Source organism: Dictyobacter formicarum (assembly GCF_016587435.1).
On record NZ_BNJJ01000034.1, the window covers coordinates 1 to 57671 of the forward strand.

At 51.7% G+C, this 57671-nt stretch carries 44 protein-coding genes (1 of these 44 running past the window's edge); 17 read left to right on the plus strand and 27 right to left on the minus strand.

The features are described 5' to 3' along the window. The 3 genes from JMI88_RS35665 to JMI88_RS35675 all read left to right on the plus strand — a co-directional run. A partial coding sequence (locus JMI88_RS35665) for a sulfatase family protein (RefSeq protein ID WP_201366804.1) occupies positions 1–1347 on the plus strand: 1347 nt, incomplete at its 5' end. Then, positions 1325–2392 carry a Gfo/Idh/MocA family protein gene (locus JMI88_RS35670; protein ID WP_201366805.1) on the plus strand — a complete coding sequence of 356 codons (1068 nt, stop codon included), beginning with the start codon at positions 1325–1327 and terminating at the stop codon, positions 2390–2392. The genes JMI88_RS35665 and JMI88_RS35670, both read left to right, overlap by 23 nt. A 334-nt stretch (positions 2393–2726) precedes the next feature. Next, complete coding sequence (locus JMI88_RS35675; protein ID WP_201366806.1) at positions 2727–4094, plus strand: sulfatase family protein; 1368 nt, start codon at positions 2727–2729, stop codon at positions 4092–4094. 226 nt (positions 4095–4320) lie between these two features. On the opposite strand, the gene JMI88_RS35680 is transcribed toward JMI88_RS35675, so the two are convergent. Further along, on the minus strand, positions 4321–5823 hold the full coding sequence (locus JMI88_RS35680) for an APC family permease (RefSeq protein ID WP_201366807.1): 1503 nt from the start codon (positions 5821–5823) through the stop codon (positions 4321–4323). 547 nt (positions 5824–6370) lie between these two features. Here JMI88_RS35680 and JMI88_RS35685 point away from each other — a divergent pair. Beyond that, on the plus strand, positions 6371–6958 hold the full coding sequence (locus tag JMI88_RS35685; RefSeq protein WP_201366808.1) for an acetate uptake transporter: 588 nt from the start codon (positions 6371–6373) through the stop codon (positions 6956–6958). Between the two features lie 904 nt (positions 6959–7862). Further along, complete coding sequence (locus tag JMI88_RS35690; RefSeq protein ID WP_201366809.1) at positions 7863–8636, plus strand: gamma-glutamyl-gamma-aminobutyrate hydrolase family protein; 774 nt, start codon at positions 7863–7865, stop codon at positions 8634–8636. Positions 8637–8785: 149 nt separating this feature from the next. On the opposite strand, the gene JMI88_RS35695 is transcribed toward JMI88_RS35690, so the two are convergent. Together JMI88_RS35695 and JMI88_RS35700 are read right to left on the minus strand one after the other, a co-directional pair. Further along, complete coding sequence (locus JMI88_RS35695) at positions 8786–9799, minus strand: small ribosomal subunit Rsm22 family protein (protein ID WP_201366810.1); 1014 nt, start codon at positions 9797–9799, stop codon at positions 8786–8788. Between the two features lie 532 nt (positions 9800–10331). Further along, on the minus strand, positions 10332–11963 hold the full coding sequence (locus tag JMI88_RS35700) for a peptidoglycan D,D-transpeptidase FtsI family protein (protein ID WP_201366811.1): 1632 nt from the start codon (positions 11961–11963) through the stop codon (positions 10332–10334). 543 nt (positions 11964–12506) lie between these two features. On the opposite strand from JMI88_RS35700, the gene JMI88_RS35705 reads away from it, so the two are divergent. The 3 genes from JMI88_RS35705 to JMI88_RS35715 all read left to right on the plus strand — a co-directional run bounded on the left by JMI88_RS35705 (position 12507) and on the right by JMI88_RS35715 (position 17480). Beyond that, positions 12507–15206: a bifunctional YncE family protein/alkaline phosphatase family protein gene (locus JMI88_RS35705; RefSeq protein ID WP_201366812.1), complete on the plus strand. Its 2700-nt coding sequence runs from the start codon at positions 12507–12509 to the stop codon at positions 15204–15206. A gap of 161 nt (positions 15207–15367) precedes the next feature. Next, a complete protein-coding gene (locus JMI88_RS35710; protein ID WP_201366813.1) occupies positions 15368–15652 on the plus strand; it encodes a hypothetical protein in 285 nt (94 codons plus the stop codon). A gap of 487 nt (positions 15653–16139) precedes the next feature. Further along, positions 16140–17480 (plus strand): MFS transporter, encoded by a 1341-nt coding sequence (locus JMI88_RS35715; RefSeq protein ID WP_201366814.1) that lies wholly within the window; start codon positions 16140–16142, stop codon positions 17478–17480. Between the two features lie 149 nt (positions 17481–17629). Here the strand turns inward: JMI88_RS35715 and JMI88_RS35720 are convergent, their stop codons facing one another. The 4 genes from JMI88_RS35720 to JMI88_RS35735 form a co-directional block, all read right to left on the minus strand. Then, entirely contained in the window at positions 17630–18730 is a 1101-nt protein-coding gene (locus tag JMI88_RS35720) for a WD40/YVTN/BNR-like repeat-containing protein (protein WP_201366815.1), read from the minus strand. Positions 18731–18778: 48 nt separating this feature from the next. Then, positions 18779–19999: a YncE family protein gene (locus tag JMI88_RS35725; RefSeq protein WP_201366816.1), complete on the minus strand. Its 1221-nt coding sequence runs from the start codon at positions 19997–19999 to the stop codon at positions 18779–18781. Between the two features lie 377 nt (positions 20000–20376). Then, positions 20377–22614, minus strand: a complete 2238-nt coding sequence (locus JMI88_RS35730; protein ID WP_201366817.1) for a thiamine pyrophosphate-binding protein — start codon at positions 22612–22614, stop codon at positions 20377–20379. Beyond that, the gene (locus JMI88_RS35735; RefSeq protein ID WP_201366818.1) at positions 22608–22856 is read right to left on the minus strand and encodes a hypothetical protein; all 249 of its coding nucleotides are present in this window, start codon (positions 22854–22856) and stop codon (positions 22608–22610) included. Before JMI88_RS35735 ends, JMI88_RS35730 begins: the two co-directional genes overlap by 7 nt. A 398-nt stretch (positions 22857–23254) precedes the next feature. Here JMI88_RS35735 and JMI88_RS35740 point away from each other — a divergent pair, with 398 nt between their 5' ends. Further along, positions 23255–25711, plus strand: a complete 2457-nt coding sequence (locus JMI88_RS35740) for an MBL fold metallo-hydrolase (RefSeq protein ID WP_201366819.1) — start codon at positions 23255–23257, stop codon at positions 25709–25711. Between the two features lie 112 nt (positions 25712–25823). Here JMI88_RS35740 and JMI88_RS35745 read toward each other — a convergent pair whose 3' ends face one another. From JMI88_RS35745 to gad, 4 genes are all read right to left on the minus strand, one after another. Beyond that, entirely contained in the window at positions 25824–26621 is a 798-nt protein-coding gene (locus JMI88_RS35745; RefSeq protein WP_201366820.1) for a lytic transglycosylase domain-containing protein, read from the minus strand. Between the two features lie 362 nt (positions 26622–26983). Continuing rightward, positions 26984–29251: a protease pro-enzyme activation domain-containing protein gene (locus JMI88_RS35750; RefSeq protein WP_236023211.1), complete on the minus strand. Its 2268-nt coding sequence runs from the start codon at positions 29249–29251 to the stop codon at positions 26984–26986. A 786-nt stretch (positions 29252–30037) separates the two neighbouring features. After that, on the minus strand, positions 30038–31249 hold the full coding sequence (locus tag JMI88_RS35755; protein WP_201366821.1) for a glycosyltransferase: 1212 nt from the start codon (positions 31247–31249) through the stop codon (positions 30038–30040). 9 nt (positions 31250–31258) lie between these two features. After that, entirely contained in the window at positions 31259–32689 is a 1431-nt protein-coding gene (gad, locus tag JMI88_RS35760) for a glutamate decarboxylase (RefSeq protein WP_201366822.1), read from the minus strand. 342 nt (positions 32690–33031) lie between these two features. On the opposite strand from gad, the gene JMI88_RS35765 reads away from it, so the two are divergent. Together JMI88_RS35765 and JMI88_RS35770 are read left to right on the plus strand one after the other, a co-directional pair. Beyond that, a complete protein-coding gene (locus JMI88_RS35765; RefSeq protein ID WP_201366823.1) occupies positions 33032–33307 on the plus strand; it encodes a hypothetical protein in 276 nt (91 codons plus the stop codon). 75 nt (positions 33308–33382) lie between these two features. Further along, positions 33383–34198, plus strand: a complete 816-nt coding sequence (locus JMI88_RS35770) for an endonuclease/exonuclease/phosphatase family protein (protein ID WP_201366824.1) — start codon at positions 33383–33385, stop codon at positions 34196–34198. Here JMI88_RS35770 and JMI88_RS35775 read toward each other — a convergent pair. The 4 genes from JMI88_RS35775 to JMI88_RS35790 form a co-directional block, all read right to left on the minus strand. Further along, the gene (locus JMI88_RS35775) at positions 34180–34821 is read right to left on the minus strand and encodes a GNAT family N-acetyltransferase (protein WP_201366825.1); all 642 of its coding nucleotides are present in this window, start codon (positions 34819–34821) and stop codon (positions 34180–34182) included. The genes JMI88_RS35770 and JMI88_RS35775 overlap by 19 nt on opposite strands. 198 nt (positions 34822–35019) lie before the next feature. After that, positions 35020–35679 carry a P-loop nucleotide/nucleoside kinase family protein gene (locus JMI88_RS35780; RefSeq protein ID WP_201366826.1) on the minus strand — a complete coding sequence of 220 codons (660 nt, stop codon included), beginning with the start codon at positions 35677–35679 and terminating at the stop codon, positions 35020–35022. 665 nt (positions 35680–36344) lie between these two features. Next, positions 36345–37484 (minus strand): DUF2087 domain-containing protein, encoded by a 1140-nt coding sequence (locus JMI88_RS35785; protein ID WP_201366827.1) that lies wholly within the window; start codon positions 37482–37484, stop codon positions 36345–36347. 94 nt (positions 37485–37578) lie between these two features. Continuing rightward, positions 37579–38025 (minus strand): hypothetical protein, encoded by a 447-nt coding sequence (locus tag JMI88_RS35790; protein ID WP_201366828.1) that lies wholly within the window; start codon positions 38023–38025, stop codon positions 37579–37581. A gap of 389 nt (positions 38026–38414) precedes the next feature. On the opposite strand from JMI88_RS35790, the gene rho reads away from it, so the two are divergent. Next, on the plus strand, positions 38415–39755 hold the full coding sequence (gene rho, locus JMI88_RS35795; RefSeq protein ID WP_236023212.1) for a transcription termination factor Rho: 1341 nt from the start codon (positions 38415–38417) through the stop codon (positions 39753–39755). A gap of 116 nt (positions 39756–39871) precedes the next feature. Here the strand turns inward: rho and JMI88_RS35800 are convergent, their stop codons facing one another. From JMI88_RS35800 to JMI88_RS35810, 3 genes are all read right to left on the minus strand, one after another. Continuing rightward, positions 39872–40510, minus strand: a complete 639-nt coding sequence (locus JMI88_RS35800) for a hypothetical protein (RefSeq protein ID WP_201366829.1) — start codon at positions 40508–40510, stop codon at positions 39872–39874. Between the two features lie 261 nt (positions 40511–40771). Continuing rightward, a complete protein-coding gene (locus JMI88_RS35805) occupies positions 40772–41644 on the minus strand; it encodes an aldo/keto reductase (RefSeq protein ID WP_201366830.1) in 873 nt (290 codons plus the stop codon). A 212-nt stretch (positions 41645–41856) separates the two neighbouring features. Beyond that, positions 41857–42063 carry a hypothetical protein gene (locus tag JMI88_RS35810; RefSeq protein ID WP_201366831.1) on the minus strand — a complete coding sequence of 69 codons (207 nt, stop codon included), beginning with the start codon at positions 42061–42063 and terminating at the stop codon, positions 41857–41859. Positions 42064–42278: 215 nt separating this feature from the next. Here JMI88_RS35810 and JMI88_RS35815 point away from each other — a divergent pair, with 215 nt between their 5' ends. Beyond that, positions 42279–43775 (plus strand): MFS transporter, encoded by a 1497-nt coding sequence (locus JMI88_RS35815; protein WP_201366832.1) that lies wholly within the window; start codon positions 42279–42281, stop codon positions 43773–43775. Positions 43776–43928: 153 nt separating this feature from the next. Here JMI88_RS35815 and JMI88_RS35820 read toward each other — a convergent pair whose 3' ends face one another. After that, positions 43929–44447, minus strand: coding sequence for a GNAT family N-acetyltransferase (locus JMI88_RS35820; RefSeq protein ID WP_201366833.1), 519 nt, complete (start codon positions 44445–44447; stop codon positions 43929–43931). A 443-nt stretch (positions 44448–44890) separates the two neighbouring features. On the opposite strand from JMI88_RS35820, the gene ilvD reads away from it, so the two are divergent. Then, on the plus strand, positions 44891–46570 hold the full coding sequence (ilvD, locus tag JMI88_RS35825; protein ID WP_201366834.1) for a dihydroxy-acid dehydratase: 1680 nt from the start codon (positions 44891–44893) through the stop codon (positions 46568–46570). 256 nt (positions 46571–46826) lie between these two features. Here the strand turns inward: ilvD and JMI88_RS35830 are convergent, their stop codons facing one another. Continuing rightward, complete coding sequence (locus tag JMI88_RS35830) at positions 46827–47399, minus strand: hypothetical protein (protein WP_201366835.1); 573 nt, start codon at positions 47397–47399, stop codon at positions 46827–46829. Positions 47400–47524: 125 nt separating this feature from the next. Further along, positions 47525–48346: a VOC family protein gene (locus JMI88_RS35835; RefSeq protein ID WP_201366836.1), complete on the minus strand. Its 822-nt coding sequence runs from the start codon at positions 48344–48346 to the stop codon at positions 47525–47527. A gap of 125 nt (positions 48347–48471) precedes the next feature. On the opposite strand from JMI88_RS35835, the gene JMI88_RS35840 reads away from it, so the two are divergent. From JMI88_RS35840 to JMI88_RS35850, 3 genes are all read left to right on the plus strand, one after another. Beyond that, complete coding sequence (locus JMI88_RS35840; protein WP_201366837.1) at positions 48472–48864, plus strand: nucleotidyltransferase domain-containing protein; 393 nt, start codon at positions 48472–48474, stop codon at positions 48862–48864. Between the two features lie 65 nt (positions 48865–48929). Continuing rightward, positions 48930–49706 (plus strand): hypothetical protein, encoded by a 777-nt coding sequence (locus JMI88_RS35845; RefSeq protein WP_201366838.1) that lies wholly within the window; start codon positions 48930–48932, stop codon positions 49704–49706. A 119-nt stretch (positions 49707–49825) separates the two neighbouring features. Next, positions 49826–50548, plus strand: coding sequence for an SDR family oxidoreductase (locus tag JMI88_RS35850; RefSeq protein WP_373323997.1), 723 nt, complete (start codon positions 49826–49828; stop codon positions 50546–50548). 38 nt (positions 50549–50586) lie between these two features. Here the strand turns inward: JMI88_RS35850 and JMI88_RS35855 are convergent, their stop codons facing one another. The 6 genes from JMI88_RS35855 to JMI88_RS35880 form a co-directional block, all read right to left on the minus strand. Beyond that, complete coding sequence (locus JMI88_RS35855; RefSeq protein ID WP_201366840.1) at positions 50587–51204, minus strand: hypothetical protein; 618 nt, start codon at positions 51202–51204, stop codon at positions 50587–50589. A gap of 542 nt (positions 51205–51746) precedes the next feature. Further along, a complete protein-coding gene (locus JMI88_RS35860; RefSeq protein WP_201366841.1) occupies positions 51747–53513 on the minus strand; it encodes a glycosyltransferase family protein in 1767 nt (588 codons plus the stop codon). A 290-nt stretch (positions 53514–53803) separates the two neighbouring features. Next, positions 53804–54622 (minus strand): carbohydrate ABC transporter permease, encoded by an 819-nt coding sequence (locus tag JMI88_RS35865; protein WP_201366842.1) that lies wholly within the window; start codon positions 54620–54622, stop codon positions 53804–53806. Between the two features lie 18 nt (positions 54623–54640). After that, positions 54641–55591, minus strand: coding sequence for a carbohydrate ABC transporter permease (locus JMI88_RS35870; RefSeq protein WP_201366843.1), 951 nt, complete (start codon positions 55589–55591; stop codon positions 54641–54643). Positions 55592–55727: 136 nt separating this feature from the next. Further along, positions 55728–57104 carry an extracellular solute-binding protein gene (locus JMI88_RS35875; protein ID WP_201366844.1) on the minus strand — a complete coding sequence of 459 codons (1377 nt, stop codon included), beginning with the start codon at positions 57102–57104 and terminating at the stop codon, positions 55728–55730. Between the two features lie 181 nt (positions 57105–57285). Continuing rightward, positions 57286–57671, minus strand: partial view of a hypothetical protein gene (locus JMI88_RS35880; RefSeq protein ID WP_201366845.1) — the 3' portion only. 178 nt of this gene lie beyond the right edge of the window; only the last 386 of its 564 coding nucleotides appear in the window; its start codon lies off the right edge, out of view; it ends in the stop codon at positions 57286–57288.

Below are 57671 nucleotides of genomic sequence, written 5' to 3' on the forward strand. Positions count from 1 at the left end.
GCCGAGCAGGGCGTGTTGTTCGAGCGTTGCTACGCGCCTAATATCCCGACCCATCCCAGTTTTACGACGATGCTGACGGGCAAGGAGGCTATCACCCATGATATTGTCAATATCGGTGGTGGTGTGCCGATTGCCGATGGTGTGCGTCTCCTGCCCGAGATTCTCAAGGAGCATGGATATGTGACGGCGGCCGTCGATAGTATGGAGCGGCACTTTCCGCGTGGCTTTGATGAATATGTGACCTATGCCTGGGATCGCTCGGTGCCAACCGTGTTGCGTAAGGCTGAGACGGTCACGGAGAAAGCATTGCCGGTGATTGAGCGACTGCGCGGTCAGGACCAGCCCTTCTTCCTGTTTCTGCATTACTGGGATCCCCATACACCCTACTTGCCACCGCCGGGATATACGCACAAGTTTTATCCTGAGGGGCGTGATCCTTATGCTCTGGATAACCATAGCATGGATGAGGCCTGGAACTGGGAGCCGTTCCGCTGGTATTTCCACGAATGGATGCCCGGCGTCACCGATTCCGAGTTCGTGATCAATCTCTATGACGGCGAAACCGCCTATATGGATGAGCATCTGCGCCGCATCTTTGCCGCCCTGGCGCCTGTTCAGGAGGATACACTGGTCATTCTGACCGCCGACCATGGCGAGATCCTTGATGAGCAGCAGGGGTATTTTGACCACCATGGCCTTTATGAAGGGAATGTGCATGTGCCGTTGATCTTTTACTGGCCGCGGAAATTGCCAGCTGGTCGGCGCGTGCCTGGCTTTGTCCAGAATGTAGATCTGGCTCCGACGCTGCTGGATCTGGTTGGTGTGTCCGATCGCGATGCCATGGAGGGCGTGAGCTTGCTGGCACCGATGTTCGGGTTGCGCGATGGTAACTATGATGAGCTCTATCTGTCTGAGGCTACCTGGGAGGTCAAGCGGGCGATTCGCAATACGCGCTGGAAGCTGATTGACTCTATCGAGCCAGATCCGCATGGACGGCCGATGCAGGAGTTGTTCGATCTACAAACAGACCCGCAGGAGCAGCACAATCTGATCAATGAGCAGCCGGACGTGGCTCGTGAGCTCAAGCAGCGATTGGACGCCTGGGTGGCCAAACGCTTGCAGGAAACCGGCCGTTCGATTGATCCTTTGCGCGTGCAGGGACACTGTGGCGTGAGAATTGGGACGCCCAGGCCTGGTGAAGTAGTTGGAGCCGGAGCCACGCCGCTGGCCGAGCGTGCTCATGGCATGGCGGCCACTATTCCTTCTCCCGAAGCGCTGACCGTACCCAATGAATTGCAGGACGAGGACAAAGGAGTGCGCTTGCATGGCTATGTCAAAGATGAATAAGCTACCGGATGCGCTCCGTCTGGGCGTTATCAGTTTTGCCCATGCCCATATTAATGCTTATCTGGATACACTTCGGCATTTTGATGATGCCGAAGTGGTTGCTGGTTGGGATGCTGATCAGGCGCGTGGCCGTGCGCAGTGTCAGAAATATGGTCTGGATTTTGAGGCGGATCTTGACCATCTCTTACAACGCTCAGATATCGATGCGGTCTTTGTGACCAGCCCGACCAATCAGCATGCAGCCCATGTCCTGGCCGCTGCTCAGGCCGGTAAGCATATCCTGTTGCAGAAGCCGATGGCGCTGACTCTGGACGATTGCGATACTATCATTGCTGCAGTGCAGCGCTATGGCATCAAGTTCAGCCTGTGCTATCAGATGCGAGCGGATCCGGTTAACCAGAAGATCAAAGCACTGCTGGACGAAGGCGCCCTGGGCAATATTGCCATTGTGCGCCGCCGCCATGCGATCGGGGTCCTGCTCAATCCTGATTTTGCGCGACCTGATAACTGGCATATCGATCCCGTTCAGAACATGGGCATGTTCATGGATGATGCTTCTCATGCCGCCGACTGGTTTTACTGGATGCTGGGGCGGCCTACCAGCGTCATTGCCGAGATCGATAATGTGGTGACAACCGTAGCGCCGGACGATAACGGGGTGGCGATCTACCGCTTTAGCAAGCGCGAGATGGGCATTTTGCTTAATAGCTCGACCATGCTGGCGGCCACCTCAACAACCGAGATCTACGGCGACAAAGGAACATTGATCCAGGATTATGGCGACCTGGTCTCTTCATCCTTGCCACGACCGCCAGGTGCGACGGCCCTCAAGCTCTATCGAGCTGGCGCCGCCGATTGGGAACGCTTTGATTTTCCGGCTGATGTGCCGCATGGTAATCGCATTCGGGCTGTGCCTCGTCCGCTGATCGACTATCTGCGCGGCCAGGCCGGTCCCCTGGCCAGCGCTGAAGATGGACGAGTATGCATCGAGATGGTGCTGGGTGCTTATCAAGCAGCACGCGAAGGACGGCGGATCTCGCTATAGGCGCGCCCTCTGCGGGCAATGCATTTTAAGGAAACCCATAGGTTCGGAGCTTGCCTCCGATTGTCGCCCGCCGCAGCGTGGCGGCCCTGTTCCCTCGTCGTTCGGTCCCTCGTGGCGGTTTCTGTACCCACAAGCGAAGGTTCCTTTTGGGCACCACGTAGGGCCACGTGATGGTGGAAAGCTATGCTTTATATCTGGGATACAGGGCCCCACAAATGGTGGGGCAAGCGACCGCGAGGGTCGCAAGCTACGCATCGCTTTTCTTGTTGTTTTCTCTTCCACCTATCTGTATTTTCGCTATTCTTGCTGCCGTCTAATCAAGAGAGGATAAAGTATGACCGTTTCATCGAAGTTGCCCAACATTGTGGTTGTGGCGATCGATAGTCTGCGTGCTGACCACCTGGGATGTTATGGTTATGCGCGACCAACTTCACCGTATATTGATGCCCTGGCCGCTGAAAGCCAGGTTTTTGAACAGGCATTTGCCGCTGGTATCCCGACCATGCCCTCCTTTACTACCCTCTACACCGGACTGCATCCGTATCGCCATGGCGTAGTATCGCATACGGGTCAGCGCCGCCTGGCTTCTTCGATCCAGATGCTCCCCCAGCTGCTTAAGCAGCGTGGTTATGTGACGGCGGCCTGCGATAACCTGGCAGTGCAGGGCGAGGGACGTGGCAGCTGGTTTGCGCGTGGCTATGATTATTATTCTGGCTTTCTCTACAAACCTTTCGGCGATCAGAGCCAGCAGTTGACCGACCGGGCCCTCAGTCTATTGCACGAATATGCTGATCAGCCGTTGTTCTTGTTTCTGCATTATTGGGACCCCCACACGCCTTATGCCCCCTTGCCACCCTATGACACGATGCATTATGAACCTGGCTCTGGCCCCATTGACCTGGCCGAGGTGCGCAAACTTCAGCCGGAATACTACAACGCTTTTCTGGGAGATATGCACTTGCGTCATCCAGATGACTATGCTTATGTGGTGGCCCAGTATGATGGTGAGATTAGCCAGGTGGATGTTGAGGTTGGTCGACTGGTGCAGTTTCTCAAGGCGCTGGCTTTATGGGAGAATACTATTTTTGTGTTGCTTTCCGATCATGGGGAATGCTTTGGTGAGGGCGACTTCTATTTTGATCACCATGGTTTGTACGATGCTGTGACCCGTATTGCCTTCATGCTGCATCGGCCCGGACAGCCAGCCGGACGTATCGATCCTATGGTCTCACACCTGGATATTGTGCCTACGTTGGGAGAACTGGTTGGCCTACCCTCCCTACCATATGCCCTGGATGGGAGGAGCCTGCTACCATTGCTGAACGGTTCGACGTCCACATCACCACATCCCTATATCGTCTCCATTGAGTCTTCGCGTCAGGCCTCAATCGCCTTGCGTACCTCCGAATGGAAGGTTATTCTACCCATCGTAGAGGACCTGCATGGCCAGCCGTTGCCCGACTTCTATGGCAGGCAACGCTCGCCTGCCCCGCTGCTTTTCGATCTGCGCCACGATCCCGCTGAGCAGCATGACCTCAGCCAGCAGCAGCCGGAGAAGCTATCCGAAATGCTCGACTTGCTTCGTAACTGGCGCGCGCGCATGTCAATGATCACCGGAGAGCCCGATCCCATTCAGGCGCAAGGTCTAAGCCTATCCTACGAACGCTTCATGAAGCGCCTGTTGGCCCGAAAAAAATCTTAGATTCATTGATGCCTATTTTTGTGTTTTTGTACAGTTCCATAGGTGCTGAGCTCAAAAGAAGTTTTTATGTTGGGTGCAAAACATATGCAAAGCGCACGTTTTGCACCCAACATAAAAAAGATTGGGGACGCCTGCGTTTCCCAGGCTCAGGGGTGCTCTGATGGGTAATGCTGATCCCAGCCAATGCTGGCTGGGATCAAGAATGAGTTATCGCGATATGACAGGTTCAGGCACTGGCCTGGGCAATAACCTCTTCATCATTGGTGTCACTTTTGACGTAATGTTGTCCCGCAAAGAAAAGCGCGACACCGATCAGCAGAGAAATGAGGCCAATACCGCCAATCCAGAGTAACCACTGCGTGTATGAGATCAAGCTTGTCCAGGGGCCGGTAAAGGTGACATAGATGCCAACTGCGCTGGCTATCAGACCCACGATCGAGCAGACATAGAAGACCCAGTCGGGTGCCAGACGGGCCCGCCCGAAGTCTGCATGATACTTGCTGCGAATGATGATCACGTCAATAAAGAGGATGACCATGGAGACGCACCAGATGACAGTGACGGCGGCCTGCAAGATATCATAGATGACGGTGGAGAGGTCAGCGGGCTTCAGACCGGTGTTGAGGGCATAGGGAGTGATGACAAAAGTCACGACGGTGAAGAAAGCCGCAATGATGGTCTGCGTTAATACCGCTACCCAGGGCACCTTATTGGCATTGACGCGGCTAATGACCGCTGGCATGCGGCGGTCGAGTCCCGAGACAAAGAGCAGGCGCCCGAACGAGTAATTGTAGACGGCGGTATTAAACAGGAAGAAGCCAATAAAGATAATGTTCACAATGACTCCCAGGATGGGCCCGACTGCCCCAAAACTGGACTTGACCGCCTGGGCGATGGCGGATGGACTGCCCTGGGCACTCACCGGAGTGACGGCGGTCATTACTCCAAATGTGACTAGCAGGTAGCCCGCGATTACGACAGCCGAGCCCCACAGTAGATAACGCGTGATCGAGCGTGGATGGGTGATCTCCACGCCCATATTCAGCGGAACTTCAACGCCTAGCAGGGCCAGGATGACCGTTCCATAGAAGGTCCAATTTGAAGATACGGGCAGCCAGTTGTGCCCTGCATAGTCCACAGGCGCAGGATGCCTACTAAAGATGGCCAGCAGCCCGGCCAGTCCGACCAGCAGGATGGCGCCTCCGTAAGCTACAAAGACCACGTTGACGAAATTCTGGGTGACACGGAAACGCAAAACGGAGAGGATGAATGAGAAGACTATGACCAGTAATATGATTAGCCCTTGTTGCCAGGGCTCAGTTAGCCATCTGCTGTTCAACTGCTGGAGCAATGATACCACGCCATCTCCTGTGGCGATCATCACCAGAATACCGGGCCACCAGGCGCAGAAGCCGGCAAAGAAACCCATGAAAGATCCGAAGGCTTTGTTGGTCCAGATATAGATTGAGCCTTCGTTGGGGAACATCAGGCCGAGTTGTCCGGTAACGATCGCGCCAGGGATGAGGAAGGTAATAAAGCCAAGCGCCCAGTAGATATATGCTGAGGGTCCGGCGCTGCCTGCCACCACGGCTCCATTGCTGGCAAAGAGCACGATGGCTACAAAGATGGCTACCATATCAAAAGAATTAAGAACTTTGGGGAGGAGGCCGCCAGCGATACGCTCTGAACGTAAGGTTACACCAGATACATGGTCTGAATTGGTTTCCATGGAATATCAGCCCGCCTTTCAGCTTTTCAAAAATACTGTATCAGTTCGTTATGTAAACGATACGCAATGATATGTCTCAAGCATATCATTGTTTTGCTGAAGTATATGAGGTTTAGTGTATTCCCGTTGAACTTATGAAGCGCATGTGTACTTATTGTTTTCAATATTAACATGTTGCTAGCTCCAATTTCAATTTAAAGTTATGCCTCATTCCTTGCCAGGAAATACAACAGAAAAATGATGCACAAAAATGTGACCATGTAGCAAATATTAGCAATTGGCAAACACTTTATTATATCGTACAATAGTATATGGCGGGAATTATGATAGTTAGCGTGATCCTTCAAACGGATCATGTGAAAGGAGGCCACCAGGCACGGGAATTATCAAAATGCCGTTTCTGTAATCTGTTCCACTTTACCTGTTTCACCCTTACTCAGCAGGTAACGATGCCTGTCTACTATGTCTGCGTGAAGAATATCGCCTGCCCATAGTTTTGTGCAGCGATGTGTGTAAGAAACATGCTAGGAAAGGTGGGAACCATATTATGGCCCGGTTTGCTTTAAAAAACGAGGCTGCAACAGAAGAGGTTGCGGCTGCGGTAAATCCTGCTCCTCTCGGATTGTGTGCTTTTGCCTTGACTACGTTTGTCTTGAGTGCGGCTAACGCTAATTTGTTTACTGGTGCTGGTATTGTGATCGGTCTGGCCCTGTTCTATGGTGGCCTGGGGCAGTTACTGGCGGGCATGTGGGAATTCAGGATGGGCAACACCTTAGGTGCGACGGCATTCACATCATATGGTGCTTTCTGGCTGGCTGTGGCGGCCACCTTGCAACTCAAGTTAATTCCCAACAATACCGCTCTTGGCTTTTTCTTTCTCGGTTGGACGATCTTTACCGGCCTTATGTTTATTGCTTCCTTGCGCAGTAACTTCGCATTAATGGGTGTGTTTTTATTCCTGTTCCTTACCCTCCTGGCCCTGACTATTGGCGCGCTGGGTGGTGGATCCGCCTTTAATGTTATTGGTGGTTGGCTTGGTATTATCACAGCGCTTGTTGCCTGGTACACGGCCCTGGCAGGACTATTGACGACCGTTAAGGCACCTTTTGGATTGCCTGTTGGCCCTCGATCCTGAAACGCTGACGCCATCTAACTGTCCCGTTGTAGTCTGGATGCTATGAACTTCTGATCGCCCAATGACGAGCGCGGCAAGTACAGCAGCATATGAATAGCGCTATTTGAGATGCAAGCAGGCTAGCCGTCTATTGATACATCCAATAGCACCTTCGTGCACACCTCAAGTAGCGCTAATAGGTTCGGCCCTTGCGGCCGATTTTGGCTTCACCACGATAACCTTGCCCATAGGTTCGGCCCTTGCGGCCGATATATTTTGCTTTTGGATTAGCTCCAGACCCATCCATTTCATCAGACCTTCTTATCCTGGATAAGGTATATTCCTTGATTGGTGATTAATTACGCAGTGGAATTGTGCATCACTGCATAGCTGCTCTATGTTAATCTGAAGGTGTCAGAAAAAATTCTCAAACGTTCACCGATATGTGATCATTCAACGTTATATTCAATATACTTTGAATTAGTGTTCCGGTTGCGCTTTGCGCATCTATTGCTAATATTGACGTGGCTACTTATTCCTGTTATACGATCTAACATTTGTTAATGTATATGTATCACAACATAATCACGAATACTTTACATTGTTTTGTGGAAACGTACAAAAAAGTCCTGGGCGCTTGACAAGCCAGATTAGTCGACTGTAAAACAATAGTAAGTATAAATTTCCTCAGTACGAATTCTGAAAAAAGTCACTGACGACGCGGATCTATTGTACGTATCTTCTAAGTTTAGTTGTAAACTCTTAGCGTTTTCTGGTTTGTTGTCCATATATTTGGAAGCAGCAGTGGTAGGGATGGGTGTTCTCCAGCACATATGTAGTTGCCTGTGTCGCGTTTAAAAGCTATCCGCAAGGAATAATCAAGAACGCTATTATGTTATCAAAAATATAGATAGGAGTGGTGAGAATGCGACCATTAATTGGTATACCGAGTCGAACTGGGGTTAGAGGTGAAAATGCCGAAAAACCTGTATATTATAGCAATCAATCTTATATTCATGCGGTGGAGAGTGCGGGGGGAGTGCCTATTATTATTCCTATTATGAATGATTATGAGAGTCTCCGTTCGTTGCTTTCTCGCCTGGATGGCCTGTTACTTTCAGGGGGGATTGATGTACACCCCAGTGCATATAAAGAAGAAGTTATTGCCGCTATTGATGAGACTGATCCGGTATTAGATAGATTAGAGCTGCACCTGGCTCGCTGGGCCTATCAAGAAGATATCCCCACACTTGGCATCTGCCGTGGCATGCAATTGATGAATGTCGCGCGCGGCGGTACCCTCTACCAGGATCTGGATACTGGTTATACTAATGGTTTACGACATGCCAACTGGCATTTACCTCGCAACCAGACGATCCATAGCGTGAGTATCGCGCCTGATAGCAGGATGCACCAGATTCTAGGTGCTGATAAGGTGTTGGTCAATAGCCTGCATCACCAGGCTGTCAAAAAGCTGGGTGATGGCATTATTGCCAGTGGCCTGGCGGAAGATGGTATTATAGAGTTAATGGAGATGCCTGAGCGTGCCTTTATGCTGGCTACGCAGTGTCATCCAGAAGAACTTTATCGTGATAATGCTATCTGGTCACGCCTGTTTCGCGCATTTGTGGAAGCCTCCATCGATAAGATGAGCCAGCAATTGGGCGTGGTGTCACAGGTATGGTCGGCCAGCGCATAACAAAATCTCTGATTATTAAGCAATGATATACAATCGCAAATAAGACTCACGAAAGTGGGAAGACAAAAATGTTGTCTACCGTTTTCGTGAGTCTTATTTATTGCGCGTGTGGCTGTAAGGATGATAATGATGTCGCAGACTGGCTTGTCTTATAGAACGTTATAATTTTTTGGCGCGCTCTCGATGACATCGCCCCAGTCGTAGTCGGTGGCGCTGCGAAAGGCTTCGCGCTCATTCTTTGGGATGTGTAGTTCGACGATTCCCTGCGCGCTGGAGACGGTGAGGGTGACGTCTCGTTTGGATTTGTGTGGCTGGTGAATCAGTCGTCCCCAGATGCTGGTATCCGCCTGGAAGCGGGCCAGTGCGGCATAGGAAAACTTGCTCTCTTCCCAACCAGCGCTCCCACCTTTGGCCAGGCGTTGGAAGGAGGGGCGTTCCAGGCGTTGTGGAAAGTGGCACCAGTCATCGACCAGGGGACAGTTCATACTGTGGGCACAAGGCGCCAGAATATGGGCCTCCAGGCTGAGCAGGTATGCGCGCATCTCTTTGATAATAGGGAAGGCTACCGATGTGCCGGGCTCGACAATGAGCAAGACGCCCGAACAATGCTGCCAGGCTAGCGTAATAATTTCCTGGCGCAACGTTTCCGGTAGCTCGTTGAGTACATGCCCGAGCACGATGAGATCGTAGGTTTCAATCTGTCCCGGTAGCTTTCCGCCGATGGTAGCCCTTTGCCAGTTTGTTTGCTTGAGGGCCGCCTTCTCGCTTCCTCGGGTCAACTGGCGTCCCAGCTCGATAAAAGAGGGCTCGCGCTCCCAGGCCGTCAGGTGTTTTAGCGATGGCCATTGCTCGGTGGCGGCCCAGAGGGCGGTCCCCGGTCCGCTGCCTATATCCAGCATCGTAGCTGGTTGCCAGTCAGGGACACGAGTCTTGACTGCCATCATCGCGCCACTGAGCTGCGCGTAGGCCGCAGGCATAATAATCGCGGCATAGCCAAGCGCTGCATCGGCTCCCCGAGCCAGCGAGGACTCCTGTCCCGTGCGTTGCGTGCGATAACGTTCGCTCAAGGCCCGAGCCGCGCTCTTCCACTTAGATGCAGGCACACTTTGCAATGCCTTCTCGATCGCACTCTCTAGCTGGTCAGGTAAGGATAACATCGACATATTTTCTACTAGCGTCCCTCTTTAAACACATTTTTTGTCTTTGTTACTTTAGCAGATTGAGATGAAGTAGTGCAACAACCTGGCCCTTTTTCATAGTGAGTGCATGTTAGCATGCAGTTCGTGCCTTCGGCCCCTAACGCTACGCGCCTACGGCGCTCAAAAATATTGATTGTGAAGTGTGAGAAATGCGCATCTGCGCATTTCTCACACTTCACAATCAATAAAAAGATATGGGGGCATATGTCCCTTACAATTAGAGGTTTTTGGGACGATGCCCCTGTGATCGTGGTTCTTGGGCTTGAACATTCTCTCTGCGAGGGAAACAGGGTCGCTTGTCAAGGGCACAAATCGGGCGCAAGGCCCGAACCTATTGGGATCATGGGTTTTGAAGGTTTCATCGCATGGGCCATCGAAACGCATCAAGGAATATGGCACCCATAGGTTCGGGCCTTGCGCCCGATTTTTCGCTCACGCATGAATATGTTCAAGAAACGATATCATGTTTCCGAGAACGCGTTTCATGAGCAAATGCTTAGCGCCCCTGCCACAGGTTTGTGCTGGGGCAGTAGGGTTGTGAATATAACGGGGGCGGCATGGTGGTTTTGACATACCCCTGGGCGAAGATGGCGTTATACATTTTCCAGATGGCGGGACCAACTATGTATGCCCCTTCACCACCGTTCTCACGCATGGCGACAATGGTGAGCGCAGGCATCTGGTCGGTACTGTGCAGCGTAAATGGTGCCTGTGTAATCATCCAGCCATGTGCTGCCAGGCCGCCACCAACCTCACCAGTACCCGTTTTACCTATGATGTCCGATTGATAACCGAAGTTCTGGCCCAGATGCCAAGCACCACCACAGACTGCCACAGCCGCCATGGCCTGCCTGACCTGGTAAGCGGTATCCTTGCTCACCACGGTATTTAGTTGTTGGGGCTCAACCGACTGCAGCGGATTTTTATCCTTGTCAGTGATTTTTGACACCAACATGGGACGCATCAACACTCCGTTATTGGCGACGGTATTATCGATCATCGACATCTGCAGTGGTGACATGTTAACCACGCCCTGTCCAAAGGCATTTGAGGCTAGTTGGAGGGTTGACAACGGCTTACCATCACTATTCAAGACACTGCTCGTCTGCGTCGGTAAATCAAAGGGAATGGGTTGGTCGATGTAGAGCCTTTTTGCGTACTCTAACCATTTATCCAAGCCCGTTTGGACGCCAAGCTGGGCAAACACGATATTATCTGAATTCGCATATGCATATTCAGTAGTGATAGGGAAGTGGAACGTAAATTGGTTGTAGCCCAGATTATCACCTATAATCTGGCGCCCATCGTAGTACAGCGGACCCATGGCTCCTTTTTGATCCCACTGGTGATCCAGGGTGGTGGTGCCAGTATCGAGCGCCGCCATCAGGGTCATCGTTTTAAAGGTCGAGCCTGGCGAATAGAGCTCTTTTAATGGTCGAACATAGAGTGGATGATCAGGGTCTTTGTTCATCTGATCATAGTAGCTATAATCGTTTTTGGACAATGTCTCGACCATTTTGTTGGGATCATAACCAGGGGAACTGACCATGGCCAGAATTTCACCGGTGTGGGGATCCGAAATGACTACCGACCCTTTGTTCGTGGGCAAGGCATTGCCTATCGAGTATGGCTGCTGATAGAAGGGATCTGTTTGGGGATGGTAGTCGTTAAACTCTTGTACTGCTATCTTTTGAATGCGCTCGTCGATGGTGAGATAAATGTCGTTACCAACCGGCGACTTGTGCAGCGTTTTGTTGATTTCGTTATCTAACGCGGTGCGTCCCGAATTGCCGGTGAGCACATCATTATATTGGCCCTCAATACCAGGCAAAAATGCTCCTGGAGCATAATAGCCAATGAGCGCGGCCAGCGATGGATCGGTATAGTGACGGATATAGCCGCCACATACATTGGGAGCGGGCACCGATTCTGCCAGCAAGACACCGTTGCGATCGAAGATGCGCCCGCGTACCGGTGAATTTTCCGCTGAACAGCGCCGGGGATTGTGAATTGTCGCTGTGACGTTATCCGCTTTTACTACCTGCCAATATACCAATCCACCACTTAAGCCGATGAAAAGGATCACAAAGATATAAGTTAGTTTTCGTATGCTAGAGCTAATATTCATAAAGGCACCTTTTTGACTCTGATACCTGCGGTATGCCTGATATAGATGATCTTTGTCAGTGTATCATTCATGTTCAGACGCTGCAAGAAAAAGGACGATTTTCTGTCCGGTTTTCCTATTCATCAATAGAGCTTTCTGCCCTATTGCACTTGTCTCCTCCAGGTTGTTGGCTTTTGTCATTATAAATAAGTGCAACTATATTTTCAACTCTATCCCTTATTGCATGACAATGGTCAGATCTATATCTTGCAAGCGAAGGAAAAGCACTTAATCCTTCCGTATAGAGATACGTTTCTACTAAAAGCAGGTTGTTGTTTTGTGACATTGGTACTTAACTACACGTTGGACGCGCGCAAAATTTTCTGATGGAGATTGTGGCGTGTGCAGGAGATGAAGTGGATGGATTTTCTACATAGATTCTGGCTGGACGTGCTCGCCTGCATATCTGCGTCCACCTTTATGGTACGGCTTTTTCATCGATTATAATAAAAGCATGCCTGCTTAATATAGAGAGAGCGGCTGGTAACATGAAGAGGTCATAATATGCGCCAAGCTCCACAAATACGGGGAAATCATGCTGTTCGGTCTTCTAGGCGTCGGCTAAACCTGTTTATAGTAACATTGCCTCTCTTGTTGATCATTGCTCTGGCTATCTCTATTTATGGCGCTCGCACTGCTCCTGACGAAGCTTCATTTTTGACTGCCAGTCCCGGTACGCAAAATGGCGCGACGCGTTTAATAGATACCTGGACCATTACGCCTGCCGGGAGTCAGATGACATTGGGAGACCTGCCTTTGAATGCGGTACTGGCCCCGGATGGTCGCCACTTGTTGATTTCTAATGGTGGAGCAGGTATTCAGTCATTGCAGGTCGTTTCCACTACTGATCATAAGCTTATCCAGACCATTCCTTATATCTCTCCTCATAGTGTTTTTGTGGGATTGGCCTATAGCCCGGATGGGAAGACTGTGTATGCATCTGGCGGTGGTGAGAATATTGTGCATACCTATGCAGTCTCTGCTAATGGACAACTCCGTGAGGGTGACGCGATTCATCTGATCTTTAATTCCTCTCGGAGCCGTAATCTCTTCCCTACCGGATTGAGCTTGAGCCCCGATGGTAAGCGTTTGTATGTGGCCAATAATCTGACCAATAGTGTGGATGTGGTGGATACAGGCAACAAAACGGTGCTGGCCATTATGCAGGTTGGCTCATTTCCTTATACGACGCTTGCACGTAAGGATGGCAAGGAGGTGTATGCCAGCAATTGGGGCGATTCCTCTATTTCAGTGATCAGTACGGCGACCAGCAATGAAATTGCCAGCATAGCGGTCGGCCAGCATCCTACCGCGATGACTCTCAGTCCCGACAATCACTATTTATATGTAGCCGATACCAATAGCGATGCGGTCTCAATTGTAGATACTACCACCCGGCGTGAAGCCGGGCGTATTTCGGTGGCGCCCCATCCTCATGCCCAATTGAGCAGCAGTCCCCAGGGTTTGGCACTCAGCGCGGATGGGAAGACGCTCTATGTGGTGGATGCAGGCAATAATGAGGTGGTCGTTATCAACCTGCAGCATAACACAGGACAGGTGCAGGGTCGTATTCCTACAGCCTGGTACCCTACTTCGGTGAATGTGGATGTCGCTAACTCTACACTTTATGTAACCAATGGCAAAGGGACAGGGGCTGGTCCCAATGATAAACGCTTATATGCTGATCCCATGCGCGCGCATCCACCAATTGTCGATGCTGTGAGTGGTTTCAAGGATCAATATTGTCATTGTGCCTTTGACGGTTTTACTGGAAGTATGATCAGGGGCACCCTCTCTATCATTGAAGTACCTAAAGCACAGCGTTTAAAACTCTATACCGATCAGGTTGCGCGTAATAATGGAAAACCTGACGCCGTCCTCAATGAGCGCAGTGCCGATAATCCTATACCCCGGCCCGGCGGAACATCTCCGATCAAGCATGTGATTTATGTGATTAGGGAGAATCGCACCTACGATCAGGTGCTGGGAGATGAGAAGCTGGCTAATGGGGATGCCAACCTGGTTCTGTTCCCGCGTCAAAATACGCCCAATGGGCATGCGCTGGCCGAGCGTTTTGGCTTGTTTGATAACTTTTATGCCGATGCAGAGGTGAGTGCGGATGGGCATAATTGGACCAACTCGGCTAACGCCAATGATTATATTGAGAAGATGTGGCCGCAGGATTATTCTGCTGGCCCACAGGGCCGCCATCGTCCTGCAGACTTTAGTGGTAGCCGTGCTATTGGCCTTTCGCCCGGTGGCTATATCTGGGATGCCGCGGCTGAAGCGCATATTACCTATCGGGATTATGGTGAGTTCTATCAATTGCATGCTAAGGAGCCGCCACATCTGTTGCCGGCTAAGCAAGAGCCAGGCTGTGCTGGTCCAGTTGCCCACACCTATATCAGTAAACCTGTTCCTCCGGGCCAGGTGCTATGCTTTTCGCCGATGCAGATTGCAGATAAGGTTGTGCCTAACCTGGTTGGCCACTATGATCCTCGCTATAAATCATTCGATCTGGATTACCTGGATGTTGATCGGGTGAAGGAATGGAAGCGTGAGTTTACTCAGTTTGTGGCTCACAATAACTTGCCACAACTGGAGATAGTGTGGTTGCCTAATGATCATACTCAAGGCACGAAGCCGGGTAAGCTAACGCCCCAGGCTATGGTAGCCGATAATGATTATGCTCTGGGCCAGATAGTTGATACGGTCAGCCATAGTAAATACTGGGCCAGTACAGCCATCTTTGTGACGGAGGATGATTCTGAGAACGGACCTGATCATGTGGATGCGCATCGAACCGCGTCGCTGGTTATCAGTCCTTATACGGCCCATGGACAGGTGTATGTAGATCATACGCTCTATGATACGGCCGCGATGTTACGCACCATCGAGTTAATTCTTGGGTTGCGTGCTCTGAGTCAGTATGATGCCAATGCCGTGCCGATGTGGCGCGCCTTTACCAACTCTGCGGATACCACTCCATATACGCTGCACGCGGAAAACGTTTCGACCACTGCCCTCAATGGTCGTCGCGCCTACGGAGCGTCGGCCTCGTCACTTATGGATTTCTCGGCTGAGGATCGTATTCCGATGGATCAACTCAACCAGGTGCTCTGGTATGCGATCAAAGGCACGCACACTCCTTATCCGGGTATCAAACAGAACACGCCGGCTGGTGGACACGATGATGATGGATAGGTTGATTTTGTGAAATGTTACCATTAGACGGATGGGGTAAAATCAGGTAATATAGGTGTTGTCTGGCGAGCTGATCATTATTATGCATACGATCATATCGCTATTAAAAACATGTGGCATGGAATTTAGTAAAACTTATACATTTTCAAAGGAAAAAAGCTATGAAATTTCAACGAAATAGTGGGCTTGAACATGCTACGGCGCAGGCTTCCGAGGCGGCCGCGACACCATCTATGAAAGAGCTTCTGGCTATTATGATACCACTTGCCACTATGATTAACTCCATTGCCTGGGCGATTGCTGTCTATCTAATTGTACGAGAAAAAGAACGAGCGCGGGTTGAAATCGCGCGCCTCGATACCGAAGGGAGTGGCCCTCTTCTCCGCTCCACAACAGTCGCACATTTTCCTGAAGAAGAGGCTTTGCGCGAGCGCTATCGCCAATAGAGGGTAGGGCAAGCCCCGCTCGCGCCTTTTATGCTCGAAAACTCTTATCCATAGGTGCAGATCTTGTCTCCGCTTTCACTCTTCATGCCCAAAAACGCATCAAAGATTTGGTGCGATTTGATTCTATTCTTGCTTTCTGATTGATCCTGAGACCCTGCGAACGTAATGAACCACGTTTGACAGGCAGTAACGTCATATGATAGTATTCAAGCATCTTTTCAAAAAGCAAACAGCAAGGATATTGATGAAGCAATGATGAAGCATCCACAGCAACTCCAACAGACATGCATCGTCAGCGTCATTGCTCATCCTCCCGGTGTTTTCGCGCCGCATGCGGCGCACTGCGAGGAGTGAGAACAGAGGCAAGCTCTACCCATTTTTTCTACCTTTTTGGGCACATACCACCTATTCTTCGCACCGCGCCTCCTCTTGAGACACTATTCAGCCCCACATTATCTCAACCATATGCGCGTGCGAAAGGTTACATATGCTTCATCATTCTCAAAAACGCCTGGCCTATTGGCGCCAGCATGCTCTGCTCATCAATCGCAACTATACACTGTTGTGGCTCGGGGGCACGGTCTCTCTTATCGGCGACACGCTTTTCACGACCATGCTCATATTATGGATCGGCACGCTGCTGCACAATCAGAGCGCTGCTCCCCTCGCCGTCAGCGGCGTGATGCTGGCCGCCGCGCTCCCTGCCCTCCTGATCGGCCCATTCGCAGGAGTGTTTGTGGATCGCTGGCCGAAACAAAAGACGATGCGCACTATGGATGCGCTACGAGCAATGCTCGTGTTCTCACTCCTGCTGATAAGTGGGCCGCTCCCACTGCCAGCGCTTGACGCAGCGACAAAGGCGCTGCCACTCTCCATAAAGCTCACCGTAATCTATCTCGTAGTGGCAGCCGTCAGTAGTCTGAGTCAGTTCTTCAATCCATCGGCAAAGGCGCTCCTCAAGGAGATCGTCTCGGAAGAGCAACTTACCCGGGCCTCGGCTCTAAGCATAGGGACAGGCATGTTCGGGTGGGCCATCGGGTCCACATTTGCAGGCATATGCTACGTCTACCTGGGAGCAGGGTGGGCAATTGCATTGAATGCGGCATCGTTCGTCTGGTCCTGGGCTTTGGTACGTAGAATGCACGTGTCAGAGCCAGCAATTGCAGCGGCAGCTCGACAAGAAAAACTCCGTCACGTCTTCACAGAGCTGCGCGACGGACTCCGGTTCATCAAAGGACATCTGCTCCTGCGCACCATCATGCTCACGCAGAGCCTGTTCCAATTTGGATGGGAGAGTCTCAGCATGCTTGCACTCTTCTACATCACCCAGAATCTGCATGTACCCATGAGCCTTTTCGGCCTCTTCAGCGCAGTGCCATCAATTGGAGGCATCCTGGGGACCTGCTTCGTCGATCGCTATGCGACAAAAATAGGAGCGGCCAGGGTCTATTACCGCGCGATGATATTTTCCGGGATTATGGTAGTATTATCGACCGTGCCGAATCAGTCGTTTATAGCATTGGTTGGTTTCTCTCTCATCAATATCACCAATAGCCAGGCCGAGGTTATTGTTGGCCCATTGATACTCAATGCCACGCCTGAGAAGATGGTTGGTCGAGTCTTCTCAACGCTTGGAACCGTGATGACCATCAGTTCATTACTCGCCACGTTCCTCAGTGGATATTTCAGCAGTACTCTGCTGCATGGTGTCGCTATACACCTGTACACGGGCGAACTTAATGCGACCAACATTCTCAATATCTGTGCTGGCGTAACCATACTAGTGAGTGGACTGCATGCCTATCGACGCTTCAGAAGGCTTCGATAGCGCAACCATATTCATCTTCAGAGGAGCTGACAACAGAAATACGACTCGTAGGTGCGCTTCTTGCGGGCGCTTGCTTGCTTACCGCTCGAAAAAGCAACCAGAAAACAACGTGGCGCGCATCTACGAGTTTCTTGTTTAGTAGTTAGCAATCAGAGGACGGTGGCGGTGACGGAGTAGATCGTTGGTAGGCCGCTGCCGATTAAGCGCCAGCTGTCGCCATTATCGGGCGAGGCAAAGATATTGCCACTTCTGGTGCCGATGTAAATGCCGCAGGGATCTTTGCCGTCTGTGCACATGCCATGGCGTAGGACCTTCTGGCGTGCTTGCGCGCCTGTTGGTAAGCCACGTGTACAGGCTTCCCAGTGTTCGCCGCCGTTCTGGCTGCGGTAGACGGTAAGCTGGTTGCCAATGGGATAGCGATCGTTCGCGTCTACGACCAGCGTGAAAAGGGTATCTGGTCGATTGATATCCATAGTCAGTGGGAAGCCGAACGTTGAGGGTAGGCCGTGGCTGATGCTGGTCCAGCTATCGCCAGCATCAGTGCTGCGGAAGAGGCCACAACGACTTTGCTGATAAAGCGTGTCTGGCTGATAGGTATGTTGTAGCAAGCGATGTGTACTGGTGCAGATAGTGTTCCAGCCCTCGGCTTGAGGCTGTGTCAGCTGGTTGATGTCCTGCCAGTTCGCTCCATTATCTTCTGTTCGTACACTACCAGCCCCGGAGATGCCCAGCCACATGCGCTCGGGCCGTTGTGGATCCGCCACAATGCTATGCACACAGGTCCCGACATCTCCATTTTCCCATTGATCGTGCCGGGATTTTTCATCCAGGGAGGCGTTCCGCTGCCAGCTTTGGCCGCTGTCGTGACTGACCCAGAGGTTGGCAGGACCCGTACCGGCGTAGAGTGTGTGTGGATCGTCGGGCCGCCCGGGTTCGATATACCAGATTTCAGCCTGGTTGTTCGGGCCAGTCTCGGCAAACATTATGCTTTGCGCTGGCTCCTGCCAGCTGTCGCCAAAGTCATCACTATAGCGTAGGAAGGCTGCTCCATAGCGGTTATCGGCAGCAAACAGACGGTAATGATGATGGGGATCAAACATGGCGTAGAAAATGTGCGCCTCTTTATGTTGCAGGCCGGTTGCCTGTAGATTCCATCGAACACGATCTCGCGATGTCAGCAAGAAAAGTCCCTGCTCCGTTCCTGCCAGAAGCAAAACAGTACCCGGTGGATAAGGTGCGGTAACCATCATAAAATTGCTGCCTCCTATGCATAGGTGACCGTCGCCCGCATCGCTTCCTTATGGCATTGGCTTTTCTCGAACGCGTTTGCGGGCACGTCCAAAACGTCTATAAGTGAAATAGATGGTAGGAGCGATTAGCATAACCGCAATTAACCCATATGCTCCAATGGTTATGAGTATACCAGAAAGCGTGGCTTCTTGTGGATTGATCGGCGCGAGTGGTGGATACAGGCCAGTGATGATGAAGCGCGGCATCCCTCCCACGTGCAGATTTACGACGGTCTGCTTGCCCGGTAGGTCGAGCATGGCTACCTGACCGCCAGCCAGGGCGACAAAGCCAAGCTGCCCATCATTCGTAATAGCGACTGAGACTGGGGCTGATGGGAAGTTCCATGTACGCTCAGGCTCGTGTGGATGCGAGTAGCCAACGACGACCGGCGATAGCACGGCCAGTTCGTTATGTCTGGCGTCGGGCACATACACTTCGCCAGTCGATTCATCAAAATCCATCGGACCATAGGAGCCGCTGGCCATGATTGTCATGTTCTGATAGTTATTGGTATCGATGGCTGTGATGTTTCCCTGTTCGGTGGTGATATAGGCTGTCCTTCCAGGCGGAATAGCCAGCGCGCGTGGCTCATCGGCCAGGGAAATGCTGTGCAGGTTTTTTCCGTTCTGGGTATTAAAAATGGCAAGGCCGTGGGTTGTGGTAGCCCAGAGCTGCGTGTCCTGCCCATCGGCGAGATTGATTTGTGGCAGGGCCAACGCCACGCCGGTAATCGGCGCTTGAGCCTGAAACGTGCGTTTGATTTTACAGTTGCTGGTATCCAGGGTGGTTACCTGGTTGCTGCCCTTGCCCGCGACATAGAGACTACTGGTATTAACGTCCAGGGCTAGAAATTGTGGCTGGCCCGGCAGTGCCGCGCTACAGATGGTATTGCCGGTACCGGCAGCCAGTATCATTAGCTGTCCCGATTGAGGCTGGGTAACGTAGAGATAACGTCCATCTGGACTCAGCAGGAGCGCATGCGGCTCACTTTTGACGGCAATGGTGCGCGAGATAGCTTTTTGGGCCACGTCAATGACGCTGATGCCAGCGGCGGAGCCTGCTACATAGGCCAGATTCGGAGCGCCGCCATCGGCGCGTGCCGGTGCAGATAACCGTGCTGCTGGTAGAAGAAAGCATAGCAGCAACCCATAAATACATGCCAGTGGCAGGAATATTTTGCGGTGAAGAAGCCAATCTATAGAAAATATTCTCGTGTAATGTTGTTTCATAACCGTATTTCTTCACTAAACTGTTCAAAAGCGAGCATGAGGTGCTCTTTTTTCAGTATAGGAAGGACTACAAAGCTGCGAGGGGACAGGATCGTTCGTCGAGGGGAAAATCGGAGGCAAGCTCCGAACCTATGGGGAGCATTTACGTTCGTCGAGGGGAAAATCGGAGGCAAGCTCCGAACCTATTGGAATCATGGTTCTTGAAGGTTTCATCGCATGGGCTATCGAAACGCATCAATGATGATGACACCAATAGGTTCGGGCCTTGCACCCGATTTCACCTCCAAGCCCGGAAATGTTCAATCGACGATGTCATGTTTCCTTGAAGGGCGTCAACGCCCGCAAGCCGGCGTGCATGCGCCGGCTTGCGGAGCTTTCTACCGTTCCTGGCTGAGATCCAGGGCGGCATAGCTGGCGGCCACGATGTCGTCGGTGCTGATACCAACTTCCTGGTAGAGCTCCTGGATGCTACCGGATTGCCCAAACTGGTCGATGCCCAGCGCGATGCAGGGGACGCCATGGATGCCGCTGAGGAAGGCTAGGCTGTGGGCCGAGGCGTCCTGTACGGTGACGATGGGGGCCAGGCGTTCGGATCGCGGCAAGAGCGTTCTCAGATGCGCTACACTTGCTGGCTCTGCCTGTCCCAGGCTCTGACTACGTCGGAGATCTGTATACATGGTAAAGATTTTTTTCGGGCTGGTCAGGTGAATGACGTTGGCAGCGATGCCTTCGCGGGCCAGGATGCCGGCGGCCGCTACTGCTTCTGGCACCATGACGCCAGTCGTGACGATTTGTACTACATCGTCCTCCTGGGCCTCGGGAGCCAGCTCGCGCCCCTCCCGGAGCCGATAGCCTCCGACCAGTACATGCTGGCGCAAGCGTTCTTCTCCCAGGCGTTGCAAGGCCTCCTCCAACAGCTGTTGATCGATTTTTTTCGTCGAGAGGCGTAGATACGTTGAACGGCCCTCGGCCCGATCACAGCACTCGCGCAGCGCCTCCAGTAGTATCCATTCGACTTCGCGGGCAAACACGGGCTCGTAGTAATTGAGTTCAGGCAGTTCAACACCCAACGAGGCCGTGACCGTCGATTGATGGGCGCCCCCTTCGGGACTCAAGCTCACGCCTGAGGGGGTGCCGGCAAAGATCATCTTGCTATGATTGTAGAGGCCATAGATCAAGGCGTCCAGACCACGGCAGATAAACGGATCATATACGGTCCCGATTGGGAAGAGGAGTTGGCCGGAATGTTCATAGCTCATGCCGAGTTGTCCTAGCAGCATGAACAGATTCATTTCAGAGATGCCCAGTTCGATATGCTGTCCCTGTGGATTGGGTTGCCAGCGCAGGGTACGCTGGATGCCTTCCTGATAATCAGGGTGCATCGTCGGTGAGAAGACGCCGGTTTTGTTGACCCAGCCACTTAAATGGGTGGAGATGGCAACATCGGGTGCGACGGTAACGATGCGCTCGCCGATGTCGTCCAGTGTGGCCAGCCGGGTTAAAATGCGCCCCAGGGCTTCTTGGGTCGAGAGTTTTCCTGGGAAAGACATATTTAAGCTGCCAGGTATCTTCTCTGCAAGTATTAATGGCGCCGCTTGCAGCTGTTTTCTACTGAGCCGCTCGGCGCTCTGGCGACACCAGTTTGCCTCCCTGGTATCGCTTGCAAAAGCCTCCCACTCGGCTCCTTCAGGAATATTCATGGCCTGCTGGAGTTGTCGTACCTGTTCGTTACTGAGAAGCATCGAGTGATTCATTGCATCACCGGCAAAGGGTAATCCCCAGCCTTTAATCGTGTAGGCAAAGACAATAGTGGGAGCATCGTTGTACTGATCCGCCTGTGAAAAAACTTCCAGCAATGTATTCAGATCATGTCCACCCAGGTTGCCCAGCAGCTCTTTGAGGTTTTCATCGGGCACATCCTGCAGGGCCAGGGCGATCTCTGGCTGCTCAGGTTGATCGAGCTCACCCGGATGGGTCAGTCGCGCCCGAATGTCTGCTCCCTGGCGCCGCAGCAGACTTTGATACTCTTCATTGCTCATATCGTCGATACGTTGACGTAGTGCCGCGCCTCCCGGTTGGGCAAATACTTTCTCTAGCAGGCGTCCATATTTGGCCTCTAACGTGTGCCAGCCGGCGGCGGCAAAAAGATTTTTTAGCTGCGTGGCACGGATGCCCGGGACAATACGATCCAGGCTCTGCCGGTTGAGATCAACGATAATCAGGACGTTGCCAGCCCCATGTAGGGTTTCATCGATGGCGGCTTCCCAGATATTGCCTTCATCTAATTCGGCGTCCCCGATGACTGCGACGAAGCGTTGCGCCGTAACCTGCCCGAAGTGTTGCTGGGCATAACGTTGTGCTACGGCTGCGAAGGCTGGCGCGACCGCACCCAGGCCGACGGAGCCAGTACTGAAATCGACCGGATCAGGATCTTTGGTGCGACTGGGATAGGCCTGTAGCCCTTTGAATGCGCGCAAGGTTTGTAAATAGTGCTGGTCCAGATTTCCCAGTAAATATTGGATCGCATGATAAGCTGGCGAGGCGTGCGGCTTGATGCTGACGCGATCTCCCGCATGCAAGTAATGGAAGTAGAGCGCCGTTAATATGCTCACCATGGATGCCGATGATGCTTGATGCCCCCCACTTTTATGTCATCTGGATTAGGACGAGTATTGGCGTGATGCACTATAAGCGTTGAGAGCCAGAGAACCCGGTGTTGAATGGCATCAAGAATCTGGTATTCATCAGCCTGTAATATCGCTGGTCGTGGCTTCGTTGCGGACAGCGTTACGGATGACCTGGCTTGTTTCTGTTGCTTGCTGCTGTTCTTTGCAGCGCTAGAGATCTTCCTCTGCATGCAGAAACTCCTTCTATAATATTAGAAATGTAAAATTGTCAGGGAACGCCTGTTTACCAAAGACATTGTAGCATTTATTTTACTGCTCATCGCCTTTGTAGATGATGTCTATATTGATTATATCAGGTTTGTTGATTGAGCCCTGTGAGGTTATTGTGAGGATTGTTCTTTTCGTGCCACACTTTTTGCCTGACAATGAAAAAACTTGTGTTTCTTACGCTGTGTCTGGTACTATTCTAGATCAATATATGTAATTACTCATGTATTTCGTGTTATACTTTAAAGGCGTAAATAACGTAGTGACTTGTCAAACTAATAAAGCTCTTTGTGCTGTTCAAGTGGTATGCAATTTACAGTCCGGTGATTCTGAGGCAGAGACATGGGAAAGGGAGAGAGCGGTGGAATTAACATTTCTTGGAGGAGCATCAGAGGTCGGAGGGTCCAGCACATTGCTTCGTGTGGCGGGCCATTATTTGTTGATTGACGGAGGAATGCGACCGGCGGCTCGGGATGGACAGGCGCGCGTACCTGATCTGGCTTTGCTGGATGACCACCCGCCGGAAGCATTGTTGATTACACACGCCCATATCGATCATACGGGCTCTCTGCCGTTGATCGCATCTCTTTATCCACATATCCCCATTTATGCAACTGAGAGCACGCGTGTCTTGACAGAGATTCTGCTCCGTGATTCTGTGCGTATCATGGAGCAAGAAGGTTTGAAGCCCGATGGTGAGACGCCTCTCTATAATGTGGAGCAGGTGGATGCCCTGCTGGGCCGTATCCAGCCCATCGGTTTTCGACAGGTTTTCACTCCTATTCCTGCGGCCCCGGAGATTCGCGTGTTCTATCTTCCGGCTGGTCATATCCTGGGAGCCGGCATGCTCTATTTTGTAACGCCTGAAGGGACGTTATTGCATACTGGCGATATATCCGTGACCGATCAGCGTACGATTAAGGGGGTCAATATTGCGTCGCTGCCCACGGCGGATATTATGATTTGCGAAGGTACCTACGGCAATCGAGCACATAGCAGCCGTCGCGAGGAGGAGCGCAAGTTTGCTGAAGCGGTCCAGTCTACAGTAGCACGCAATGGACGCGTGCTTTGCCCTGCTTTTGCCGTCGGGCGTGCGCAAGAGATTGTTCTGATCCTGAAGTCATATCGTGCCAGCGGCCACATTTCGCCGGTCCCCATTTACCTGGATGGTATGGTGCGCTCGGTTTGCACGGCCTATCAAGGCCAATCCCATGATCTACATCCCAACTTACAACGCTACCTAAGGAATGCACGCCGCCCGTTGTTTGTCGATCCAGATCTGCATATCTTTGCTGTGCGCAGTCATGAGCGGGCCGAGCTGATTACCCGCAAGGAACCGGCCATTATTATCAGTAGCTCAGGCATGCTTTCGGGAGGAGCATCTCCGTTGTATGGAGCCACTATTGCGACCCGCGAGCAGGATGCTTTATTGCTAACCGGTTATCAGGATGAGGAGAGTCCGGGCGCCGCTCTGTTGCGTGCTCGCCCCGGTATGCCGTTACAGATCGGCTCACAGAGTGTGTTGCTGGCTTGCAAGGTTGAAAAATATAATCTATCGGGCCATGCCGATGCCGAGCAGATCAGCCAGGTCGTGATGAAAGTGGCGCCGCGCTGTTTGATCCTGGTGCATGGTGAGCGCGACGCCCTTGAGGCACTGAAGCAGCGCTTCGGAAATATACATGTTGAGATACCAATTGTGGGTAGCAAACTTACTTTTCAAGCTGTACGGCAGAATGTGTCGGCCTTTGCATCGCCGCGTGCAGCAGCAGCATCTGCGGTTATTCTGCCTGAAGCGCCATCGCCGCTTACAGAGCCAGATCTTTCGTTTTTTGATAGTGCCGAGTCGATGGCGGCTCCTTCAGTTGAGAGCCTCTGGCTACTGGCCAGGAAATTAGGCCCGCTACGTCCCTGGACGGTTGTTGAGTTGGGGCAGGCCTACTATGGTAGCGCTTATCGACCTGCTTTGCGCCCCTTGATTGAGCAGGTCTTCAAAAGCGATACATCCGCCTATTTCAAGCGCAGCCGTATCGGGGCCCAATCCATCTATCAGCCCTGTGAAACTGTGCTGGGACTGTCATTTTCTACTATTATTAATGAGGAGCAACTAGCAGCCTGTGCCCCCGGTTTCCTGTCGGTGGCGCTTACCCATGCTCCTGAGTCTGAATTATCGCAGCGCATACCTGATACCGGTGTGGTAGCGATTGTGCAGGGACAGAAGAATTCCGCGCCCTACCTGGCTTTGATGCTATCATCGGCTCACAATGGGGGGATCCGCATGATTACCGATGGTTGGAAGGCAGCCATTCGTCCCCTATCAATGATTCAGCTATTGCCAGATGTACGCAGGACCGAGTGGCTACACCTGTCAGATGAAACCATTAAGGTCTATCTCAAGAAATGGCGTCAAACGCTTGATCAGGCCTGGGTTGACCTGTTTGCCTGGTGGCGGCGCTGCCAGCAGTCCACTTTTTCTTTTACCTCTCTCTGTCGCGACCTGGAGCTATACGAGGCCGATGATCGGTTAGCCTGGGGTCTTGAGTTATTGACTCATGGCCTGTTACTATTCCGCCACCATGGCGAGACCTGGCATCCACTGGATGAAACGCGCGTTTATGCTAATGGTGGCTTTGCCCATCACTTGCAGCTACTGGAAGCGGGCGCGGGCAGTGCGATTCTGGTCAATGATAGGCCCGGTCACCTGACTGGCCGTAGCAGCTGGCGCCTCTTCGAGGTTTGCTGGGATGAAATATTAGAAACAGAAGGTGAGGCGGAGCGTATAGCCCAGGTACGCGCCTCGGCTATACGTCTGCTCCCTTGACAAAAATGGTTGCGGAGCAAAAAGCAACCGGACCGTGCTTGCTGGCCAGCGAGCACGGTCCGGTTGTTAGTTAGAGGGAGGACTGTAAAGGATGTGTTGGTGCGCGTTGCGCTTAGCCCATGATGCTGCGGACGTAGTTCTGTGTCTCAGCAGGCAAGTAAGCCAGCCAGTTTCCACCACCGGCATTGACGGCGCCCTGTACCGCACCAGGACCAGCGTTGTATGCGGCCAGAGCTTTGGCGTAGTCGCCACCAAACTGTCGGCTGAGGCGTCCCATCCAGCGGGCTGCTCCTGTGAGTGATGACTGTGGATCTGAAGGATTAACGCCCATTTCGGCGGCGGTGCCTGGCATGAACTGCGCGATGCCGAGGGCCCCTACTGGTGATACCACATTTGGATTGAAGCCGCTCTCCTGATTGATCTGGCGTACAAAATAGTCAGGGCTGATGCCTGCGCTGCTGGCTGCGCTTCGAGCCATGTCGATATATGAATTTGCTACCGAAGCTGATGACTGGTGTCTATGGTGGTCATGTTGTGTGGTCGACACTACTTGATGTTGTTGGTAGTTAGCTGTCGAACCAATGTTACCAACCTGTGTATAGTGTGTAGCTGCGAAGCCCGAAAGAAGTAAAGCGCCGCAAGCAGCTCCAACTGCGATACCTTTGCGTAGATTTGAGAGACGCCGTGGTGTGCGCGCTGATTTCCCGCTGTTCTGGCGAGGCTGTGCTGGTCGATCATACTTATTCTCATATGTATGGATAGAACCTGCACCGGCTAATTCTGGCATTTCTTTAGTATTGTTTTCTGTGAGTAGTGCATTGGTATTTTTCAATGTAGGCGTGCTCCGTGTTTCTTGTGAATCTAAAGCTGATGTACTAATGGTCGGGTCAGAATAAAAACGGTTAATCAACTGTGTTCCTTTCGATGTGAAAACGAAGCTCTGCTCTACACGCTATTGGTTCGTATGCCTGAGTCCTCGTTTCTAGGCAATGTGTGAGCCGTCGAATATGAATGATTACTTTCGGCCCACGCGCTGTATATTGTTGAAGTTCAGTGTAGCATATGCTATGCAGCCTGCCAGCTTAGAGATAAAAAAATAGCCCAAAGGTAATATGAATCATTGTGTGTCATAGTGTTTCATTATGTTCCATGATGTGTCTAAATAATAGCTTCGACGTAGGCTACATGGAGAATGAGGGCAGAATCGTAGTCCTAAAAGATAAGGCAGGTCGCGTTTGAACGCGACCTGCCATTTTGATCTGGTGAAGGAAATCAGGAGTTCAAGTAGTCAGTTATTGCTACATCGTCCACCAGGAAGCTGCTGGGTAAGCTGCGAGTGGTGGTACCTTTGAAGAAAATGATGACTTGCTGACCCTGGTAGCTTGACAAGGCTGAAGTAACGTCGAAGGTAAATTGAACCCAACCATGGGAGTTAGAACCGCACTTGGTTGACAATACACGGATAGGATAGCCTCTGCTTGTAAGCAAGGCGGCTGTGAATTTGTCGTAGCAGGCGCTGTAGCCTCTCTTCGCGGTAACTCTATACAACCAATAGCTTAAGATGATCCTGTTGCTATTGCTGGGGATCGTCACGACCTGATAGATGCTATCATTGCAGTTGTTATAGCTGCAGAGCAATGCACTATAGCGTCCGGTATGGGCTGCCAGACTGGTGATCAGTTCATAGCCGCCACCGGAATGTTCTACCCATGGAGTGCTGCCGTCCTCGAAGCTGCCGTTCGCCACTAACTGCATCGTACCACCTGGAGGGGGAGGCGTTGCGGTAGGCGGAGGGGCGGTTGGTATTGGTGTGGGCGTAGGTGTGGGCGTAGTAGTAGGTGTGGGCGTAGCAGTAGGAGTCGGAGTGGTAGTAGGCGTTGGTGTCGGTATACCACTACTTCCGGCGAGATCATTGGCGATCTGCCAGGCGTTGGGAGTACCCAGGCCGGTGGCCAGATCATAGTTTGGTCCTGCCTGGTAATACAGGTTGTTGCCTATGGTTACGTCATGGAAGGACGTGTAGGTCTGGCTATTATTGTAGAGGTTGTAGAAAGCTTGATGGGCGTTCCCCAGCACTGGTTTGCCCTGCGAGGCTAGGTACTGGTTGATGTCAATAGCTGTGCTTGCCCACATGGGAGCTGCCCCACTGGTTCCACCGACCGATAACCAGCCTGAACAATAGGAGGATCCCGTACTGCAATAGACAGAGTAGCCGGTCTGAGGATCGGCATCAGCTGAGACATCTGGTACCATGCGGTTGGCATTGGTCAGATTCGTGCCTGTCTGGTAGGCTGGACGTTGGAAGTATGAACTGATGCCGCCGCCGCCGCCAGAATTATTGCTTGTATTACCCCAGGCTGATTCGCTGCCATAAGTACCACCACTGCCTAGCTGCAGATTTGTGCCACCAACCCCAACCACATAGGGATCGTCGGCCGGAGAGTCGACAGCCAGGGTTGTGCCGCTGCCTCCGCTACCATTACAATCATAGGCCCCTGAGTCGCCTGAGGCGGCAAAGAAGGCCTGTCCTTGAGCCGCGCCTTGAGTGAAAATGGTATCCAACGCGGCCAGCTCGGAGTTTCCTGAAGAAGCTTCGCACAGTCCCCAGCTGATCGTGGTAACCTTGGCCAGGTTGTCGGTGACGATGCGGTTATAGGTATCATTGACGCCGGTTGTGGAGTTAGGACCAATGTAGACTCTCTGGGTAGCGCCAGGAGCTATGGCGGAGACGATGTCCATGTCTAGCTCGACCTCAATTGCTCCACTCCCAGGGGTGTTGGTGGCTCCGTCTACCAGCACATTGGTATATCTGCCGGTACCCAGACCGTAGTTGCTGCGATAGTGGTCAATGTCTGAGGAGCTATAGCCATCTAATTCAAAGACGGCGATGGTCTGGCCCGTGCCGTCATTGCCGCTGCTAATTAAAGAATCAACGCCATAGGCGGTACGTAGTTCGGTCGGCGTATAGCCACCACCAGGGCCGATAAGTGGCCCGACCGCATGCTGCGCGCCAGCTGCTTTATGTTGCATGCTAGCATAATGAATGCGTGGAATGTTGCTCAGTCCACCAATATTCTGGATGACCGATGCCAGATAGGCGGGCACTGAAGGGTTTGTGCTTGGTGCATAGATGGTGTTGCCATGATAATTATAGTCATAAAGCGTTACATTGAAGGCTTTTTCTGCATTTCCAACCGTGCCGCTGGCGTCGATGATCAAATGATTAGATGACACTGACGAAACGACCAGGTTCTGGCTCCGCAAGTAGCTGACCACACTATCGACGGTACTTTGCGTGGGCCCAAACTGCGCAGTGAACTGTTGAGGAGTCAGGTATTGATGATAGTAAGGCGAAGACGGATCTTCCTGCGCGGCCAGTAGGGCTTGCAGTGCCTCTTGATTCTGTAAATTCAGACTGATTGCTAGCTGTAGCATGTTGGTTTGGGCTGTCGGATGTAACGGAATCATACCATTAAGCGCGGGAATCACATGTCCAGGGATGGTCTGCTGCGTTATCTGCGCCCTCTGGGGGGCGGCCATCGTAATTGAGCTTCTGGCCATTATGTTCTGAGTAATCAATACCAGAAGTGTCGCACAAGTGATGAGTGCGAAGCGTAGTGGCCATTTTTGGCGCAATATTTTTCTCAAGTGTACCTCCGGAGAACCAATGGCTAAGATGTAAGTAAAAAAACAATTCAGCAGTCCCTGGTGCCTCTGGCACATCCTTGTCAAGGAAATCCGTATTTAATGCTGAGTATCTGCATTAGCCGGTATGCTGATTGTTGCTTACTCACTCTAAACGTAAAAAAATTATGTAACTACGCGTTATGACTGTCATATAATAATTATACATTTTATGCATAATCATTATAATAAATGAACGTTAATGCATAAAAATCAGGTTAAATAATCAGTGGTTTCTCATAAAATTTTATTTCTTCTAATCTTAATTTATTTAAAAAATTAATACCTATATAGCTAATATAACATGTTATGCTTGTATTATATGTTAATGCCTTAATGTTCGTGCCTTCGGCCCCTGACACTACGCGCCTGCGGCGCTCAAAAGGTCTTTTTATTCATTGATGCAGTATTCGCGTTAAACGCGAATACTGCATCAATGAATAAAAAGAGTGTCAGACATAAAAAAACAGCAGAGCTATCAGCTCTGCTGCATATGCGCAAATCGTTTCTTTTGCTTATGTAGCTATCTTGGCTTGGGCTGTTGAGTCAGGCATTCCAGTAATCAAAGCTGGACTCCCTCAATCCGAAGGGGCGATGTACGGATGTACGTCATGCGGCTTTGTTGTGGCCTGGAATATGGTTTCATTGGGTGATTGAGGCATGGACGCGCTGGCGCAGCTTTTGTGTCTCTGCAAACTCAGCAGCCAGGCGCGTATAGAGCTCTTCCCACTGATCCAGTACGTTGCTACTGTCGTGGGCGGCGACGATATTCAGGCTCTCCGCTCCCATGCGCTCCTGTAAACTGGCGTCCTGCAATAGCTGATCCATATAGGCGGCCATCTCGTCACTGTTGCCGGGCTTGAAGAGGAAGCCGTTCTGGTTGTGATGTACCAGTTCGGGGAGGGCATAGGAGTTGGCGGCGATCACAGGCAGGCCACAGGCCATCGCCTCCATCATGGCCAGGCTTTGTAGATCGGCTTCGGAAGGAATTACAAAGAGTTGGACTGAGCGGCGCAAGGGGATCAAGTCGGCGTTGCGTACAAAACCCAGGAAACTAACTCGATCCTGAATCTGGAGCCTTTCGACCTGGGCTCGCAGGGCGTCCTCGGCTGGACCTGTGCTGACCAGAGCCAGGTGGGCTGGCGTTTTGAGTTTGGCCATCGCGTCCAGCAACACATCAATGCGTTTTTCTTCGCTTAAGCGATTCACGTGGATAATTAATGGCCGATCCTCTGGCAATCCCAGGCGGTGTATCGTTTCCGGGTCGGCTGGTCCAGGCGTGTAGCGGTGGAGGTCAATACCATTTGAGATTGCTCTGGAGGGAGCATGCAGGCCGTGCTCACGCAATAGATCCAGGGCGGTCTGGGTTGGAGAGGTGACATACGCACAGCGATTATAGAAGTAGACGAGGTAGGAATAAATAAGCGAACTGAGCGGCTTGCCCAGTACCGGGTCGGTCAGTATCGCACGGCCGAGCATGTTGCTGGGCAGGTAGTGGTTGGTGGCGATGAGTGGTTTGTGCAAGCTGGGAGCCAGAATATGGGCGATATTGCCCAGTACGATCGGGGAATGCACATGAATGATGTCAGGATCGATCTGCTTGAGTAGTTTGTGAATTGGTGCGAAAGGAAGCAGTGGAATGCGCAGATCCTTGTAGGTCGGCCATTCAAATGAGGAAAAGCGTGAAACGTACACTCCCTCCTCCATGCGTTGGATATCCCGCGTCCCATAACTGGGTGCCACTACCCAGACCTGGTGTCCCCGCTTGATGAAATCAACGGCCATGCCATGGGTCACGTTGGGAACGCCTCCTACCATGGGCGGATATTGATCGGTAACAATCATGATACGCATCGCTGTAACTCACTTTCCCTTGTTTGCTGACTTTTCTTCCTGACTGACACCGTGACTGAAACCAGGTGTCCCGCCGCAATGGTTGTATTCAGGGTGTGCTGCGTAATAGCTCAAATGGCGGCGCATATCGTTAAGTAAGATGTTCGCCATATCTCGGCTGAAGCCGTCTTTGACCACGATGCGCATCACAGCCAGATGCTCCAAATTTTTGGGATAGGTATAGGCGGGAACAATCCAGCCGCGATCCCGTAGGCGTTGCGATAAATCGAAAACAGTGAAGTTGGTATCTTCCTTCAAGGTAAAGGCAAACACCGGTAGGTCACTACCATCGCTGAGCAGCTGGAATGGCCCCATGCGGGCGATTTCTCCTGATAGATAACGGGCGGTATCCTGGCAGGCTTGCTGTATACGCCGATAGCCTACTTTGCCAAGCCGTATGAAATTATAATACTGGGCCACAATTTGACTGCCGGGACGCGAGAAGTTCAGGGCGAAGGTGGGGGTCTGTCCTCCCAGATAATTTACGGAGAAGATCAGATCCTGTGGCAAATCGCTATGATTGCGCCAGACAACCCAGCCGACACCTGGATAGACCAGGCCATATTTGTGGCCCGAGACATTGATGGATTTGACGCGCGGCACACGGAAGTCCCACACTAAATCCGGCTGAATAAAAGGTGCGACCAGGCCTCCACTGGCGGCATCAACATGTATCGGAATATCCAGTCCTTGCTCGCTCTGCAGGCGATCCAATGCCTGGCTGATTGCCTCTACTGGTTCATAGCTACCATCCATCGTACTTCCCATAATCGTCACTACACCAATAGTATTTTCGTCGCAGAGTTTGATGGCTTCTTCAGCGGTCAAGTGGTAGCGCCCTTGCTCCATAGGCACCAGGCGCGGCTCGACATCCCAGTAGCGACAGAATTTTTCCCAGCAGATCTGAATGTTAATGCCCATCACCAAGTTGGGACGGTCAGTTGATTTTCCAGCGGCACGCCTGCGTTCGCGCCATTTCCATTTTAAAGCCATGCCGGCTAGCATGCAGGCTTCGCTGGACCCGATAGTTGAGCAACCAATCGTATCTTGTTCATCATTGGCATGCCAGAGGTTGGCAAGAATATTGACACAGCGGCGTTCCAACTCTGCCGTCTGAGGATACTCGTCTTTATCGATCATATTTTTATCGAAGGTGTCGGCCATGATCTGTCGCGCCTCCGGCTCCATCCAGGTTGTGACAAAGGTGGCCAGATTTTGCCGGGCATTGCCATCCAGAATCAACTCATCGCTCACGAGCTGATAGGCTGTTTGTGGCAACGTTTCTTCTTCGGGCATCTCATTGCGCGGAATGGGCTGATGTAGCGGAATGCGGCTATAGACTGGATTCAATAATTGTTCTGACTCGTCTGTGGTTGTACGGCTCGCTTTTTTATGTAGCATACCTCTCCTCTGACTCCTACAAAAGTACTTCTCTATATATGTATACGCCTGTATCTTGGCCTGTGAGCATTATAGAACGCGCCTTAGACTATGGGCAATTCGTTGCCCTATGGTATTTCCGTCGTTTATAAGCTCAATATGTTTCACCTGTTATGTAGGATCATATTTTTGAGCCCTCTCTGGTGAACCACGTTCAGAAAAGGCCGTTAGGATACAGTGATAGCTTTTTAAGCCTTCAAATAACTCTTAGTTCTGATGACGTTATATATAGGTATTGGGCTTATATGTTATACTGCTAACTACAGTTTTATAGATGCATGATTTCGAATGAGGGGATTTTCTATGTTTGGACAGAAAGGCGCATCAGGTTTTTCGTTGGCTGAAAATCCCGCCGGGCGCAAAATCTTCTTCTGGGCCTGGCATATTCTACTCTTTATGGTCATTATCCTGCTTCTGGTGTTCTGGCAATCCTCGCTCTGGTTGCTTGGCTGCGCCGGGGATTTCTCGCGCCTGATGGAGAAAATCGAAATAGTGCTTTTTGTCCTTCTGCTTACCAGTCCCTTGACACGCACGCTCAGACAGCGTCTCTTTCCACGTAATTCTCCGCCCCGCATGTAATTTGCTGGCCTGACTATGGATGTGTTGCAATAGCATTTGATTGATCTCATTGTTGATATGTAAGGAGACGGTTTCATGTTAAAGATGATGACGTTTAATATTCGTGGTGCAGTGAATGCAGATGGGCCGAATGTCTGGCCGCAGCGGGCCTCCTTAAACGTACAAACCATCAAGGAGGCTGACCCTGCGATAATCGGCTTTCAGGAAGTTCAGGCCGGCAATCTGGAGGTCTATCAACAGCAAATTCCAGAGTATGCTTGCGAGTGTGGTCCATCAGCTAATGCAGAGGAACCACACCAATATAACTCTATTTTCTGGAAGCCTGAGGTAGTGAAAAAGGTACGCTCCGGTAGTTTCTGGCTCAGCGAAACGCCGGAAGTGTTATCTGGCAGCTGGGAGACGGCCTGCATACGGACCGCGACCTGGATACATTTTCAAATGCAGGCCAGTGGTGTCGAATTTATTCATCTCAATACGCACCTGGATCATATTTCCGCGCATGCTCGGCTGGCCGGGAGTGCATTGATTATCCAAAAATTACAGTCTATTACCCATGATGGTATATTACCTGTGCTGGTGACCGGCGATTTTAACTGTGATCCAGATTCGCCTCCCCATCGTTTATGGCTGCAGCATGATTTTATCGATAGCTACCGGGCTACCGGCCACGAAGATAACATGCAGGCAAATACCTTCCATGCTTTTAATTGGGATAAGCCATCCTCCTCAGGGAAGACGCGGGGAGATGATATTTTGCGCATGGATTGGATTCTGGTGCGTGATCCTGCCCAGAAGATTCGCCCTGTAACCTGTGAGATTGTGCGCACGGCCCGGCCACCAGTTTATCCGAGCGACCATTATCCAGTTGTTGCTCAGCTAGCGGGCCTGTAAGAGGTGTCAGGCGCTTTGCGGAGTTGTTCCTGTAGATAATTGGCCATGCCTCTGGGATAACGGGCTGCCCATTCTTCGCGCAGGATACCATAGCCGAGGCCGTCGTAATAAGTACCATTGAATGTGCGGGCCTTGCGGAAGCGGGCCTCCAGTTGATAGCCCAGTTTTTCGGCCAGCCTCATCATACCTTTGTTGCCGGACCACGTGCGCAGGTCGAGGCGTGCGATTGTCGGGAGCGCATAGAAGAGATAGTCGCTCCATAGTCCCAACGCTTCAAATCCCAGACCTTGATTCCAGTAAGCAGGATCAAAAATAACGATGCCAACCGTTGGCCAGTGCGTCTCCTCGCTTTCCCAGTTCCAGGAGACAATACCCAGGAAGTTGTCCGTGTTCCGGTCGCTGATGACCAGCACCGAACGAATAGTAGGGTAGCTATTGTTTTCGATCTGCATACGCATGTGCGCTACCTGGGCCTCCACAGCCTCCGCCGGCGGCAGTGGATAATAGGGGCCGTCCAGTTCTTTCCAGCGTTGCTTGGGGGTCATCCAGGACCGATATTGCTCTAGATCTGCTAATTGCCAATCTCGTAAATCGACGTGTAAACCAGGGATGCGTATTTGCATAGATACTCGTTTTTCTCTCTAGCAGTGGCTGTGCAGGACTATTCCATTGTGTGTCTATACAGTAGATACCGGGACAAATGCAACTTTATATATTCCTTGTATACGAATCACCGCCAGCTTTAGCTACGTTAACAGGACTAGCAGGTGATATTTACTATGGGAACATGAGCATGATGCTTAGGTAGAAAAATATGTATTTTATGGGATATTGGATTTATCCTGATGAGGCGCAGACACAGGTAGCCTTTCGTATATCCATTGCCGCGTATCTGCGAGTGTCTGTTCCAGCGTGGCGGTGGTCGTGTCATAAAGCGTCATTGGCGGCTGCGTTTGTGCGGCCTGCTCTTTATGCCAGCGATTAAACTTTACCATCGTGTTCTGTGTTTCTTCGTTATCACAGCCGCGCCAGGCGGGACGCTGTTTGAGCCGCTGGATTAGCATATCATCATCACAAACCAGGGCCAGGATATGGATGGCTGAGAAATAGCGATGTTCTGGGCTGGCCATGATACGCTCTGGCATCGTGGTGCCGCAGAGAACGACCGGGCGCCCATTCTGCGCGATATGCTTCGCCAGATGGAGCCAGCGGTCCTGGTAGTCCGTATAATTCTTTTCGGCGGTAGCTGGCAGCACCCCCCACAAAATATCTGTGTCAAGCGTTACGCATTCAGGTAGCCGGGCTGGCAGATGGCGGCCCAGCGTCGTTTTCCCCGCACCGCTCGCGCCCGTAATAATAAACAATGGCAGGCGCAAAAACGGCTCCCCATACTGACAGTGGGGACAAATAACGGCAGGAACCGTAAAATCGATCGGCTCTTCCTCACACCACGCGCCACACTCAGGACAAACTCTCGGCATGCTCAGAATCCTTTCTTCGGCCATATTATTTTATTTAGACGAAGATGATAAGAGAAAGCAACAAGAAAGACGAAACCCGTAGGTGCGGCCTTCAACGGCCGCTTGCTGCCCGCCGCAGCGTGGCGGCCCTGTGTCCCTACGATGTGGCTCCGCTTTTTACCATCACGTCTGCCCACGCGGTGCCCAAAAGGAAGGTCCGCTTTTGGGCACCGCGTGGGCAGACGTGATGTCACGAGATACCGAGCGGCGAGGACACAGGGCCCCACAAACGGTGGGGCAAGCTGGGGCAAGCCCAGCACCTACGAATCGTGTTTCTGGTTGCTTTCGATGGCTTGGTTTATTTCGTAATGTATTTAACATAATTACATGGGAAGGTCAATCCATGCCTTCTTGGTGGGAAGCGAGTCGCGAAATTGTTCGATAACAGCGGTCATCTCGCGATATGTTTGGGTGTGCATAATGTTATCCAGGTAAAGAAGGCGTTGCGTGACGGCATCCAGGCGGAAACACCAATATGCGGAAACACCAATATAATGTCATCAAGACATTGATGAAGAGCTTGCTGCCAGCTGTTCTCTTTTTTTATTATAGTTGGATATATTGTCAGATACAACAAAAAGCAGATATGATCCTCAGCGGCTGCTGAGGATCATATCCAGGGCTATTTAATCCCCTATGAGCCAGTATTGGGAGCCATCGGGCTTGCGGTTCATGAAGCGATACTCATATAAACCTCGGCGGAGGGCGGCCGGATCTTTGATGGTGGTGTGCTGTAGCAGCAGGGCATTGACTTCTTTTTCGCTGTACATGCATCCTTTTTCAAAGAAACTGGCCAGGTGTTCCAGGATGAGCAACTTGTCTCCTTGCCTGGCTGGAGGCCACGTGGTGAGCCGTCCTGAGCGATCTATGAAGCGTCTGAGCGCCTGACTGTAAGCGGCCTCTGATTGCTGGTCTGGTTGTTGCGTACCTCCTTCTTCGGAGAGCTGTTGAACGGCTTGCGCAGTACGCGCCAGGTAGTATGAGCTGAGGCGATAGGTCTTATTGGCTCCTTCACCACGGCGCTCGTAGAGATACTTCATGCCGACCAGTTGTTTGAGGTGGCGCGAGATGCTGGATTGGCTGAGATCCAGGGCGGCAATGATTTCCTGGGCCTGCAACTCGCTCCGTTGCGTAAGCAATTCGATAATGCTCAGACGTGTTTCGTCCGCCAGGGTGGCTAGCCGGGCCTGGATCTCTGCGCGCGTCATGATCGTGCTGCGCTGCTGCGCCACGTCGTAGTTGGGCGGCTCGCTAAAGAAGATGCGTGCGACCTCCTTACCTCCCCATTCGCCCTCAATCCACTCAGCTCCCCTCCAGACTGTGATGCGCCGGCCCGTATGCCGCGAAGGGATCAGGATGATCTCTTCGGCGCCAGCGACTGCTAGCGAGATCTCTGTGGGCAACTGGCGACCGGTGAATTCATAGATCGTCTCTTCCAGCGTATCCTCCTGCCGCAAGCTGTTGGTAAACATTTCGCTTTGCCAGCATAACATGTTCTGGACGAGCTTCCATTCATGCGCGAACGTCGTTTGCCACACCATTTCTAGATGGGTAAGGATTGTGCGCTGGAGCTCCTGGGGATTTTGTAGAAGCTGGTGGGCCTGGCGCTGCAGCTCTGGCTCAAAGGTATCTTCGCCGTATGTTTTGCGCACGCTATCCAGATATGTGTCGACATCGGTGATTAGATATTTTGTGTGCGGAGGCGAGGCCGCCGTACGATGTGAGAAACGGCGGCGCAGCGGCTCCAGCACGCGTTTGCGTAGCACATATGCGTTCAGCTCGCTCAGGTTGTGCAGATACGATGGGAAGTTTGGCTCATTCCGTTTCGTATATTATGGGTGCCTGGATTTAGAGGTGAATTTATGCCTGCTGAGCGCGCGCCAGGTAAATTTTGATGGTGTCGCCATCGAGCTTCCAGCTGTAGCTATAGCTCATTGAGGTGGCGATTGGCTCGAAAACACTCCACCAGGCATCTCCGTCTTCCTGGGAGAGGCCAAAAGCGTTGGCCTGCTCGTGCGAGATCCAGTCGTGAAAAACCGCTTCGGCTCGCTGGTCATCTCCATCCAGTGTCTGTAGCTTGCCTCCCAGGGAGGTGATATTCAGGGTGATGGCCTGGGCGAAGTCGATAGTACCAGAGTCTCCGAGAGCCTGCCAGCTTTGCGCCAGGCGATTCCCGGCCATCGCCACGAAGTCCTCGGGAGATTGTCCTTGTTTCTTGAGATAGGCCAGCGATAGTAGCGCGAAGGCAACAGCATTTTCTCGCGCGGTCGCCTGCAATTTCTCTGCTGTATAGATCTGATCTTTCATGTGTGTTTCCTTTCATATAATAAAGATCACTGGATCGCTAGATTTAAAAATTCCTGTCGCTGGAAGATTATTGTGACGATCAATGGTGATATGAAGTAACAATGGGCGCTCTGTCTGAAAACAAAATGTGTGGTGTGAAGTGGGAATATCATGTCCACCGGTCTTGTTTGTAATAGTGAAATGCGAATTTTTCCTATCCACTCGCTATTCTGAACAAGCTCAGTTGATCTTATGGATAAGTTATTTCCGATTTACTCCCACTATTTATGCCGCCTCATACCGTGACCTGAACGTGCAGGGACCTGTATGATGCTATCTTACTGGAAAAGAGACGCCACCTATCTTACCCATTTTACTCCCTGCTTTTCTTCTATAAGAGATACATTTCAGTGAAAGGAGAAAGGTACGATCCATTAGCCGGGATCGTTACTCTCAACCCTATGAAAAATACCCATTCAATTATGAATACGCATGCGATACCTGGTTCCGATGATCGCCAGCATGCGTTTCGCTCATTTGTACATTCGAATACAGGATCTTTTGATCGATCGACCACCAGGCAACAGCCGGTAGATGTGCGTCAACCGACGGCTGTCTCTGACCAGGAACTGGCTGTGCCTGGAACTGGTGTGCTGGATATCGTTGAGGATGGCTATGGCTTTTTGCGCTCGGACCGCTATTTGCCGGGCCCTAAGGATATCTATGTGTCACATTCACAGATTCGCCGCTTTAACTTGCGACAGGGGGATCTGGTCTCAGGCCAGGTGCGCCCACCTAAGGATCGTGAGCAGTATGGTGGTTTGTTGCGTGTAGAGCAGATCAATGGACGTTCCGCGGACGCGATAGGCCTCCGTCCGCGCTTTGATGCTCTGACGCCGATTTTTCCACAGCAAATGTTTGACCTGGAAAGCGATGCCGCCAATTTGTCTGGTCGCTTGATCAATCTGGTCTCTCCAATGGGACGTGGTCAGCGTGGCTTGATTGTAGCGCCTCCCAAGGCTGGTAAGACGATGCTCTTGATGTCGATTGCCAATGCTATTTCCAGCAACTACCCCAACGTCCATCTGCTGATCACTTTGATTGGTGAGCGGCCAGAAGAGGTCACTGACATGCAACGGCTCGTCAATGGGGAAGTGATCAGCTCAACGTTTGATGAGCCCGCCTATGTGCATACGCACCTGGCCGAGATGGTGCTGGAGCGCGCCAAGCGCCTGGTTGAGGAGGGTAAAGATGTGGTGGTTCTGCTGGATAGCCTGACCCGCCTATCACGAGCCTATAACCTGACGGTGGAAGCGAGCGGCCGTAGCCTATCTGGTGGTCTGGACCCCAGTGCCATGATTATGCCGAAGCGCTTCTTTGGCGCTGCCCGTAAGCTGGAAGAAGGCGGCAGCCTGACGGTGATCGCGACGGCCCTGATCGAAACCGGGAGCCGTATGGATGATGTGATCTACGAAGAGTTGAAAGGAACTGGCAACATGGAGCTGGTCTTGAGCCGCAAGCTGGCCGAACGCCGACTCTTCCCGGCGATCGATATCGCGCTCTCTGGTACCCGACGTGAGGAATTGCTCTATGATCAGCCAACCTATCAGGCTGTAGTCACTATGCGCCGTATGTTCGCTCAACTGTCCGATCAACAGGGACAGGATGCGATGGAGGCCTTTATCCAGCAATTAGCTAAGACAAAAAGCAATCGAGAGTTTCTGGCCACCCTGAGCAAGCGTGTTATGTAATATGTTTACCTGGTCGCCAGGATGGATACTAAGCAGGAAAAGGACAGAGACAGAAAGTGATCTTTCTAGTCCTGTCCTTTGTGCTGTTCGGTCAGCTTGACCTGCATGTGTTTCGGCTATGGATTGACGAAGGAGAGTGGTCCCTGTGCATCTGGGAAATTGGCTGTGTTGAGGACCTGGATACCTGCGTGTTGCTCGCCGTTGAAGGGAGTGACGATCGGCGACGTTTGTCCGGGCTCACAGCCCTGATCGAATGGGACCTGAGGATCATTGAACCATAGTCCCAGATGGAACTGGTGGGTGGCACCGAAGGTTACCGTTGGGCCTCCGGTGGAAATCGAGAAGGTCTCGCGATTGAAGATGCCTTGGACAGTTACACTGCCTTTGCCGTCGTGATCGGTTTCCAGATCGCTCTGATACCAGGCGACTCCAAACGGCTTGTTGGGTATTTCAATCACAAACAGGTCATAGCCAGTATCAGGAACGAGCCCTCTGACACTGACTTGCATGATGTCATTTTGAGCACCACGCGTAATACTGACAAAACCGCTTGCTTCTGGAAGGCACTGATTGATATTGGGTGATGGAATCATACTAAACTGAAAAGCGGGTTTAGGTGGCCTAATGTGCCCTGTGGAGGCTTCAGTTGTCTGCACACTTAACAGAGACATTGTGCCTGCTGTCAGGCTGATCATCAAGGCCATAACAAGGACGCGGGCCAGAAATGAGTGTCGCTGCCAGCGATTTGTAGTCATATGCTTTTTCATTATATGAGCCTTTTTATTGACTGATCTAACAATGAGAAAGGACAGTACTCTCTCTCATACCATCGGTTGTTGGTAAAATATACATGAATAGATATATGGTGATTTAGCGGTATTAGTTGTTGCTAAGTAACGAGTAAGAAGGGGTATATATGAGGATGGTTTTTACTAGAAATAATGAGAGGGACGCAGATACATTTCTCGCTTGTGTATCTACGTCCCTCTCATTATGACTCGAAACAAATGAACTTGTTAATGGAAAGCCTGGGAAATGGCCTGAAATTCCTCATCCGTAAGTTGAATTTCGGCGGCCCTGGTATTCTCTTCGAGGTGCTTGACCGAACTTGTACCCGGGATAGGTAACATAGAGCAGGAGCGCCTGAGCAGCCAGGTCAGAGCGATCTGACCTGGAGTGGCGTTGTGTCTGGCGGCGATCTGTGCCAGGTGTCCCTGGTCGCGGCTCAGGTCTCCGGTGGCCAGCGGATACCAGGGAATAAAGCCAATGTTTTCTCGCAGGCAGATGTCAACCATGTCTTCAGATGCGCGATCGGTCAGGTTGTAGCGATTCTGGACGGTAACGATGGGTGTGAGCTTGCGGGCCTGCTCTAGCTGCTGTGGATTGACATTGGAGAGTCCGATATGGCGAATTTTGCCCTCGTTTTTGAGCTGGACCAGTGCGCCAACGGAATCTTCAAAGGGAACCATAGGATCAGGGGTATGGAACTGATAGAGGTCGATGCGTTGCAGGCGTAAGCGTTTCAGGCTGCCCTCCAGCGCTGCGCGCAGGTGCTCCGGGCGTCCGTTTGGCTGCCATTGGTCGGGTCCCGTGCGCACATATCCACCTTTGGTGGCGATGACCAGGTGGCCGGGATAGGGATAGAGGGCCTCCGCGATCAGCAACTCGCTAACTTCTGGCCCGTAGGAATCGGCGGTATCGATCAGGTTGATGCCTAGCTCCAGGGCCCGGCGTAGCACGGCCAGAGCTTCCTGTTTATCGGGTGGGGGCCCCCAGATGCCTTTGCCAGTAAGCCTCATGGCTCCAAAGCCCAACCGATAGACGCGCAGGTCGTCGCCAATCACAAACGAACCACTGGCGCTGGCTGGTAGATGATTTGTCTGTTGCATTATTACTACTCCATATGCTGTGCTGATGGGCTATGATGCGACACCTTTCTTTGCCATCTTCACGCTCCGGTTGGGCGATCCGTTTCTGTCTGCTCTAATATGTTGATGGCTATGAATGAAAAGTTTGCATTGTCTATCAATGCACTATCGGCACTAGAGTATGTGTATGCAAGTTACCCGGTGGTACAGAGAAATCATTGCCAGCCAATCTGCTAGAGGTTTTCGAGCAAGGAGAGGCGTAGAATCTTATGATTTTCGACTGCTACGAGGGCAAGGAGCTTGTTTATCTGCTCATCATCGAGTGGCAAAAGTCCCTGCGGTAGCAGTTGCTGAATCTGCGCGTGGCTTTTTTTCTGATCCTGCTTCTCTTCACTCACACGTGTGTTGTTATTATTGCGAATATTTGTTGTTGTGGACATGTTGTTCGTCCTCACGCTATAAATAAAAATTACCCCATATATATAGTCTGTTTTCCCCTCCCATTTGTGACACTTCCAGACACTAATTTTTGGTATTGTGACAATTTTAGACATCAACATGACAATTTTAGACACCAATTTTTGGTTGCTGTCACCTATAATTAAACTCTGCTTTATATTCGAGCCTGGTTAGTATTTTGAGGATTAACATGTTTTTGTCTAAAAAAAGATTGGCTCATCGTGGTTTCGTGCTGGCATTATTATGTATGGCACAATTTATGGTGGTATTGGATTTTTCGATTGTGAATGTGGCGTTGCCTTCAATGCAAAAAGATCTGGGCATGTCTACGCAGAATCTACAATGGGTGGTGAGTGCTTATTCTCTGACTTTTGGTGGTTTTCTCTTATTGGGTGGGCGGGCCTCTGACCTCTTTGGACGCCGCAAGCTGTTTCTTGCAGGGTTACTGGTTTTCTCACTGGCTTCATTGGTGGGCGGCCTGGCTCATTCTGGCCTCTGGCTGATTGCTGCCCGTGCCGTGCAGGGTCTGGGGGCCTCGGTAGTGGCGCCTACCGCATTGTCGCTGGTGGCATCAACTTTTGCCGAGGGACAAGAGCGCAATAAAGCATTGGGGGTGATGGGAGCCGTGGCCTCGACCGGCTTTGCGGTCGGCGCGATCCTGGGAGGACTCCTGACGGCGGGTCCGGGATGGCGCTGGGTGATGTTTGTCAATGTGCCGGTTGGCTTGTTGGCCTGTGTCTTGACGCCATTTTTTATTCCTGAAAGCCAGCTTCAAGAGCAACGACCGAAGCTGGATATCCTGGGTGCGCTGACGGTGACAGTGAGTATTGTGTTGCTGGTGTATACGCTGGCTCGCGGCAATGAGCTGGGCTGGCTATCCTGGAACACCTGGGGCCTACTGCTGCTGGCTGTGCTCTTGCTACTGGCCTTTGTCTGGGTTGAGCTCCGTGCTCAGGACCCACTGGTGCGCCTGAATATTTTTCGTCTGCGTGTGCTGACCGGGGGAAATCTAGTTGGTTTTTTGCTTCCGGGGACTTTTGGAGCGATTATTTTTATTCTGACTCTTTTTATGCAGCGGGTGCTCGACTATTCGGCGATTCAGACCGGGCTGGCCTTTTTGCCAATGGCGGGAGTTTTGTTGATCCTGTCTAATGTTGCTTCGCATATGTTTTCGCATATGAGTCTTAAGGTATTGCTGGTCTGTAGCATTGTGGTAGTTGGCTGCGGAGAGTTGTTGTTTCTATTACTCTCGGCGACGGCGACCTACTGGAATGCCATCTTGCCAGGTATGCTGGTCGTAAGCCTGGGCATGGGTTTTGTTTTTCCCGCCATTACGATTGCGGCCACGAATGGTGTACGTAATGAAGAACAGGGTTTGGCCTCTGGCTTGCTGAATACCAGCCAGCAGGTCGGTTCAAGTATTGTGCTGGCGGTTGTCACTTCTATTTCTACAGCGCAGACGGCGTTCCTGCAGTCCGGGGGCGTGGGCACTGCTGAGGCGCTGGCATTGGGATTCCATATGGCAATCTGGGCCTGCCTGGTTTTTGTGCTGTTGGCACTGGGGATCTCTATCTTTGTGATGCGCGAACGCACCATTATTGTGGCGCCGGAGGAGGCTGGAATAACCGCATGGCCTCTTGACGCCTATGCTGTTCATGGCCAGGAAATCGAATGCGATAACGTCAAGTTATAGCTCGTGCTGCGACAAAACGCCTGCCCGGATCAGACAGGGTTAGCTCTGCTTCGGACAGGCGTTTGCTTTGTGCTTTGATGAACAGTTCTGAGCCCGGGCTGCTTATTTTGCCCGGCACCTGGTAGAAAGGATCATACGTTCTCGCTGATCGAGTTAAGCCTTGCCGGGCGTGGGCTGATTGATCCCATAGAGGCGGAAGTGCTGGCCCCACTGATCGACATCGCGCTCATAATGCATGCCGATCTTCTCCGCGATATGGATTGAAACGGTGTTATCGGGTGGAATCAATGAAATAATGCGCTGGAAGCCTAATTGTTGGAAGCCGTAATTCTTTAAGGCCTCGGTTCCCTCTAGTGCCAGATTGTTCTGCCAATATGGACGGGCCAGCACATAGGCCAGCTCAATCTCTTCCTGTCCCTGGACCTCCTGCTTCAGCAGGCCGCAATGTCCAATAAAGCTCTGGTCGCTTTTACGGATGGTTGCAAAAAATGAGTGCCCGTAGATCTGGTATTCGCGGATATAGCCCTTCAGCACACGTTGTACCTCGTCCCGACTGCGTGGGCCGCCCAGGAATCGTGTGACTTCGGGGTCGGTATAGAGTGCGGTCATATCGTCCAGGTCATCCAGCGTCAAGGGCCGGAACTGCAAATGTTCCGTCTCTAAAATAATCATACTATCCTCACAAGAAATACTATAAAAACGAAGTTCTCTGCCCCCATCCAATCTTTTCACCTCACCTCTTCATTATATGCGCCTGATATGATTGTGACAAACATTTTGCTGTATGGTTGGTTGACAAGCGCTGGTACGGTAAAATGATACACCTTCCTATAGTTTAAATAACCGTTTTTCTGCCGTTGGCCGGAATCGTTCGTTCGAGGTGGTGAGTCGAGGGGGCAACTGTGTTATACTTGAGTCCTACTGGTATCTTTTGGGGGATCGTGTGTTAGTATAACAAGAAAGTAAGACGCAGACCATCAACGTGGATGGTGCCAGACTTCCCCTCAATGTGACAACCGTAGGGGAGACATATCACGTTCACGATTGCTTATAAAGAAAGCTTTAATGCAATTTGCTGGGTGGGAACGAACTCCTACCTGCCTTAAGGAGGCGCAATGCGTTCAGATCAGATCAAGCTCGGCTTCGAGCGCGCTCCTCACCGGGGACTGCTGCGTGCAACCGGTGTCGTAGGTGAAGATGATTTCAAAAAGCCGTTTATTGCCGTTTGCAATTCCTACATCGATGTCGTTCCGGGCCATGTGCACTTACAGGCTTTCGGTAAGCTTGTGAAGGATGCTATTCGGGCCGCTGGTGGGGTGCCGTTCGAGTTTAATACGATTGGCGTAGATGATGGCATCGCTATGGGTCATATCGGTATGAAGTATTCCCTTCCTAGCCGTGAATTGATTGCTGACTGTGTTGAGACCGTGATTGAGGCACATCGCTTTGATGGTATGGTATGTATCCCAAACTGCGATAAGATTGTGCCCGGTATGTTAATGGCTGCGATGCGCCTGGATATCCCTACTATTTTTGTTAGTGGTGGTCCGATGGCGGCCGGTAAGTTGCCTGATGGCCGTAGCTCCGACTTGATTACGATCTTTGAAGGTGTTGGCGCATACCAGGCGGGTAAGATTAATGAGGCTCAGTTGCTGGAATTAGAACAGTTGAGCTGTCCGTCGTGTGGCTCGTGCTCGGGTATGTTTACCGCCAATTCGATGAACTGTCTGATGGAGGCGCTGGGCCTGGCCTTGCCGGGCAATGGCTCGAAGCTGGCAACTTCCGAGGAGCGGCGTGATCTGGCGCGCGCGGCCGGTCGGCAGATTCTGGAACTGGTCAAGGCTAATGTGACGCCACGGCAGATTGTGAATGTGGATAGCATTGATAATGCCTTTGCGCTGGATATGGCGATGGGCGGTTCAACCAATACGGTGCTGCATACGCTGGCCCTGGCCCGCGAGGGAGGCATCGATTATTCGCTGGAGCGCATCAACCAGGTGGCGGAGCGTACCCCGCATCTGTGTAAGGTCAGCCCGGCTGGCAAATGGCATATGGAGGATGTGGATCGCGCAGGCGGCATTGGTGCCATCCTCAAAGAGCTGTCGCGTAAGGAAGGCTCCCTCAATCTGGAGCGTCCAACCGTTACACTGCGTACCCTGGGTGAGAATATCGCCGAGGCCGAGGTACTGGATAAGGAAGTCATCCATCCGATTGAGGAGGCTTATAGTGAGCAGGGTGGCCTGGCCATCCTTTTCGGCAACCTGGCGCCCGAAGGTGCGGTGGTCAAGGTAGCGGCCGTCGCTCCGGCTATGATGAAGCATACGGGCCCCGCCCGCATCTATAATTCGCAGGAAGAGGCCAGCGCCGGTATCCTTAACAAGCAGGTGAAAGAGGGCGATGTCGTCGTTATTCGCTATGAGGGACCGCGTGGCGGACCTGGCATGCAGGAGATGCTGGCGCCGACCGCCAATATCATGGGCATGGGCCTGGGTGAAAAAGTCGCGCTAATCACGGATGGACGCTTCTCCGGTGGTACACGCGGTGCTTGTATCGGCCACGTCTCTCCCGAGGCGGCCGCTAATGGTCCCATTGCCGCCCTGGTGGATGGTGATATGATCCATATCGACCTGGCTGAGCGTCGCCTGGAAGTGCAACTCACGCCCGAGCAGATCGAGCAGCGCTTGAGCGAAGTTACGCATGTCAAAGGACGCGTCAAGAGCTCATGGCTGCGCCGCTATTCTTCCCTTGTTACATCGGCTAACACGGGTGCCGTCCTATCCGTCCCAGAAATCTAAGAGTGTGTCCGACCTTCCTGGTGAGGGCGACAACGCCCCCATACAGGCGGGCGCATGCGCGCCCGAGCTGTTTTTATATGAAGATGCCAGCCCTGCGCAATGCGCAGGGCTGGCATCTTCATATAAAAAGGTATTTTAAGCACCGAAGGTGCGTAGCGTCAGGGGCCGAAGGCGCGAAACGTATGGCTTTCAGATCCACTCTAAGCAAACCTGGCAAGAGGCGCTTCATCACCAATGAAGCGCTCCTGTTTGAATTTTAGTATCTGGCCGGTCGGATATGTTTTTGTGGATGGGGCGCGAAAATCTTGCCGATCAGGGCTCCCAACAGCCCAAGAATCGCCCCCAGGCCGAGCCATGGCACCAGCAACAGTAGATCCACTTGCATGATGCCTGTATAGCTGGTTGGATAGCTATTGCCAATCTGTAGAGTTTGTACTGAAATCTGGACACCTCCGTGGGCCAGAAAATCCTGTACCTGTTTGATCATCTCGGGTGAAATGTTGATGGGAACATTATTTTCCAGGACCAGAAAGATATATATCCCCATGAATATCCCCACAAAAAAGCCGTTCCAGGCTCCAGCGGCGATGCCCGTATCGATGCGGCTGGTGCTGAGAGTACCGATCAGTCCTGCCAGAAATGGTGTGCCAATAAAGGCAAATAGGAGCACCAGCTCAAGCCAGGTGTTATAAGTAACATTGTTCCGAAAGTTTGTCCAGAAACCGATACCAAAAATGATCAGGCCCGCGATCAGAGCCAGGATAAAACCGGCGGGAAAGGCCCTGCTGCGTTCACGTCGGGTATAACTCTGATAATATGATTGCTGCATAGGTGTCCTCTCACAATAGATGAGATGAGTATGTCATAGATGCGAGTTCGATGAAGAGGGATATAGATGAAGTATAACACATATATTCCCCGTAGGTGCAACTACACCCACGGGGATGGGATGGTTTAGCTAATGATGATGGTGACTCCGTTGGGATCCTGGATTGTAGCGGGTTCCAGGCCTGGACGCTTGATTTCATAGAAGTCGATGCCGTACATATCTGGCTCGACCGGGCGCACGTTGCGGCCAGCCCATAGATTGGTGCCCAGGTGATGGTGATAGCCGTCCCAGGAGAGGAAGTAGGCTTGTTGCTCGATGCCGAGCATGCGCTCCATACCAAAGTGCTCTTTATAGAACGCAAAGGTCTGGTCGAGATCGCTCACGTTCAGGTGCATGTGGCCCAGGCGCAGGCCGTTGGAGAATCCTTTGAACTCATGGGCCTGCTTCAGTAGATAGGGGGCATCCAGGGGGATCGTGTCCATCGCGACCTTGCCGTCCCGAGTTGGCCATTGCTCGCGTGGCCGATCAACATAGACCTCAATGCCATTCCCTTCTGGATCGGTCAGGTAGAGGGCCTGGCTGACCAGGTGGTCGGAGGCACCGCCCAGCGGGACATTGTTGTTGCGGTCAAGGACATGGCGCAAGAATGAGCCCAGTTCCGGCTCGTCAGGTACCAGGAGAGCGAAATGGAACAACCCGGCTGTCTGGCGTGGACGTGGGCGACCACCTGCCAGTATGCGTAATTGCAGGACCTCGTTGTTTCCTGCTCCAAGTCCAACGCTGCCATTCCCTTCCGCATCTCGTTCGTCTCTTACTACGGATAGGCCCAGACGTTGATAATAATCAATACTGCGCTGCATGTTTTGTACGCGCAAGCCTACGCGCCGCAAAGGCCAGCTGGCAACCTGCGCATCTTGTTGTTGTGTTTGTGTGTTGATGATAGCCATGTGCTGTATGCTCCAATGTTTGAGTTGTCGCTTTTATTGCTCACTTACTTATTATCAGTATGTAACAATAGTATAGCATATTTTGGAGCGTCTGAATACCTCCTCTGAAAGTGAGATATACATAAATGGATCATGTTGCTATACCTCAGACTTTACAGCCTTTGTTGGAATTATATCTACAAGCTTTGGAACAGGTGCAGGATCATATCTATGGCCTGTATGTCTGCGGCTCTATAGCTCTGGGTGCCTTTGAAGAACTGACCAGTGATATTGATATTGTTGTTCTGACCGTGAAGGAATGGAGTGCGGCGGATCTGGAGACCCTGGCGGAAGCGCATCGGTCGTTGCTGCAGGAGCAGCCGCTGGCCCGACGGTTGGAGGTCGCATATATGCCGCTGCAGGCGCTCGGCAAGGCGCGCCAGGAGGTTGAGCCCTACCCGCATTTTCAGAACGGCGTTTTTACCCCGGCCCGCTATGGAGATCAAAACGCGGTGACGTGGTGGATTCTTCAACTATAGAACGTTTTTAGAAGGAGCTTTGGCATGAGCCAACAGATAGAGATGTCTATGATGGACCTGATGAAGTGATGCCACGTCCGCCTTCCCTGTGGCGGCGGCGCCTATTAGTGCTGGCTTTCTACCTCAATTTTTGCCTCTCAGCGCTCTCGATGGTTTTAACTGGTAGCCTGTTTGATAATGTACGCCAGATGTTCTTAAGCTGGTTGGGTGTAAGTTATCCAGCAGGAGTGGTTTATCAGACAAGCAGTAATCAGACGATGGTATCGGCGTTCACGATAAATCACACGGTCCATGTGGCTTTTATATCCGCTTCACCAGCCTGGGGAGCGCCTATAATCTGGTTAATGAATATGGCCAGGTTATATCCAGTGCCATTCTTGTTGGTCCCATTGGTAAGCCTGGTTGTGTTGTATATTGTTCTGCGCCACCAGGTCGGAGATACCATGCTTGGTCCGGAGCGCTACCTGGATGAGCGCCAGAAAATGGTGCGCGATTGGGCGCAGCGCTCGGCCTATCGAGTTATCAAGTGGGCGCTCCTGCTGGCTGGGGTAGGCTTGTTTCTGCATGGAGTTTTGCCGGGTAGCTCCAGCCCTTATGGCACGATAGATCCATATGCTAACGTATACATTCCTGTTTTTGCTTCGTCACCGTCTACGTTATCTATGACTTATGCGCGTCAGGTGTTGATGCCGGTCAGTATGAATTGGCCAACCGATCCACTGCATGTATTGCTCTATTATGGTACCTTGCTGGCCTGCGTTGTGTTGCTGGTGACGATACTACCAATAACGATTGTGGTCTGGAAGAAAGATCCTTCGCGCGCGGCGGCCGGTTTGAAATAAGCCTGGCTGCGACCTTTCGCCTGGTGAGGATGAGCTTGACCACATGGCTGTTTCAGTCGTGTACAAGGAAGAACGATGTATTGTGGATGCTTTATTTGTAACAGGAGGCAGTTGTGAATATAGCGAAGCAGCGTGTGGTTATTATTGGAGGCTCTTCGGGCATTGGCCTGATGACGGCTCGCTTGCTGGCTGAGTTGGGCGCTTCAGTGACGATTGCGGGTCGGCAGCAGGCGCGGGTGGATGCAGCCCTGGCGCAGTTGCAGGTGGGGCAACTGGATGTGTCAGGTGCCGTGGTGGATGCAACCTCGACCGAGGAACTGCGGGACTTCTTCTGGCAGGTGGGTTCGTTGGATCACCTGGTGTTGAGCCTGAGCGGCGGTGAGGGGCAGGGTGAATTTCGGACGCTGGATCTGGCGGCGCTGCAGCGCGGTTTTGCGGCCAAATTCTGGCCCTGCGTGTCTGCGGCCCAGGCCAGCCTGCATACATTGCGGGCCGATGGTTCGTTGACCTTTGTGACGGCGGCTTCAGCGCGCACGTCGCTGGCTGGAACGGCCGGGCTGGCCGCCATTAATGGTGCTTTAAATGCGATGATTTCTACCCTGGCTCTGGAGCTCAAGCCATTGCGCGTAAACGCTGTTTCGCCGGGAGTCATTCGAACCGCCTGGTGGGATAAGTTGCCCGCCGAGGCTCGCGAGAGCTATTTTGCGCAGGTGGCGGCCAGCCTGCCGGTCCAGCGTGTTGGTGAGCCGGAAGATGTGGCCCAGACCATTCAAATGCTGCTCACGAACGATTTTATGACCGGCTGTATCATCGACTGCGATGGCGGGGCACGTATCCATTAATAAAAGGTAACGCAACATGCCGGGAACATGCGCGGCCCTCAATTGTTCACCACCTTAAAGGTGCCGTTCACATTCTTCAACAGGATTTGCGCATCCTGGATATGCACCAGCATATCGGGATGATGAGTGTGAGCGGGATCCACAAACTGCAGTGTGACAGGCACGCTAGCGGCCGCTGAGCCCGACAACTGGGTAACCTGGAAACGCTGGACCTTGCTCTGATCTCCTCCCGGCAATTCAATAACTTGAATATCTCCATTAAGATTCAAGGCGATAAAATGGCTGGGAATGGTCGCTACAGTCTCGTGTCCAACGAAGGCATCGATCTGAAAGGTCCGTGGCTGGCCATAGCGCCAATCATTGTATACATTTGTCGCGCTCGGGATCACAAATTGCCAGGCACATACCAGTAGCAGCATGAGTACCATGCCCAGTCCCAGCGATACCAGCCAGTGGCTATGTGGGCGCTTCTGCTGTACGGGCTGGCGCCCTTCCTGCGTTTTGGTGGTTGGGAGCACGTTGCCCGTACGTCGGGTCTGCGTCTGCCGTGAGGTGCGAGGCCCCTTTGGTGCGTGCATTGAGGCAAGGACATTCCCGATGGGGTTATGTCGAAGGGCGCTACGAGTATTGCTTAAAGGCACAAGGGTTGCTGACATTGCGCTCCTCCTTTGTCGTGCAGGTAATCATCATCCCCGTAGGTGCGCCCCTTGCGGGCGCTTGACCCCCGTAGGCGCGCTCCTTGTGGGCGCTTGCTTGCTTGGATTATTCCTGGAGTTTCACGGCACAAAAACACCCTGGTTTGAGGCAAGTATGCCTCTTCCATGGCGAGATGAAATAGACATTGCTCTATATGGCAAGATGGCAAGCAATACAAGACCTACGAATACGAGGAAGTTGCCGTACTACGACCAGAGAGGATCAGTCATATCCACATTACAGGAAGAATCTACGCTATTTTATCCGTATATACGTTGACGCATAGTGGAATTATAAGCTCTATATTTATGCTGTTGCATCTAGAGCTCTGCATGCACAATTATAACAGATTGAACGCGCCATGACCAGCTTTTTGCCGCCCGAGCTGTAAATATATTGTAAAGAATAGGCGTATTTCTGGTATGGAGTGGAAAGGAAAAAGGAGTGGGTCAAAGCACACAGGCAAACTATGTACTTTGACCCGTCGGCGTAGCGGTGATAATTAGCTTGGATCGTGGCAAACCATGGTGAAGGTTGTTTGAGGCTGCTTGTTGGCTGCTGGCAGGCTCAAATTCACTTTTACTAGGCTATCAGGCATCCAGTAGGTTGATGCATAGACGGGTACATCGATGGTGACCAGTCTTTCTTGATTATGAGGAATGGCCGGTATATTTATATGCATGGTAACTGGCTGTTGCGTGTACGGCGTTTTAAAATGCAATTGCATGCTGGCTGACGAGACGTCGGCCCCTCGATTATCGAAGCGCATGAAGAGCAATCCTACCCGACCTTCCGGATGACAGGATACCAGGGTCAGATTATGGTTGTTCGGTGGCGTAATAAGCTCTCCTTCACAGCCACTGAGGACAACGGCGATGAGACAGCAGCAGGAGAATAAGAGGCTACGCATATGGTTGCTTTTGCTTTTTTGAAATGGAGCTTGCCTGATTACTTTATTCCAGAAAAGCAAGAGTCCCCCTAGTAGAGAGCCCCAGATGATGATGATCATAAGCGGGTCGAAAAGTACATATATGCGCATATAGTCGTAGTCTCGATAACCGCCCGCGGTCGTAAGCAAGATGCCGTAGACACAAATTAATATCAGGAGCCCCATTGCCTGGACTATCGGGTTCTGGCGATTGCTCTTGAAGTAGAAGAGGCTCAGCCAGAGCAGGACACAGAAAGGAAAGAGGCTGTTAGAGAAATATAAGAGGTAGGATGCCTCGTGTAGTATCGATAGTGGTTGACCTAAGGTCCCCTTTGGATCGACACGCGATTCCTGTGCATAAGCAGTAAGCGAGCTGAAAAAGAGTGGAGTCGTCTTGAGGATAAAGGTTTTGGGATGGTGTAAGATGATGTATTCTGCATATTTGGCTGGCTCACTGATATTGTTGCCAAACAGCTTTGGTTCGTGGGCCATAATAAAATAAGGATCCCAAATGCCTTGTTTGAGATAGCGGTCAAGCGTGTGTGCGATCTCGACGTGTTGTGGATTCGAGGGATCGCCATGATCCTGCATATTGTACTGCAGAATTTTTCCTACCAGATTGATATTAGTAATCCAGGTCGTGCCAACAAAATTGTTCTGAGTTGCATTTGTATAAATATAACCACCAACGATAGCATAGATTACGATTAGCGCGGCCAGGGCGTGCGGAAACAAACGGCGGAAAAGATGTTTCCAGTGAGCCATTAATAGTACATAGGCAAAGAGCAGTGGTGGCAGATAGAGCCACTCAGGCCGTGTCATAAAGAGGAGCAACATCCAGAAGGCCGTCAACCAGAGCAAACGGCGCCGAAAGGTCTTCATAAAAAGGATGGTTGTTAAGGTTAATGAAGCCAGCAACCAGAGCCCCATGCCTTCGGTCATTAATGGTTTGACATAGGAGATCAGCGTCAGGTTAATCCCTACCATCAAGCTCAATGTAAAGGCCAGCCAGGCACGGTGAAATATTAATGCTGCCAGTATATAAATTTCCAGTGTTGCTAGCACAAAAAGCACAGCTTGCGCAATGCTGACTGCTTCTACATTTCCTTGCCCCGTGACAGCATAGAGTGCCGAAATGAAGAGAGGATAACAAGGAAGGCGCCAGGCATTAACGAGCTGGCCTGCAACCACAATGCGATCGACCACATACAGATAGCTCCAGGTGTCTGCCAATAACTCTGCTCGTGGATGATTGGCATAAAAAGCGATGATTACTCCGCTGGTCAGGACCGTGAGCAATAGCGCTGGGAGCAGATAGCGAAGTAGGGTGTTCTTTTGCATTAATATAGAACTTTCTATACATCAATGTAAACTAATGCTTTAAGGAAAAGGTGTATATAACATATATGCGCCAAATAATGCGCATGAGGCCATCAAGCTAAAATATATTCTGTGCGTTATGTATAGATAATCGACAGTTACAATGGAATATGTGATCCCTTTTCCATGTATATAGACGAATAGGGCTATGCAACGTCACGAAAAAAGCATCTGGCCCCCATTTGTCCCAGGTACCAGATGCTTTTTGAAGCATTGAAGATTGTCTCAGCGTCTTTGGCGCTAAATGAAGTTTAGCCTTTGAGTCCTCCGCTGATGCCTTTGACGAAGAAGCGCGAGACCAGCGTGTAAAGGGCAACCGCTGGTAGGGCATAGAGCATAGCGTAGGCGGCCAGTTGCCCATAGTTGACCTGTCCATAGCTACCAAAGAAAGTATAGATGTTGACCGATGCTGGCTCAAGTTCCTGCGTTTGCAGCAAGATGAGCGGGACGAAGAAGTTGGTCCATGCTCCCAGGAAGCTCCAGACCGCGACCACTGAAATACCTGGTGCGCAGATTGGCAGCACCACGCGAATCAGGGCCGTGAAGGTCGAGGCGCCATCGATCCAGGCAGCTTCTTCTAATTCATAGGGCACCGAATCCAGGAAGTTTTTCATCAGCCAGATGCTGAAAGGGAGCGCGCTGGCGACAAAGAAAAGGATGACGCCCTGCAACGTGTCCACCAGGTTGAGGGTGACATACATGGCGTAGAGGGGCGTGACCAGCGCCAGGATCGGGAGCGCACTGGCGAAGAGTACGCCCAGCATCAGGGTGTTCTTGAAGCGAAATTGAAAGCGCGATAGCGGATAGGCGGCCAGACCTGATAGGATGACGACCAGCACCATGGTGCTGATGGCCATGATGGCACTATTTGTGAAAGGCGGGATGACCACTCCATTGGTGAGAATGGTGGTATAGTTGGCCAGGCTGGGTGTAGCAGGCCATTTGACGGCCAGGGTCGCAGCTGGATTAATGCTTGCCAATACAGGCCAGAGCAACGGCACCAGGAAGTAGAGTCCCACCAGTGTCAGAAAAATATAAATGACCGTGGAAATAAGCGCTCGACGAAACATGCAAACCTCTCTTAACGACTATAAATCCACACGCAAAATGCGTGTATAGATTAAAGATAAGATGGCCCCGGCCGCAATAATCAGGAGTGCAATGGCGCTGCCATAACCAATCTGATAGAACTGGAAGGCCTGCCGATATTGATAAATGGTCATCAGCTCTGTATTGGCATTGCTGCCCGCTGTGAGTACATAGACCAGGGTGAAGTCTGAGAGCGTGGCCAGGGTAATCAGTAAGAGATCGGTGCCGATGGCTCCTCTAATTAAGGGAATGATAATATAGCGGAGCGTGGTCCAGTTGCTTGCGCCATCGATCGCGGAGGCCTCTAGCAGTTCCTGGGGAATGCTTTCGAGCGCGGATGCATAGAGCAACATCGAAAAGGCCGTGCCACGCCAGATGTTGGCAATGATGACCATCGTCATCGGATATTCCTGTATCCAGGCATGTTTCGGTAGCCCGAAGGTTGAAAAAATCGTATTGAGTAAGCCGGGGTCCAGCACACTTTGTGGCCCACCTGCCAGGAAGGCGCTCCACACGAAGCCCGCGACCACATCTGGAATAACCCAGGCGGCCACAATAATCGCGCCCAGCACTGATTTAAAAACGACATTGCGACGGCGCATCAGCAGGGCCAGCAGCAGTCCCAGGCCAGCCTGACCGATCAGGGCCGAAAAGATCAGGTAGGTCAGTGAGACGCGGAAGGCGTTGAAAAATTCACCGTCGCGGAAGATATGCGCGAAGTTATCGAAGCCGACAAATTGAGGGGTGTCCGCTCCCACGCCTGTCAGGGCCATATTTGTCAGAGAAACGTAGACCGACCAGATTGCTGGTCCCAGCATAAAAACGGCAATTACCAGGAATGCGGGCGCCATAAACAACAGGCTAATGCGTAACTGCCTGTTGCGTTTGCGCCTGGTAGTACGCGTCGAGAGATCGATTGCCTGCGCTGGCGTTTGGGTGTCCACCTGCATACAAATTCTCCTGCATCAATGGGAAGAGCGATAGGCCAGACGATCTATTGATCGTGGCCCATCGCCGTTACTGCCATAGAGTATTGGCTATGACTGAATTGAAGAAGGGTGATCCTTCTTCAATTCAGGCGTTCCGTCACGGATGTTTTTCGGTCTTATCTGCACCTGCTATCGTCTCTACCGATTGTGAGAAGGCTGACATGGCATCATCGGCTGACTTGCCACTCATAACCTGCTGCATCGCGTTGTCGATCTGGACAGAAATTTTCGGATAAGCCGGGAAGCCAGGGCGGAACTGGGTGAACTGCACCAGCTGGGTGTAGAACGGGAAGTTAGGCAACGCGCTATACTCAGGCAGTTGTGCGATATCTTTACGAGGAGCGATACCATTGGTCTGAACGTCGTATTTGCCTAACAGGTCTTTGGCGAAGGCCTCTTTAATGACAGTGAAGGCCTGGTCTTTGTGGGCGGAACGGGCCGCGATCGAGTATGCCCAACCACCGGACAGCGTGACATATTTGGGGTCTTGACCAAACTGGGTAGGCATTTTGGCCAGACCCATGGTGTCTTTCCACTGTGGCCATGGTGTGGAACCACCGGGTTCCCAGGTGCCGCCCAGCCATGAGCCATCAATGTCGATCGCTAGTTTGCCCTGTGGGATCAACTGCTGGGACACCGTGTTGCCAGCGGTGGTGCTCAGGGTAATGTCGTTGGTCGGTCCCAGTAAGTTGGCTGGATTGTAGACCTGTTTGACGAAGTTCAGAGCATCTTTAAAGCCTGTGCTGGAAGAAACCCACTTGCTGTTCTGGTAATTGTAGAGGGTGTCTTTGGTGCCGTAGAGCAGCATCTCGAAACCCTGCATGGTCGAAGCCTCGTCCATGGGCACACCAGAATACAGGTTCATGGGAATAACGCCAGGGACTTTCTTCTTGATGGTGTTGGCGGCGGACAGGATATCAGCCCAGTTGTTTGGCTGCCAGGTTGTAGGCAGGCCAGCCTTCTTGAAGATATCCTTGTTGTACCAGACTGCGCGCACGTCTGTGCCATCCATGACCCCATAGTTCTTCCCATTGAAGGTGGTGATCTTCTGCATGCTGGGGAACCACTGATCTTTGTAGTCAGGCCAGCCATTCAGGTAAGAATCCATGGGAGTCAGGTAGCCAGCGGTGACGTCGGAGCCAACCAGGAAGCTATCCTCTCGCACAATATCGGGTGCGTTATTTGAACGCAGCATCAGGTCCAGTTTAGTATAGTAGCTGCCTTCATCTGCGACAATCGGCATCAGTTTTATTTTGATATTGGGGTGGGCGGCCTCAATTTTGGTCTTGGCGCTCTTCCACCACTCTTCCTCATGATAAGGTGGCGGACCAAATTGCTGATAAGCCACAGTAATAGTGACCGGCCCGTTACCGCCTGAGCTTGTAGAGCCACCGCAGGCCTGGAGTAGGGGGACCAGGCAGAACAGCAGGGCTACCAGTGAAAATAGACGTATGGATCGCGTTGATTTTTTCACGAGGCACTCCTTTGCTCGGACATATAAAGAATCATCAAGTACAACAGTGTTCATGATAAGTACGCGAATGCGATGCGGTGAGCGTGTATATATCCGCATCAATGAAGATGGCGCTGGCGCTGCGCTTATAGTTCTCCCAGATAAACTATCTGTTTCCCTCCTTTCATGCATAGAATAGAATTTAACTTTCGACGTTAATCGAGATGTCAAATTGACCATTGTCGATAGCAACAGCGTGCCGCGATATATTGGAATGCCCGGCTGGGAGGGTCGGGCAAGTAAACTTTCCGCGCATATGATCGATGCCAGGGCTGGTAGTTGGTTCATCTGTCTGGATGACCAGAGAGCAGGAGAGAGAGGGGATGAGCGCTAAGTCCCAGTATTGCTTGTCTAGAGTAATCCTCACATCTCCGCCATTGATTTGATTTGTGAGTGTATACGTTGCTGGCCCGGTGTAACCATAAAATACAATGATAAGAGAGCGCTCCGCATCCACGATGTCAATTGTAAATTCTTTATGTCCGTGTCTGAGTTTAGAAATAGTCGCCGCCGATTGTAGTTGATAGT

Excerpts from the sequence above, each read along its gene's own strand:
- JMI88_RS35790 (WP_201366828.1), bottom strand. The coding sequence starts at position 38,025 with ATGAAAGATCAGATCTATACAGCAGAGAAATTGCAGGCGACCGCGCGA.
- JMI88_RS35675 (WP_201366806.1), top strand. The coding sequence starts at position 2,727 with ATGACCGTTTCATCGAAGTTGCCCAACATTGTGGTTGTGGCGATCGAT.
- JMI88_RS35680 (WP_201366807.1), bottom strand. The coding sequence starts at position 5,823 with ATGGAAACCAATTCAGACCATGTATCTGGTGTAACCTTACGTTCAGAG.
- JMI88_RS35780 (WP_201366826.1), bottom strand. The coding sequence starts at position 35,679 with ATGCCGAGAGTTTGTCCTGAGTGTGGCGCGTGGTGTGAGGAAGAGCCG.
- JMI88_RS35770 (WP_201366824.1), top strand. The coding sequence starts at position 33,383 with ATGTTAAAGATGATGACGTTTAATATTCGTGGTGCAGTGAATGCAGAT.
- JMI88_RS35730 (WP_201366817.1), bottom strand. The coding sequence starts at position 22,614 with ATGGTGAGCATATTAACGGCGCTCTACTTCCATTACTTGCATGCGGGA.
- ilvD (WP_201366834.1), top strand. The coding sequence starts at position 44,891 with ATGCGTTCAGATCAGATCAAGCTCGGCTTCGAGCGCGCTCCTCACCGG.
- JMI88_RS35775 (WP_201366825.1), bottom strand. The coding sequence starts at position 34,821 with ATGCAAATACGCATCCCTGGTTTACACGTCGATTTACGAGATTGGCAA.
- JMI88_RS35765 (WP_201366823.1), top strand. The coding sequence starts at position 33,032 with ATGTTTGGACAGAAAGGCGCATCAGGTTTTTCGTTGGCTGAAAATCCC.
- JMI88_RS35735 (WP_201366818.1), bottom strand. The coding sequence starts at position 22,856 with ATGCAGAGGAAGATCTCTAGCGCTGCAAAGAACAGCAGCAAGCAACAG.
- JMI88_RS35830 (WP_201366835.1), bottom strand. The coding sequence starts at position 47,399 with ATGCAGCAATCATATTATCAGAGTTATACCCGACGTGAACGCAGCAGG.
- JMI88_RS35750 (WP_236023211.1), bottom strand. The coding sequence starts at position 29,251 with ATGGCCGCCCCCCAGAGGGCGCAGATAACGCAGCAGACCATCCCTGGA.
- JMI88_RS35715 (WP_201366814.1), top strand. The coding sequence starts at position 16,140 with ATGCTTCATCATTCTCAAAAACGCCTGGCCTATTGGCGCCAGCATGCT.
- JMI88_RS35810 (WP_201366831.1), bottom strand. The coding sequence starts at position 42,063 with ATGTCCACAACAACAAATATTCGCAATAATAACAACACACGTGTGAGT.
- JMI88_RS35865 (WP_201366842.1), bottom strand. The coding sequence starts at position 54,622 with ATGTTTCGTCGAGCGCTTATTTCCACGGTCATTTATATTTTTCTGACA.
- JMI88_RS35725 (WP_201366816.1), bottom strand. The coding sequence starts at position 19,999 with ATGAAACAACATTACACGAGAATATTTTCTATAGATTGGCTTCTTCAC.
- JMI88_RS35700 (WP_201366811.1), bottom strand. The coding sequence starts at position 11,963 with ATGAATATTAGCTCTAGCATACGAAAACTAACTTATATCTTTGTGATC.
- JMI88_RS35835 (WP_201366836.1), bottom strand. The coding sequence starts at position 48,346 with ATGGCTATCATCAACACACAAACACAACAACAAGATGCGCAGGTTGCC.
- JMI88_RS35705 (WP_201366812.1), top strand. The coding sequence starts at position 12,507 with ATGCGCCAAGCTCCACAAATACGGGGAAATCATGCTGTTCGGTCTTCT.
- JMI88_RS35800 (WP_201366829.1), bottom strand. The coding sequence starts at position 40,510 with ATGACTACAAATCGCTGGCAGCGACACTCATTTCTGGCCCGCGTCCTT.
- JMI88_RS35685 (WP_201366808.1), top strand. The coding sequence starts at position 6,371 with ATGGCCCGGTTTGCTTTAAAAAACGAGGCTGCAACAGAAGAGGTTGCG.
- JMI88_RS35720 (WP_201366815.1), bottom strand. The coding sequence starts at position 18,730 with ATGATGGTTACCGCACCTTATCCACCGGGTACTGTTTTGCTTCTGGCA.
- JMI88_RS35840 (WP_201366837.1), top strand. The coding sequence starts at position 48,472 with ATGGATCATGTTGCTATACCTCAGACTTTACAGCCTTTGTTGGAATTA.
- JMI88_RS35820 (WP_201366833.1), bottom strand. The coding sequence starts at position 44,447 with ATGATTATTTTAGAGACGGAACATTTGCAGTTCCGGCCCTTGACGCTG.
- JMI88_RS35695 (WP_201366810.1), bottom strand. The coding sequence starts at position 9,799 with ATGTCGATGTTATCCTTACCTGACCAGCTAGAGAGTGCGATCGAGAAG.
- gad (WP_201366822.1), bottom strand. The coding sequence starts at position 32,689 with ATGCTACATAAAAAAGCGAGCCGTACAACCACAGACGAGTCAGAACAA.
- JMI88_RS35855 (WP_201366840.1), bottom strand. The coding sequence starts at position 51,204 with ATGTCAGCAACCCTTGTGCCTTTAAGCAATACTCGTAGCGCCCTTCGA.
- JMI88_RS35690 (WP_201366809.1), top strand. The coding sequence starts at position 7,863 with ATGCGACCATTAATTGGTATACCGAGTCGAACTGGGGTTAGAGGTGAA.
- JMI88_RS35870 (WP_201366843.1), bottom strand. The coding sequence starts at position 55,591 with ATGCAGGTGGACACCCAAACGCCAGCGCAGGCAATCGATCTCTCGACG.
- JMI88_RS35860 (WP_201366841.1), bottom strand. The coding sequence starts at position 53,513 with ATGCAAAAGAACACCCTACTTCGCTATCTGCTCCCAGCGCTATTGCTC.
- JMI88_RS35755 (WP_201366821.1), bottom strand. The coding sequence starts at position 31,249 with ATGCGTATCATGATTGTTACCGATCAATATCCGCCCATGGTAGGAGGC.
- JMI88_RS35805 (WP_201366830.1), bottom strand. The coding sequence starts at position 41,644 with ATGCAACAGACAAATCATCTACCAGCCAGCGCCAGTGGTTCGTTTGTG.
- JMI88_RS35710 (WP_201366813.1), top strand. The coding sequence starts at position 15,368 with ATGAAATTTCAACGAAATAGTGGGCTTGAACATGCTACGGCGCAGGCT.
- JMI88_RS35670 (WP_201366805.1), top strand. The coding sequence starts at position 1,325 with ATGGCTATGTCAAAGATGAATAAGCTACCGGATGCGCTCCGTCTGGGC.